Source organism: Methylobacterium sp. 1A (assembly GCF_058072805.1).
Map to the genome: position 1 here is coordinate 2,815,391 of NZ_JBYQVE010000001.1, position 54,051 is coordinate 2,869,441.

Genomic DNA, 54,051 nt, shown 5'->3' on the forward strand with positions numbered 1-54,051 from the left:
CGGGGCTCCTTTCCGAGCGTGTGGACAATGGGCGTGCCGTCCGGCTGCGGGACCCGAACGCCGGGGACCGGGCAGGGTTCCCGGCGCCGAAGGACGTGCGGTGCCGCAATCCGTCGGCCGGGCTCGCGGAGCGCTCAATGCGCCATCAGCACCGGCATGTCGGCGTGGGCGAGAACGTGGCTGGTGACGCCGCCGAAGATCATCTGGCGCAGGCGGCTCTGGGTGTAGGCGCCCTTGATGAGAAGATCGCAGCCGAACGCCTTCGCCTCCGCCAGAAAGGTCTCGCCGGGCACGCGCCGGCCGGCCGGCAGGGCCCGGTGCGACGCGTCCACACCCTCGCAGGCCAGGGCCTGGGCGAGGTCCTGCGCGGTCGGGCCCGGCACCATGCCGCCCTCGACGCTGAGCACGAGCACCCGCTCGGCCCGCCGCAGGAACGGCATCGCGAAAGCCACTGCCCGGGCGGTCTCGGTCGACCCGTTCCAGGCGATGACCACGGCGTCACCGAGGCTGGCCGGTGCCGTAGGCGGCGCCAGCAGGATCGGGCGGCCGCTCTCGAACAGGGCCGTCTCGAACGTGGTCATGCGCGGGGCGTTATCGGTGGTGCCGGGACGCCCGACCACCGTTGCCGAGAACAGCCGCGCGTACTGCCCGAGGAACGCGTCGCCGGTGGGGACGTCCTGTCGCCAGCGGTAGCGCGGTCCGGCATCCGGCACCCGGTCCGGTATGCAGAGCCCGTCGCGGGCGTGCCGCGGGATGCCGGCGCCGTCCATGAAGGCCACGAAGCGGCCGCCCGCCTCCTCGGCCTCGGCCCGGTCGGCCTCCTCGTCGCGCAGCCACGTCATGCCGCCGACCATGTCGACCGGCACGTACTCGGCCAGCGCCGGGCGCAGGGACACGCCCTCGATCAGACTGCCGAAGCGCGTGGCCGCCAGCCGGGTCGTCTCGAAGACGGAGGGCAGGGCGTCGTGCATCGCGACGGGAACGAGCAGGGTCTTCATGCTGGCCTTCTCCTCGGGCAGGCGAGGCTAATCCTCCCGGCCGCGCGGTGGAACCGGGGCCGGCACGGCGCGCACACGGTTTTGCGGCGCGCCCGGATCGAGCCGCCTCCGGAGGGCCCGGGTCAGGGGCCGCTCGACGAGGCGGTGGACCGCGAGCGCGGCCGCGGCGCTGCCCGCGAGCATCAGCGCCATGCTGGCCCAGGGATGCAGGGCGGGGGCAAGGCCGAGCCGGAGCAGCGCCTCGCGCACGAGGCGCAGCGCGAACGGGTGCACGAGGTAGAGGGCGTAGGACGCGTCGCCGAGCGCGACGAGCCCGCGCACGGGGGACGGCAGCCGCGCGACCGCGGCCGCGTCGCGGGGTGGCCCGAGGGCGGCCGCCACCAGCAGGACGGCCGGCCCGCCGACGAGGAGCGGGCGCAGGAACCCATCGGCCTCGCCGAGACCCGCGAGCACCCGCGCGGCCAGGATCAGCCCCAGCACGCCCAGCACCGCGAGCCCGACCCGCAGGGGGAGGGCCGGCCGGAACCCCGCGCCCCAGGCGAGGGCGAGACCGGCGCCGGCGGCGAATTCGAGTACGATCGGATCCGACCAGAAGCGCAGCGGCACCGGCAGGCCCGGCACGAGGGCGCCGACCGCCACGAGGACGGCCAAGCTCCCGCACAGCCACGCGACGGCGCCGCGCCACCCGAAGCCGAGACCCGCGGCGAAGAGTGCGTAGAAGGCCGCCTCGTAGTTCAGGGTCCAGCCGAGGCCGTAGAGCGGCTGGACGGTGCCGTCGGGGCGGGCCGCCGGCCAGAACAGGAAGCTCGCCGCGAGGGCGACCGGGTCGCGCACCAGCGCGGCGGCCTCGCCCAGGAGGTCCGGCCGCGCGAGCGCCAGGACGAGGTAGAGCAGGCTCACCAGCCAGTAGAGGGGCACCACTCGGGCGACCCGGTGGGCGAGGAAGCGGGCGCGGCCGCCCGACCGGCCCGCGAGCCGGCCGCCGGCATGGACGATGACGAAGCCGGAGATCACGAAGAACAGGTCGACCCCGCCCCACCAGGGCAGCAGCGTCGTGGGATCGAGCGCCGGGCCGGCGCCCCGGTCAGCGAGGAGGCCCGCCTCGTGCCGCGCGTGGTGCCATGCCACCATGAGGGCGGCGGCGGCGCGGAGGATCTGGACGGCGACGACGATCACGGGCTGCCCGCGCGCGTCGCGCTTCGAGCCCTGCCCGGAGGTGCGGCCGGAAGGACCCACCCGCCGAGGCCACCGTCCCGGACGAGCGCGATCGGCATCCTGCGGGATCCACCGAGAGGGCACGCGCGCCGGATTAGATCCTCTCGGGAACCGTATTGTCCGATGCGAAAACGGCAGGAACCATAAGCCGATAGCCTCGTTGACGGACCAATTCGCGAACCCGTCGGCTCCGAGTTGCCTGCGACGTCGTCTGCCGAGGCGTCCGTGCTGCACATGCGGCGTCCTTCCGCGGTTCGCGTGCCCATCTCGAACAGAGGTCCCGATGCTGAAGAACTACGCTGCCGCGTCCGCGCTCGTCCTGGCGCTGTCGACCCCGGCCATGGCCCAGAGCGCCAACGACTTCCGCATGCAGTCGATGCAGGCGAACGCCTTCGAGATCCAGTCCTCGCAGATCGCCCTGTCCAAGTCGCGCAACCCGCGCATCCGCTCCTATGCCCAGGAGGTGCTCCGTGACCACCGCGCCGCCAACGTCGCCCTGGCCGGCGGCCAGATGAACGGCGTCGCCGGCGATCCGGGCCTCGGTGGCCTGGTCACCGCCCCGATCGCGGTGGCGGGCAGCGCCGTGGGCGCCGGCGTCGGCGCGGCGACCGGCGTGGTCGGCGGCACCCTGGCGGGCGGCCCGGTCGGCGGCCTCGAGGGCGCGGGTGCCGGCGCGGCGCGCGGCGCCGCCGCGGGTGGCCAGATCGGCCGCGGCGACGTGATGGCGACCGGCGCCTCGACGATCGTCCCGCCGAACCCGGAGCAGCAGGCGATGCTGGCCCAGCTCTCGGCCGCCCCGGCCGGCGCGCGCTTCGACCGCCTGTACGCGTCGCAGCAGATCCAGGCCCATCAGATGACCATCGCGATGACCCAGGCCTACGCTCAGGGCGGCCCGAACCCGGCCCTGCGCAACTACGCCCAGCAGGCCCTGCCGGCCCTGCAGATGCACCTGCAGCAGGCCGAGCATCTCCCGGGCGCCATGTAAGCGGCACGGACTTCGGCGGCCCGGCCTCGGCCGGGCCGAACGAGAAGGCGGCGGGCGCGAGCCCGCCGCCTTTCTCATGTCGATGGCTGTTCGAGCCACGATGATCGCAGGCCGACCGCGGCGGACGACCTTCGCGGACGCGGCGCGCCGGCGCGACCCAGCATCATCGGATCCGGGACCGGCCGACCGGCCCCGGATCTCAGCGCCCGCGCCGTGCGCTCACTCGCACGCGATGGCGGCGACGGAACGGACCGACTGGCCGGTCGTGTCGATCGGCGGCTTGAACTCGCCGGACTGCGGATCGCGCACCAGCAGGGAGCCGCTGGCCACGCCGAAATGCGCGCCGTGGATCTCGAGGCGGCCGTCGTCGACCCGCTCCTTCACGAACGGGAAGGTCAGCAGGTTCTCCATGCTCTGGACGACCACGGCGTGTTCCAGCTTGGTCAGGTAGTTCGGCGCGGCGGGATCGCCGGCCTTGTCCTCGGCCTGACCCACGAGCGAGACCCACTTGCCGATGAAGTCGCCGGGCGAGAGCGGCTTCGCCTTGTTGGCCCAGGCCTTGATGCCACCGCAGGTGGCATGCCCGAGGACGACGATGTGCTTCACCTCCAGGGCCTGGACGGCGAATTCCAGGGCCGCCGAGGTGCCGTGATACTGGCCGTCCGGCTGGTAGACCGGCACTAGGTTGGCGACGTTGCGGATCGTGAACAGCTCGCCCGGGCCGGCATTAAAGATCGCGCTGGGCGAGACCCGGCTGTCGCAGCAGCTGATGACCAGGATCTCCGGATTCTGCGTCGAGGCGAGCTGCGCGAAGCGCCGGCGCTCGGTCGGGAAGCGGTCGAGGAGGAAGGACCGGTAGCCTTCGGTCAGGTAGACGGGGAACATAAAGTCGTCTCCAGTTAGACAAATCCGCGACAGCGGGAGTGAAATCAAAGTCCTCGCCAAGCAAGAACGCGCGGCTGGGCCGGAATAGTCCCGCGCGCGAGGTCCGACGCCAGATCCGCGAGACCGGCCGGCTCGACGTGCTCACCGCTAGCGCGCAACTCGTCGAGCGGCCACCAGCGCGTCCCGATCAGCGGGTTGTCCTCGGTCTCGGCGAGCCGGCTCGTGTCGACCCGGTCGTCGGGCAGGCGGACGAGGAAGTAGCGCTCCCGGGCGTCCCGTGCCTGACGGAACAGGTGGAACGGGCCGTTGCAGGCCGCGACCTGCGGGCCGATCGCGGCGTCGCCCCGGCCGATCTCCTCCTCGAGTTCCCGCCGGCAGGCGGTGACGTGGTCCTCGCCGGGCTCAAGGCCGCCGCCGGGCATGAACCAGAACCGGAGCGGCGCCCCGTCCGGCCCCCTCGCGTGGACCGACGTGTAGGCGATGAGCAGGATCCGGTCCCGCGGATCGAGGACGATCGCGCGGGCGATGTGACGGACGGGCAGGGGGTTCGCGGCGCTCATGCAGCCAGAGCTAGAGCGCGCGCCGGGGACGGACACCGGCCGCGCGCGCGCCTGCGTGCAAAACAGCACGTTGCGGCCGCCGACGCGCCCGGCGGAGGTGCGGGGCGCCGGTTCAGGACGGCGGGCGGGGTGCCGGTGCCCAGATCACGACGGGGAGCCCGAAGGCGTCGCGCTCGGGCGGATCCGGCAGCGGTACGGCCTGTCCGAGGCTTATGTCGCGGGCCACCACGAGGGCGGCCAGCGCGTCGAGATGGTCGTCCTCCGGAACGCCCTTGACCCGGGACCCGATCAGCGCGTCCGGCAGGCCCGCCGCCGCGAGGAGCGCCCGCCGGAGGTCCAGCCCCTCGCGGGCGCGCCTGCCCTTCTTGGGCAGGCCGAGCGGCCGGCCGCCGTTGAGGGCGTGGAAGGCCACCTCGGGATGCACCTCGTGGACCCGCGCGCGCGCCTCCGGGCGCTCCCGCAGGAGCGTGTCGACCGCGCGGACGTAGCGGAAGATGTTGTAGCCCTGGATCGACGGCGCGAAGGGCGGATCGCTCGCGGCCCGCGAGGCGGCCTTCGCGGCGGCGTAGTCGGGGGCGTAGACCGCGCTCCGCGGCGGCATCGGGAACACCGAGGCCCGCGCCGGCCCGAGCCGGGCGCGCGCGGCCCGGTCGGCGCCGCGGCCGCCGCCGGTGATCCGGTCGGGCAGCCCGATCGGCACGTCGATCCCGACGATGTCGGGCCGCTCCGGCGCGTCGAGGAGCGCGGCGACGTCCGGGAACAGGGCGCAGCGGTGCCGGTCGGGGTCGTCGAGGTCGAGGAGCGCGCCCGCCCAGGCGCCGCGGCAGCCGTCCAGTCCCGCGATCCAGCGCGCCATGCCATTCCCCCGCCGCGGTGCGTGCGGCCGCCGTTCCGGCCCGCGTTCTTGCCGGGCCGCGCGCGGAAAGCTATCCGCGTCGCCGAGGGCGCCGCCGGCCCGGGAGAAGCGTGATGAGCGAGATCCGTCCCCGTCGCAGCGTGCTGGCGATGCCGGGCTCCAACGCCCGGGCGCTGGAGAAGGCGCGGTCGCTCCCCGCCGACGTGATCCTGATCGACCTCGAGGACGGCACCGCCCCCGCCGCGAAGGCGGCGGCCCGCGCCCAGGTCGCCGCCGCGGTCGCCGCGCGGGGCTTCGGCCCGCGCGAGGTCGTGGTCCGCATCAACCCGCCGGATTCCGAGGACGGCGAGGCCGACCTCGTGGCGCTCGCGCCGGCCGCCCCGGACGCGATCCTGGTGCCGAAGGTCCGGACCTCCGACGCGCTGATCGCCGTGGGCTCCCGCCTGCGCCGCCTCGGCGCGCCCCTGGCGACGCGGGTCTGGGCGATGATCGAGACGCCGATGGCGGTGGTGAACGCCGCCGAGATCGCGGGCGCGGCCCGGGACGTGGACGGCCGGCTCGGCGCCCTGGTGATCGGCCCGAACGACCTCCTGAAGGCGTCCCGGATCCGGCCGCCGGGGCGGGCCGCCCTGCTGCCCTGGCTGATGAACGTCCTGGCCGCCGCCCGGGCCTACGAGATCGAGGCGATCGACGGCGTGTTCACCGACCTCAAGGACGCGACCGGGTTCGAGGCCGAGTGCGCGCAGGGCCGCGACCTCGGCTTCGACGGCAAGATGCTGATCCACCCGAGCCAGATCGGCCCGGCCAACGCCGCCTTCGGGCCGGATGCCGAGGAGATCGTGCAGGCCCGCCGGCTGATGGACGTGTTCGACGCGCCGGAGAACCGCGAGCGCGGGGTCATCGCGGTAGACGGCAAGATGGTCGAGCGCCTCCACGTCGAGGCCGCCCGGCGGACGCTCGCCATGGCCGAGGCGATCGCGCGGATGACCGCGTGAGCGACCTGCCGGAGGTCGGGCTGCGGCTGCTCGACCCGCGCCTGCCGGGCTGGGGCTTCCCGCGCTGGGGTTCGTCGGCCGCGGCCGGCCTCGACCTGCACGCCTGCCTCGACGCGCCGCTGGAGTTGCAGCCTCAGGGGAAGGCGGTCCTGATCCCGGCGGGGGTCAGCGTGCTGATCCGCGATCCCGCCTGGTGCGGGCTGATCTTCCCGCGCTCGGGCCGCGGACACCGGGACGGTCTGGTGCTCGGCAACGGCACCGGTGTGATCGACGCGGATTACGAGGGTCCGCTGCTGGTCTCCGCCTGGAATCGCGACGCATCCGAGCCCGTGCGGGTCGAGCCGGGCGAGCGGATCGCGCAGCTCGTCTTCACGCGGATCACGCGGCCGGCGCTGACTTTGCTGGAGGGCGCGCTCGGCCCCGGCTCAGAGCGGGGCGCGGGCGGGTTCGGGTCGAGCGGGCGCTAGCGCGCCCTCCGCCGACTGGGATACCGGTTCGGCCCGGGAGAGGGCGTCAGACCCGTTCCGATCGAGGCCTCGGTGGGTGTCCCAATCCGTCATCACGAGCGGAGCGAAGTGACCCAGGGCAGCGCGACATTGCCAAGCGTGGCGCTGCCTGGATTGCTTCGCTCCGCTCGCAAAGACGGCGGGGCCGACGCCATCAGCCAGGGCGCGGATGACGACGAGAGCTCGGCGCCGCCCCTCAGTCCAGCGTCTTGCCGAGCCGCCCGGCCAGGTCCTGGATGAACTGGAACGCGGTCCGGCCCGAGCGCGAGCCGCGGGTGGTGGCCCATTCCAGGGATTCGGCGCGCAGCTGGTCCGGCGCCACGGCGAGGCCGTAGCGGTCGGCGTAGGCGCGGATCATCGCCAAGTACTCGTCCTGGCTGCACTTGTGGAAACCGAGCCAGAGGCCGAACCGGTCCGAGAGCGAGACCTTCTCCTCCACCGCCTCGCCGGGGTTGATGGCGGTCGAGCGCTCGTTCTCCACCATGTCGCGGGCGAGCAGGTGGCGGCGGTTCGATGTGGCGTAGAACAGCACGTTCCCCGGCCGTCCCTCGATGCCGCCGTCGAGCGCCGTCTTGAGCGACTTGTACGAGGTGTCGTCGGCGTCGAAGGAGAGGTCGTCGCAGTAGACGAGCCAGCGGTGCGGGTCCGGCCGCAGCAGGGCCATCAGGTCGGGCAGCGCCTCGATGTCCTCGCGGTGGATCTCGACGAGCTTCATCGGCAGGCTGCCGGCGGGCCGGCGGGCGTTGATCTCGGCGTGGGCCGCCTTGACCAGCGAGGACTTGCCCATGCCGCGGGCGCCCCACAGCAGGGCGTTGTTGGCCGGCAGGCCGCGGGCGAAGCGCTCGGTGTTCTCCACCAGGGTGTCGCGCGCCCGGTCGATGCCGGTGAGCAGCCCCATCTCCACCCGGGCCACCTGCGGCACCGGGGTCAGCCGGCGCTCGGGCCCCCACAGGAACGCGTCGGCAGCGCTCGGGTCGAACGCTGGCGGGACGGCGGGCGCGGTCCGCTCCAGCGCGGTGGCGATGCGCTCCAGGAGCGGCATCAGGGTGTCGAGGGTGGCGGGGCTCGTCATCGGATCGGGGGGTTCGCGTGCGGGTCGGTCAGGCGGCCGCTTCTACGGGGAAGAACCGGGGAAATCATCCGTGTCCGGACGCATGGCGCGGTCCTCCCGAACGCGAACCGGGATCGAGCGTTGGTATACCCGGCCGGTCGCGCCGAAACGTCCTCCGGGGAGTATCGATGGAAGCGGAACCGACGATCCGGATCACCCAGGTCGCGGATTACGTCTTCACGGTCGATTTCAGCGCGGCCCTGCCGGCGCTCCGCACCGACGAGGCGCCCCCGATCGGCGGCGGGACCGGGCCGTTCCCCGAGCAGCTACTGATCTCCGGAGTGGCGAACTGCCTCTGCGCCAGCCTCGTCTTCGCCCTGGGCAAGTTCCGCCAGGACGCGCACGGCGTCGCGGCCGAGGCGTCCTGCCGGGTGGAGCGCAACGCCGAAGGGCGGCTGCGCGTCACCGGGATCGGCGTCCACATCCAGCTCGGCGCCGCCGCCGCCGACATGCCGCGGATCGACCGAGTGCTGGAGCAGTTCGAGCGGTTCTGCACCGTCTCGGAGAGCGTGAAGGCCGGGATTCCGGTCGCCGTGTCGGTGGCCGACCGCCACGGCACGCGCCTGAAATGACGCGTGTCGGGGAAAGATCGGCCGGCCCGGCGCATTGCCGCAGCACTGAACGGCCGCGATGGCCGCGATGGCCGGAGTGAGGAGACGCCATGACGGACCAGACGCGAGAGCCCGCCCGCGCCCCCGAGGCGCTCGCCGCCCTGTTCAATCAGCGCGCCAATGCCGGCGACGTCGAGGGCCTCGTCGCCCTCTACGAGCCCGACGCGGTGCTGGCGGCGGGTCGCGTCGTCGCCACGGGCCACGCCGAGATCCGGACCTTCTACGCCGACCTGCTGGTGCGCAAATCCGACTTCCCGGCGCCGGAAACGCCGCCGCCGCTGCGCAACGGCGGGCTCGCCATGACCTTCGCGCGGCTGCCGAACGGCGCGTTCTCGGTGGAGGTCGCCCGCGAGCAGCCGGACGGGACGTGGCTCTGGGCGATCGACCAGCTCAAGCTCGCGCCGCCAAAGGGCTGACGGCCGGCTCGGGCGCTCCCGCGCGCTTGTCCCACTGGACGCGATGCGGCAAAGCGGGGCCCGCGCGCTCGACGCCGCGCAGAAGACCCGAGCCGACTCGATGCACGACATCCGCGCCATCCGGGAGAACCCGGACGCCTTCGACCGCGACCTCCAGCGACGGGGCCTCGCGCCGCTCTCGGCCGAGCTGATCGCCCTCGACGAGGCGCGGAAATCGTCGGTCTCGGCCGCGCAGGCCAACCAAGAGCGGCGCAACGCGCTGGCCAAGGAGATCGGCGGCGCCAAGAAGGCGAAGGACGAGGCGCGCGCCGCCGCCCTGATGGCGGAGGTCGCAGAACTGAAGGCGGCCGAGCCGGAGCTGAAGGCCGCGCAGGACGCCGCCGACAAGGCTCTGTTCGACCGGCTCGCGGCGATCCCGAACCGGCCGAAGGCCGACGTGCCGGAGGGCGCCGACGAGCACGGCAACGTAGTCTATCGCAGCCATGCCTCCACCCGCGAGCGGCTGACCGAGGGCAAGGAGCATTTCGAGCTCGGCGAGGCCGCTGGCCTGATGGATTTCGAGGCGGCGGCTAAGCTGTCGGGCTCGCGCTTCGTGGTGCTGAAGGGCCAGCTCGCCCGGCTGGAACGGGCGCTCGGCCAGTTCATGCTCGACCTGCATACGCAGGAACATGGTTATTTGGAGGTGGCGCCGCCGATACTTGTTCGAGATGAAGCCATGTTTGGCACAGCACAATTGCCGAAGTTTGCTGACGATCAGTTCAAAACCGAAGTTTATACCCCTACCGCTATCAAGAATGCGGCCGAAAATTACGTCAATTCATTCATTAAAAACCGAGTAGAGCTTTTTTTCGGAGGAAATCGAGAAAAAATCATCGAACTTGTACTCGATTACGGGCGAAAATTCTGGCACGATCATTTTGAAGATAAATTTGCGAATGAGCTGGGGGAAATCCAAGAGGTCGGCCTCGAACGCGTTAAGAGACTCATTGCCGAACTTCAGGGTGATAATACGCGCTGGCTGATCCCCACCGCCGAAGTCCCGCTCACAAACCTCGTCCGTGAATCAATCCTCCGCGAGGAAGAACTCCCCCTGCGCTTCACTGCGCTCACCCCCTGCTTTCGGGCCGAAGCCGGGGCGGCGGGGCGGGACACCCGCGGCATGCTGCGCCAGCACCAGTTCAGCAAGGTCGAGCTGGTCTCGATCACGACGCCGGAGGAATCCGCGAACGAGCACGAGCGGATGCTGACCAGCGCCGAGGCGGTCCTGAAGAAGCTGGATCTGCCCTACCGGGTGATGACGCTCTGCACCGGCGACATGGGCTTCGCCAGCCAGAAGACCTACGACATCGAGGTCTGGGTGCCGGGCCAGCGCACCCACCGCGAGATCTCGTCCTGCTCGGTCTGCGGCGACTTCCAGGCCCGGCGGATGAACGCCCGCTACCGGGGTAAGGACGGCAAGCCGGCCTATGTCCACACGCTCAACGGCTCGGGCGTCGCGGTCGGCCGCGCGCTCATCGCCGTGATGGAGAACTACCAGAACCCGGACGGGAGCATCACCATCCCGTCGGTGCTCCACCCCTACATGGGCGGGCTCAACCGGATCGAGGGCACCCGCTGATGCGCATCCTGGTCACCAACGACGACGGCATCCACGCGCCGGGGCTCAGTACCCTGGAGGAGATCGCCCGGGAGCTCTCGGACGACGTCTGGGTCGTGGCACCGGAGAGCGACCAGTCCGGCGTGTCGCACTCGCTCTCGCTCAACGATCCGCTGCGGCTGCGGCAGGTCTCGGAGCAGCGCTTCGCCGTGAAGGGCACGCCGTCGGACTGCGTGATCCTGGGCGTGCGCCATATCCTGGGCGATCACGGGCCGGACCTCGTCCTGTCGGGAGTCAATCGCGGCCAGAACGTCGCCGAGGACGTGACCTATTCGGGCACGATCGCGGCCGCCATGGAGGGGACGATCCTCGGCATCCGCTCCATCGCCATGAGCCAGGCCTACGGCGCCGGCGGGCGCGGCGCGCTCAAGTGGGACTGCGCCCGGACGCACGGCGCGAAGGTCGTCCGCAAGATCCTGGAGACCGGGATCGAGCCCGGCATCCTGATCAATGTGAACTTCCCGGACTGCGAACCGGCCGACGTGCAGGGCGTCGCGGTGGCGGCGCAGGGCTTCCGCAATCAGGCGCTGCTGTCGATCGATGCGCGTGTCGACGGGCGCGGCAACCCGTATTTCTGGCTGGCCTTCGCCAAGGCCCGGTTCGAGCCGGGCCACGGCTCGGATCTCAAGGCCATCGCCGAGAAGCGGATCTCGGTGACGCCCCTGCGCCTCGACCTCACCGACGAGCCGACGCTGACGCGCTTCGCGCAGGCCTTCGCCGAGTGATCGAAAGGACGTCGATCGATCTGGGAAGCCTGGAGGAGGCTGCCGGCAACGCGGCCTTCGTGATGGCGCTCCGGGGTCGCGGCCTGCGGGACACCGCGGTGCTGCGGGCCATGGAGCAGGTCCCGCGGGACACCTTCGCGCCGCCGCCGCATCGGGAGCACGCGCGGCGCGACATCGCGCTGCCGCTGTCGTGCGGCGCCTCGATGACGGCGCCGTCTACGGTGGCGCTGATGCTGGCGCAGCTGCGGCTCGAGCCCGGCCAGCGCGTCCTGGAGATCGGCACCGGCTCGGGCTACGTGACCGCGCTGCTCGCCCAGCTGGGCGCCGGGGCGGTGCTCAGCCTGGAGCGCTACACATCGCTGGCCGGGGCGGCGACGCGGCGGCTCGCGGCCCTGTCCGAGGTGCATGTCGTCCGGGCGGACGGGCTGGCCCCGGACCTGCCGGACGGCGGCTTCGACCGGATCCTCGTCCACGGAAGCGTTCCCGCGATCCCATCGCACTGGCGCGCGGCCCTGGAACCGGGCGGACGGCTGGTGACGGGCCTGCGCGGCGACGGCGGCTGCCGGGTGGCGGTGCTGGCGACGCCGGAGGCCGTGCCGGAACTCGGCGCGCCGGTGCGCCTGGCAGCCCTGGTGCCGGGACTGGCGCAGGTGCTCTGACAGCCCTCCGTTATCGCGCGCGGCGACGCGACCCGGGGCCGCGCGCCCTCCGCAGGCGTGGCGCCGCTGGATCGCCTCGCGCCGCTGACGCAGGCACCGGAGTAGCGGCTAGCCCACCCGCCGCGCCGCCCACCACAGCCGCCACAGCCGGCGCCAGCGCGGCAGCTCGACGGGCGTGTTGAGCGGGTCGTAGGAGGCCCGCTCCATGGCGGCGAGGTAGGGCTCCACCAGGGCCGTGGGCAGGAAGGCGGCGCCCGCCGAGGGCGCGATGGTCGGGCGGGCCGCCTCGAAGGCCTTCAGGTGCTGCCGGGCGAGGGCGCGCAGGTCGGCGCAGGCCCGGCGCAGGCCCGGACCGCCGCGGCCCGTGACGATGTCCTCGCGGGTGACGCCGTAGCGGCCGAGGATGTCGGCCGGCAGGTAGACTTGCCCCGCGCGGGCGTGCCAGGGCAGGGCGCGCAGGAGCCCGGTGATGCCGTACGCCACGCCGGCATGGCCGGCCGCGCCCGCGCCGCCCGGTTCGGTGCCGTTGCCGATCACGAGGCTCGCCAGCCGGAACAGCGCCGAGGCGGTCTCGCCGCAATAGCCCTCGAGGTCGTTCACCCGGGGCATCGGATCCTCGTAGAGGTCGAAGACGCGGGCGTCGATCAGGTCGACGAAGGGCTGGCGGCCGAGGCGGTTCACCCGGATCGCCTCCTCCAGGGCCGCCGCCACCGGGTTGGCGCGCACGTCGCCGCGCGCCTCGCCCTGCAGGGCGTCGCGCCACCATTGCAGGCGGATCTCGCCGGCCATCGGGTTCGAGACGGCCTCGCGCACCCGCGCGATGGTCAACGAGAAGGCGTAGAGGGCGAAGAGGTGCGGGCGGGCGGCGGCCGGGGCGAACAGGGTCGCGTAGTAGCGGTCCGGGTCGCCGGCCCGCACGAGGCCCTCGCAGTGGGACTGCGCGAAGGCGAGCCCGGTCTCGGCGGTCTGGCCGTCGACCTCCGGCATCAGGCCACCGCGATCAGCGCGGCGGCGACCTTGCGGTTCTCGGCCACCAGGATGTTGTAGGTCCGGGCGGCGGCGCCGGTCTGCATCACGTCGAGGCCGACGCCGAGATCCTTCAGCCAGCCCCGGAGCGCGGGATCGATCGCCGCGATGTCGAGGCCGGTCCCGACGAGCAGCAGCTCGATGCCGCCGGCCTCGGCCTGAACCGGGCGCAGGGCCGTGCGGTCGATGGCCCGCGGCTCCGTCACGTCCCAGGCGCGGACCCCGGAGGGCAGCAGCAGGATCGAGCCGCGATGCGACATCCCGGCGAAGCGGAAGCCGCCGTTGCCGTAGGTGTCGATGATGTGCCGCCCCGGCACGAAGCCGGAGTCGAAGTTCTTCGGACTTGGCTGATCGGCCATCTGGGAAAAGGGATTACTCCGCCGGTTGCGGGACGCCGGACCGCTCCGAGGCCGCGCGGGCGCCCGAGAGCATCAGGCCCAGATAGATCAACACCGGCGTCGAGACGAAGATCGCCGAGTAGGTGCAGATCAGGACGCCGCAGAGCATCACGACGGCGAAGCCCTTGATCGCCTCGCCGCCGAACAGCACCAGCGCCAGCAGCGACAGCGCCGACGAGATCGACGTCATCACCGTGCGCGACATGGTCGAGTTGATCGACAGGTTGAGCAGGTCGACGGTCGGAATGGTCTTGTAGCGGCGCATGAGCTCGCGGGTCCGGTCGAACACCACCACGGTCTCGTTCAGCGAGTAACCGACGATCGTCAGGATCGCGGCGATCGAGGTCATGTTGAACTCGATGCGGCTGATGATGAACACGCCGACGGTCAGAACGATGTCGTGGAGGGTGCCCACGATGGCGCCGAGCGCCAGCTCCCGCTCGAACCGGAACCAGAGGTAGAGCAGCACCGCCACGACGGAGAGCACGACGCCGAGCGTGCCGGACTGGACGAGCTCGCCGGAGACGCGCGGACCGACGGTCTCGGTGCGACGGAAATCGTAATCCTTGTCGAAGGCGGCGTGCGCCTTGTTCATCACCGCGGTCTGGCCCTGCTCGCCGGGCTGGAGCGGCAGGCGGACCAGCACGGTGCCCTGGTTGCCGAGTTCCTGCACCTCCGGCTCGCCGAAGCCGAAGCCCGCGGCCGTGTGCCGGATCGACGCCACGTCCGCGGTGCCGGACTTCGCCTGCAGCTCCACCAGGGTGCCGCCCTTGAAATCGATGCCGAAATTCAGCCCGATCGTCAGGAACAGCGCCACGGTCGCGAGCGACAGCACCGCCGAGAGCGGGAAGGTGAAGCGCCGGAATCGCATGAAGTCGAAATGCGATTCATCGGGCCAGAGGCGGAGCAGGCGCATGGTCGGTACTCTATTCGCGGACATCGCGATGGAGGACGGTCGAGGCGCGGGTCCCCTCTCCCGTGCGGGACAGGGGGGTCACGTCGCGCCGCCCGCGCTCCTTCGATGGCCTCCCAGACTAATCAGAACGGCAGGGTCTTCGGCCGGAACGTGTTGTACCACACCGCGATCATCATCCGGGTCAGCGTCACCGCGGTGATGACCGTGGTGAGGATGCCGAGGATGAAGACCACGGCGAAGCCCTTCACCGGGCCCGAGCCGAGGAAGAACAGGATCAGGGCGGCGATCGCCATGGTCGAGTTCGAGTCGATGATGGTGGCGAAGGCCCGGTCGAAGCCCGCCTGCAGCGCCGAGATCAGCGAGCGGCCGGCTCGCTGCTCCTCGCGCATGCGCTCGTAGATCAGCACGTTCGAATCCACCGCGGTGCCGATGGTGAGCACGATGCCGGCGATGCCCGGGAGCGTCATGGTTGCCTCCAGCACCGACATCAGGCCGAGGATCAGCCCGACGTGGACGATGAGGGCGATGTTGGCGATGAAGCCGAAGGTCCCGTAGGTCGCGAACATGAAGGTCACGACGAGGGCCGCCGCCACCAGGGTCGCGAGCTTGCCGGCCTCGATGGAGTCGCGGCCGAGGCCCGGGCCGACGACGCGGCGCTCGACCACGGTGAACTTCGCGGGCAGCGCGCCGGCGCGCAGCAGGACCGCCAGATCGTTGGCCTGCTGCACGGTGAAGTTGCCGGTGATCTGACCCGAGCCGCCGGTGATCGCCGAGCGGATCACCGGGGCCGACACGACCTCGTTGTCGAGCACGATCGCCATGCGCCGGCCGATATTCTCCGAGGTCGCCTGTCCGAAGCGCTGCGCGCCGCGCAGGTTGAACTTGAAGCTCACCATCGGCTCGTGGGACTGCTGGTCGAAGGACGGCTGCGCGTCGGTCAGCTCGCCGCCGTCGGCCATGACCCGGCGCTCCACCGGAACCTTGGCGCCCTTCTCGTCCTTGGAGGGCAGCATGTCGACGTCGCCCGAGGGGCTGTCGGCGAGCATGCGGAACTCGAGCTTGGCGGTGGAGCCGAGCAGCTTCTCGAGCCGCTCCGGGTTCTGCTCGCCGGGCACCTGGATCAGGATCCGGTCCGCGCCCTGCTGCTGGATCGAAGGCTCGGTGGTTCCGGTCGAATCGAGGCGGCGCCGGATGACCTCGATGCCCTGGCTCACGGCCCGGCGGGTGCGGTCGGTGATGCCGGCATCGGTGAGGGTCAGGCGGATCACCCCGCCCGGCTGCTCGGCGATGTCGAGGGTGCGGGCCGCCGTCTGGCCGATCGAGGTGGTGATCGGCTGCGACAGCTCCTGGAGCTTCGGCAGGACCTTGGCCCGAGCGGCGGAGTCGTCGATCTTCACCTGCACGCCGCGCGGCAGCAGGCCGATGCCGCCGTCGGCGCGGACGTTCTCCTGCTGGAGCACGCGGCGCACGTCGTCGCGCAGGGCCTTCGCCTGCGAGGCGATCAGCTCGTTCTGGTCCACCTCGAGCAGCAGCTGCGAGCCGCCCTGCAGGTCGAGGCCGAGCACGATCGCGCGCGTCGGCACCACCCAGCTGGGGAACCAGGGGGGCAGGCTGGCGACGAAGCTCTTGCGCTGCTCGGGCGAGAAGAAGCTCGGCACGGCGAGCATCAGCCCCACCAGGATCAGGCCCAGTGTCGCGATGATCTTCGCACGGGAGAAGCGCAGCATCGGCCGTTTTTTCTCTTTGGGCCGGCGCGCGGCGCCGGCCGGTTCAACCGGGAATCAGGCGGCCTTCACCGTGCCCTTGGCGCGGACCTCGGAGATCATCGACCGGACCACCCGCACGCGCACGTTCGGGGCGATCTCGACCTCGATCTCGGCCTGGTCGTCCGAAGCCTTGGTCACGCGGCCGACGAGGCCGCCGTTGGTGACGACCGTGTCGTCCCGGCGCACGGACTTGAGCAGCGCTTGGTGGTCCTTGACCCGCTTCTGCTGCGGTCGCAGGATCAGGAAGTACATGATCACGAAGATCAGGACGAACGGGACCACCTGAAAGGCGATCTCCGCTCCGCCAGCGGCCGCACCGGCCCCTTGCGCGAAGGCGGGGGTGATCAACGAGCGTCTCCTGCGAATGGCGCGCAGGCCTGCCGCCGGATGTGGCGCCCGCAGACCTGTCGAAAAGCGCGCGGACTATAGCCAGGGGCTTCCCGAAAGCAACGCCGAACCGCCGGGCATCGGCGGCGCGCTCACAGCAGGGCGCGTATCGCCGCCGCGAAGGCTTCCGGCGCCTCCTGGGGAAAGTTGTGGCCGACCCCCGCGGCGATCTCACGCCGGTACGGGCCGGTGAAATGGCGGGCGTCGGTGTCTGAGGCGGGCGGCGGCCCGACGCCGTCATCGGCGCCGAGCAGCACGATCGACGGCACGGCGATCGCCGGCTGGGCCGCCAGCCGCGCCTCGATCGCCACCAGCGCCGGATCGCTCGGCACGAGGCCGAAGCGGTGGCGGTAGGAATGCACCACCACGTCGACGAAGTCGGGATTGTCGAAGGCGCGGGCGGTCCGCGCGAAAGTCTCCGCGTCGAAGGCCCAGGTCGGCGACCAGAGCTGCCAGAGCAGGCGGCAGAAGGCGTCCCGGTTCTCCGCGAGGCCGGCGCGGCCGCGCTCGCCGTGGAGATAGTACTGGTACCAGAGGCGGTGCTCGGTCTCCGGCGCGGCCGGCCGCCCGGCGGCCGGGATGTTCTGGATGTTGTAGCCGACGCCGCAGCTGACGAGGCCCCGGGCCCGGTCCGGCCAGAGCGCCGCCACCACGCAGGCGGCCCGGCCGCCCCAATCGTAGCCGGCGAGCACGGCGCTCCCGACGCCGAGGGCGTCGAGGAAGGCGAGCAGGTCGGCCCCGAGCGCCGCCTGCTCGCCGGAGCGCGGCATGGCGGCATCCAGGAAGCGCGTCGGCCCGTAGCCGCGCAGGTACGGCACGAGACAGCGCACGCCGTCGGCGGCGAGCTGCGCGGCCGCGGCCGCGCAGGCGTGGACGTCGTAGGGGAAGCCGTGGAGCAGCACCGCCGTCGGCCCGCCGGTCGGACCGGACTCGAGATAGGCGACCTCCAGGACGCCGGCCCGCACGCGCTTCATCGATGGCTCCCGGGTTCGCGATGCCGGGATCCTAGCCGGTTCGCCGCGCAATTGCCGCACGCGCTTGCCGTCGCCGGTTCGCGCCCGACTTCACCCTGCGACGAAGAAGCGCGACGGTGGAGAACCATGGGCCTGCTCGACGGTGCGAAGACCCTGATCGGCGATGTGGTTGCGGCGGCCGACCGGGCCCTCGAGGAGACCGGCAGCGGCAAGCTCGCCCTGTCGCTGGCGAAGTTCTATCCCGGCGGCCTCCCGGCCTTCCTCGACCGCCTGCGGGAGACCGGGCACGGGGAGGCGGTGGCATCCTGGCTCGGCTCGGGCGCGCGGCAGTCGGTGCCGGAGAGCGCCATCGCGGCCTGCCTGCCGCAGGGCGTGACCGAGCGCCTCGCGTACGATCTCGGCGTTCCGGAGGCGCGGGTCCCCACGGTGCTGGCGGAGTTCCTGCCCGCGGCGATCGCCGACCAGAGCGAGAACGGCACGCTGAAGCCGCAGCCGAATTTCAGCACCCAGGTCCGCTGACCGCCCACCTCACGGGGCGGCGCACTTCATCTGCGGCGGCGCGGTCGCGCAGCTCAAGTGGCAGCTCTGCCTGGCGAAGCAGAACCACGACAGTTCGCCGCTCTTCAGGCAGGAGCCGCCACAATGGCGGTACGTGCCATAGAGCGGCCGAACGAAGACGGCATCCGCCAGAGAGCGCTCCTGAGCAAAGCGCTCCTGCGCCGGACGCGTCGATTCCGCGTCCGGCAGGGCCGCGGAGACGGACGCGACCGCGAGCACGCATGACAGCGCCAGGGATCTCATGAGAGCCGACCGCGGACCGATGTCCCGGCCGGCATTCCGGACCAAAGGCCGATCGCTGTCGACTAAATTGCGGTTCACACCGGCGCGTCGCGGACCACCGGCCTCTCCCGCTTCGCGGAGATTGCTCTAGACTCCCGCCACTGACCATTCGACGGGGGTCCACATGAGTCTGCTCAACACTCTCGGCGGCTCGCTGGGGCAGATCGCGCTGAAGGCATTGCCGGGCGTGATCCAGCAGGTGCTGCCCGGCGGACTGAACGCGCTGCTCGATCAGCTCCGGCGCTCCGGCTACGAGAGCCAGGTCAATTCCTGGCTCGGCCGCGGCCCGAACGAGCCGATCACGGCCGAGGACCTGCGCAAGGTGCTCGACAACGAGCAGGTGCGCCAGATGGCGGAGAAGCTCGGCGTTCCGATGGACCAGCTGTTCCCGACCCTGGCGCAGGCTCTGCCCGAGACCGTCGACCGTCACAGCCCCGAGGGGACGCTGCAGGCGCCGAAGGCTTAGGACAGCCGGCGCGGGTCGCGAGCCGGGGCGGCCTGACGGCGGACGACGACGCGAAACGGCGGCCCCGTCCGGGACCGCCGCCGCGTCCTGCCGACTCGTTCGGTCCCGCGCGGGCCGGCCTCGGCCCCGCGCGGTCCGTCTCAGTTGCTGGCGAGCTGGGACATCGGATCCACGGGCGCGCCGCCCTTGCGGATCTCGAAGTGCAGCTGCGGCGAGGTCACGTTTCCGGAGGCGCCGGACTTCGCGATGGTCTGTCCGCGCTTGACCTTCTCGCCGGGCTTCACGTCGATCTCACCGTTATGGGCGTAGGCCGAGACGTAGCCGTTGGCGTGGCGCACGAGGACCAGCTTGCCGTAGCCCTTCACGTCGGAGCCGGCATAGGCGACCGTGCCCTCCTCGGCGGCCTTGACCGGAGTACCCTCCGGCACGGCGATGTTGATGCCCTCGTTGCCCGAGGTGCCGTAGCCGGAGATCACCCGGCCCTTGGCGGGCCAGCGGAAGTTCTCCGTCGCTTCGGCCACCGAGCCGGTGGCGGCGGGCTCGGGCTTGGCCGGCGCGGCAGCGACCGGGGCCGCCTTCGGCGCCTCCTTGGCGGCGACCTTCTCGACCTTCTCGGCGGCGGCGGCCTCCTTGGCGGCCTTCTGGGCAGCTTCCTTGGCGGCCTTCGCCTCGGCGAGCTTCTGGGCGGCCTCCGCCTTCGCGGCGGCCTTCGCCTCGGCCTTGGCCTCCTGAGCCTTCGCCTCGGCCTTCGCCTTGGCCTCGGCCTTCGGATCCGCCTTCTTCTCGTCGGCCTTCTTCTCGTCCGCCTTGGCGACCTGTCCCGGGCGCACGTGCTTCGGCTTCTCGCCCTCCTTCAGGGCGACGTCCTTGCGGGTCTTGGCGTCGGCGACCTTGCGGGCGGCGGCGTCGCGGGCGAGTGCCTCCTTGCGCTCCGCCTCCTTCTCGGCGGCGGCGGCCTTCTGCGCGGCCTCCTTGGCGGCCTTCGCCTCGGCCAGCTTCTGGGCGGCCTCCTTGGCGGCTTCCTTGGCGGCTTCCTTGGCCTCCTCGCGCTTGGTCGCGATCTTGTTCTCGACCTGCTTGGCGTCCTCGCGCTTCTCCTCGGCGGCCCGGGCCGGCCGGGCGGTCATCGGGGACGCGGCGGGGTTCAGCCCGGAGGCGTTGTAGACCGGGATCACGATCTGGCGGCCGGGCGTGATCTGGTTCGCGTTGCTCAGGCCGTTGGCGGCCAGGATCGCCGAAGCGGGCACGCCGAAGCGGGTCGACATCTGGTTCAGGCTGTCGTTGCGCGACACGGTGATCTGCGTGCCACCCTCGGCGCTCCAGCCGACCTTGCCGGTCGATGCGACGCGGGTCGCGGGGGCGGGGGCGTTGGTCTGGACCGGCGTCGCGGCGGCGGACGGACGCGCGGCGGCGGGGGCGCCGAGCGCCTCCGACTGGATGCGGCCGGTCCGGACCGGCGGGACGGACTTGAGGCTCCCGTCCGGCAGGCTGCCGGTCGCGGAGGGTTCCGAGTCGAACGGGTTCGAGAACGGGTTCGTCAGACGCGACGCGTCCGACGAACAGGCGGCAGCCGCACCGCCGATGATGCCGATGAGCGCGACGCGCGACAGCGTCCGCAACATCTGACCCGTACCGCGCACCCGCATCGACGCACCCGTTTGCCTGACGCAACCTGATGCGCCAATGAAGACGGATTCAGGTTAAGCAACCGTTCCCGTTCCGGCGGTCTGCGACCCTGGAGCGAAGGTAGGTGCAAGGTTTTCGCGCGGCCCCGAGGATGATTCCCGCTCGCGGGAGCGTCCCTTTTCGTAACCGGCCGGCACCCCACATCGCATCCATGTTTACCATCCGCGGCGCGCGCGACACCCTGGCCGACCTGCCGGCGCTCGAGACGGCGCGCCTCGCGATCGCCGCCCTCCGGCCTGCCGACGCGCCGGCCGTCCGCGCGCTCACCGACGATCCGGCCATCACCGCGGCGGTGGATTTCCTGCCGACGCCGTTCACGCTGCAGGACGCCGAGGACCTGATTCGCAGCGGCGCGCGGGGCCGGGACTGCTTCCTCGGCGCCTGGACGCGGGACGGCACGCCCGATCCGGCCGGGCGCGCGCTCGTCGGCGTCTTCGGCACGCACCTGCGCGGCGCCGGCACGATCGAGATCGGGTACTGGGTCGGCGGCGCCGCCCGCGGGCGCGGCTACGCCTACGAGGCCGTCTCGGCGATCCTCGGGCTCCTCGGCGGGCGCTTCCCGGCGCGCGTCGTCGTGGCGGAGTGCCGCCCCGCCAACGTCGCCTCCTGGGGCCTTCTGGAGAAGCTCGGCTTCCGCGACACCGGCGAGGAGGGCCATCGGCCGGGCCGGCGCCTGCTCAGGAGAGCCTAACTCCGGGAGGGCGTGCCGGGCCGGGACCGATGGCGCGCGGCCACGAAAAAGCCCCCGGCCTGAGGCCGGGGGCTCGCTGACAGGCGTCCTGAGCCGGACCGGGCGATCCGATCAGAAGGTGATGCCGGTCTCGACCATGTAGCGGTCCTGCGAGGTGCGGTTGCCGGTGCGGCCGAAGCCGGTGCCGAGCGTGCCTTCCGCGAGGTTGCCGCGGGTGATCCCGCCGAGCTCGACGTGGGCGTACTCCACCCGGAAGAAGTAGCGGTCGAAGGTGAAGGTCGGCGTGACCGTCACCGAGAAGGCGTTGCTGCCGGCGCCGAAGCCCAGCAGGTTGGTGCCGCCCGACCCGCGGACGCCGGTCTGCTCGGTGTACTCGACGCGGCCGGCCAGGGCGAAATTGTCGGTGAAGGAGTAGGCCGCCAGCAGCGCGCCGCCGTAGGTCGAGGCCGAGTTGGCGATGCCGACGCGCAGGTCACGCTCGACGTTGGTGAACTGGAAGTACGGCGAGATGATCCACGGACCGTTCGCGTAGGTGTAGTTGATGTTGAAGATGCCGCTGTTCTGCTGGAGGTTCGGCGTCGCGAACTGGTAGCGCGGGCTGCGGTCGAGGGCGTTGGTCCGGCCGAGGTTCAGACCGCCGTTGACGCCGATCGTGTTGTAGTCGTCGAGCTTGTAGGCGACGTTGCCGGTGAACCAAGAGATCTCGTTGGAGAAGAACCCGTCCGTGCCGGCGACCGACACCGAGAGCGGCCCGCTGCTGTAGTTGACCTGCACGCCCTGGTTGATGAAGTTCTCCTGCACGAACAGGAGGCCGCGGTTGATGTTCAGGTTCTGGTAGGTGAACAGCAGCTCGGTGCCGATCATGGTGAACATCCGGCCGCCCTGGACCGACCATTCATCGTTGATCTGGATCTTGCCGTAGGCGACCGGGACCGGGCCGAACAGGAGGTCGGTCTGGGTGAAGGTGCTGAGGGTGGGGAAGCCGAGCTGCGGGATCGAGTAGCCGCCGGCCTGGATGTAGAACTGGAACGCGCCCTCGGGCTTCTGGATGATGCCCTGCACGTTCGAGAAGTCGAACCGGGCCGCGCGGTCGCGGTCGTTGGGCGCCGCCGGGGTCGAGAACGACGCGAACGGGTTCGACTGAGTGTAGCCGTAGCCGGTGATGGCGCCGCCCACGTAGAGGTCGCCGAGCGGTCCGGCCGAGAAGCAGCTCGGATTCGGGTTGGCCTTGATCACGCCGCCGTAGGCCGGGCCGAGGAGCGTGGCCTTGCAGGGCTCGGCGGGGGGCGCGACCGGCGCCGGGGCCGACAGGTCGGCCGCGAGGATGCTGGTCGAGGACAGCAGCACGGTGGCCAAGCCGGCCAGGGTGGATCGCTTCAGCATGGTGTCGCAGCTCGTTTGGGTTCGTCTAAGGCCAAGCTGACATCGCGGGGCGATTGACACAAAATCAAACATAGAGCAGTTGCATATTTTTTGGGCAGTTCCGTATCGCTGATCACGTTCGATGCGGAAATGTGACTTTGCCGCCACAATTGTATCGGAACCCCGGCCTTTTCCTTCCGCGCAGGCCCGGAGGTCTTCCGCGCGGCGCCCCAATTCTACCGAGTCAGGCGGCCGGGCCGATCGGATCGCAGCGAAACCCTCCGAAGTCCTGCCGGGCCAGACGCTCTGCGAGCGCCGGCAGGAACAGCATCGCCTCATCGGCGAGGCGCCAGGGCGGGTTGACGACGATCAGGCCGCTGCCGGTCAGCCGCATCGGGTCGTCCGGCCGGTCGATCAGCAGGTCGAGGCGCAGGGCGGGGCGGGGCAGGGCGGCCCCGAGATCGCGGACCATCCGGTCGAGGGCCGCGACGTCCTTGATCGGGTACCAGGCCAGGAACAGGCCGGTCGGCCATTTCGCCACCGCGCGGGCGAGATGGGCGCCGAGGCGCTCGATCTCGCCGGGCACCTCGTAGGGCGGGTCGATCAGCACGAGGCCGCGCCGCTCCGGCGGCGGGATCTGCGCGTTGATCGCGGTCCAGCCGTCGAGGTTCATCACCTTAGTGCGGGGATCGCGGGCGTAGCGGTCCTGCAGGGTCGCGGCGTCCGCCGGGTGCAGCTCGACGAACACGCCCTTGTCGCCGGGGCGGAGCGCCTCGCGGATCACGGCCGGCGAGCCCGGATAGGCGGTGGTGCCGTGTCGAGCGCGCACCGCCGCCACCGCGGCCCGGTAGGGCTCCAGCAGCGCTTCCACCTCCGGCGCGAAGGGCGCCGCCATCCGGCCCCAGCCGTCCCGCCACTCTCCGGTCCGGGCCGCCTCGTCGGCCTCGAGATCGTAGACGCCGAGGCCCGCGAAGGCGTCCAGCGCCCGGAACGGCTTGTCCTTGAGGCGCAGGTGGTCGAGCACCCGCGCCAGGACGAGGTGCTTGAGGACGTCGGCGTGGTTGCCGGCGTGGAAGGCGTGCCGATAGTTCATGGCAGCGCGCTGAAGCCGATCCCGGGCGCCGGGTCCAGGGGCCGGCGCGCGAAAGGCGGAAAAAACTCAGCGCGCGGCGTCGAGGCTCACCTCGGGCGCCCGGCAATTGCCGCGGGCGACCTCGGGACAGGGGGTGAAGCCGCGCAGGTCCTTGCCGAAGCAGATCCGGACCTCCTGCAGCTGCCCGCGGATGCAGGTGACCGCCATCATGTCGGGGCGCAGGCCGCGATTGGCCGCCACGAACTGCCGCGCGATCTCGATCGGCGCGAGGGTCTGCGGCGGGGCGCCGCCCTTGAGCCCGTCGGGGATCGTCACCGCGAGCCGCGCCGCGCGGGCGGCCGCGAAATAGGCGGCGGGATCGAGACCCGAGCAGGTGCCGTGCTTGCGCCACTCGTACCGCGCGAGGCCCTCGCTCGGGTAGACCTGCCCGGCGACCTCCATGGCCTGCCGGGTCGGGGCGCGGTTCACCGCCGAGCAGTTCTGCGGGTACCCGCTCGCGTATTGCGGCCACAGGCCGTGGACGACGAAGCCCAGGCCGCGTCCGGGGGCGCACTGGACGTCGTCCCGGCGGGCGCCCGGCCCCGCGCAGTAGGTCGGCGACCACGACAGGGCGAGGACGTAGAAGTCGAAGTCGCCGGGCGCGCCGCGCCGGGCGAAGCCGCCGTAATCCTGGGCGGCGGCCGGGGCGGCGGCCGACCCGGCGAGGAGCAGGCCCGCGAGGCCGGCGGCGCGCCCGCGCATGGTCAGGGACGCGCCATCCGGCAGGCGGTGGCGTAGGCGTAGGAGAGGTCCCGGTCGAGGCCGTGGATGCAGAACTCGACGCCCCAGGTCGCGCCGATGATGCCGAGGCTCTCGCGCACCGAGTAGTCGACCTTGCGGCGGACCCCGTCGGAGGTGGTCACGGTCGCGGTGCAGAACCGGCGCGGATAGGTGTCGAGGCCCCAGGGCCGCCACGCGGTGCGCTCGATCGTGTCGAAGGACAGGATCGTCATCGACGAGTTCCAGAACTTCGCCTCCTTCTCGGCGAAGTTGGTCGAGACCCGCTCCAGCACCGACGGGTCCTGGCAGCCCGGGATCTGCGCGTCGAACGGGAAGATCCGCTCCTCGGCGGGCTCGATGTCCTCCCGGGCCGACCGGGCGAGCGCCGGCTGGGCCAGGGCGAGAAGGGCCAGCCCGAGGGCGAAGCCGTGAAGAACCGGGCGCATGGCGCGTGCCTCGACGGATGTGCGATCCTGCATCCGCGAACGATGGCTTCGCCGCGCCGCCAGTCAAGCTCCGGCAGTCCCGCGCCGGCGCTTTGCCGGCCTGTGCGGCGCGGCCGCTACAGTCCCGCTTGGGGCGCGGCGCGGGAGCGGCGCCCGGCGCGAGTGCCGCGGGTCGCGCCCGCCTCTCAGTAGATCGGCTCCGCGCTCGGCGGCGCGCCGAGCTGCAGCGGCTCGTCGTACTCCTGCGCGGGCTCGTCGTGGGCGGCGGCGACCCGCGGTGCCGGCCGCACGGGCGCCGTCGCGGTGTAGGCCGAGGCCGCGGCCGGACGGTCGAGGGGCCGGGCGGGCGCACGGGCGACCTGGGTCGCGCTCCCGGCCTTCGACATCGGCGACACGCCGTAGGGATCGTCCTCCTCGACGTCCACCGGCGCCTGAGGGCCGGCGGGCTGGCGCTGCGGCGGGATCGGACGGCTCAGCGGCCGCTCGGCGCCGGTGCCGAGCTGCGGCGTGAACTTGATCAGCGGCTTGCAGATCCGGCGCAGACCGCGCGGGTCGTGCCGTGCGAGATCGACGTGGATGTGATCGTAGTGGAACACGTTCGAGCCGGGCGCCAGCACGGTGGTGAAGCGCTGGCAGGCGCCCAGGAAGATCTCGCGCAGGAAGCCCTGCTCGGCCTCCGTGCCGCGCCAGCCGCCCTTGACGGTGATCACGTGGCCGTCGGCGAGCTTGATCGACATGACGTCGATCGCGTTCCCGAAACCGTGCTCGGAGAGCTTGGCGCCGGGCTGGTTGTTGCGGCCGCGGCAGGAATAGGAGCCGGCGTTGATCTCGGCCACCGGCACGCCGAAGTAGAGGTTGGCGGCCGGCTGGATCGTGTCGGCGAGCCACGCCTCGGCCTCGGCCAGCGCCGGGCAGCCCAGCGTCATCCGCTGCTTCAGCAGGACGGAGCCGCCGCCGAGCCGCGTCACCCGGAAGGGCTGCTGCATGCCGCACGGCCCCGGGCCATCCATCGCCGCGATGGGCGTGATGTACTCCGAGGGCTCGACGAGCTTCTTGGCCAGGCAGACCTGCTCCGCCTGATCGCGCCACGGTTCACGTCGCTCGAAATGATTGATCGAGCACGCGGTGAGGCCCGCACCGAACAGCGCCAGGGCCGAGAACAGGGATACGCCACGCCACATGACCCGGACGATGCGCACGGTCGCGTAAAGCGTTCGTCAACGGCGTTTCGGGAATGCCGTCGGCTGTGGCGTCTCGGTTGACAGCGCCGCGGACCGCGGACTGAATGCATTATGCTCTCGCTTCTCGACCTCCGCGCCCGCATCGAAGCCGGCACCCTGACGCCCGCGGGCGCGATCGACCTGAGCCGCGCCGCGATCGCCGCGCGGGAGCCGGACCTGCGCGCGCTGGTCACCCTCGACGCGGCGCCGGCGATCCCCGAGGCCGGGCCGCTCGCCGGCATCGCGGTCGGCGTGAAGGACATCATCGACAGCGCGGGCCTGCCGACCCAGATGGGCTCGCCGATCTACGCGGGCTGGAAGCCCCGGGGCGACGCCGCGGTCGTGAGCCGGCTGAAGCAGCTCGGTGCCGTCGCCCTCGCCAAAACCACCACCACGGCCTTCGCCAGCAGCGATCCGACCGAGACGGTCAACCCGCACGATCCCGGCCACACGCCGGGGGGCTCCTCGGCGGGCTCGGCCGCCGCCGTCGGCGCCGGGATGCTGCCGCTGGCCCTGGGCACGCAGACGGCGGGCTCGGTGATCCGGCCCGCGAGCTTCTGCGGCTGCGCGGCGGTGAAGCCGTCGTTCCGGCTGATCCCCACGGTCGGCGTGAAGACCTACTCGTGGGCCCTCGACACGGTCGGGCTGTTCGCCGCCGGGGTCGCGGACGTCGCCCACGCCCTCGCGCTCGTCACCGGGCGGCCGGAGATCGAGCGGGCGGAGGGGGGCTCGGCGCCGCGCATCGCCGTGGTGCGGCAGGATTTCGCCGGCGCCCCCGAGCCGGAGGCCGAGGCGGCGCTCACCCGCGCCCGGCAGGCGGCCGAGCGGTCCGGGGCGCGGGTGAGCGACCTCGCCCTGCCGACCGAGCTGGCGCAGGCCTGGGAACGCCACCGCCTCATCCAGAACTACGAGGGTCGGCTGGCGCTGGCCTGGGAGTACGACACGCAGGCCGACGCGCTGCCGCCGCGCACCCGCGCCCATCTCGATGACGGGGCGACGATCAGCCCGGCCCAGTACGATGACGGGCGCCGCCACGGCCATCACGCCCGCCGGGTGCTGAAGGGCCTCTTCGCCGATTACGACGCGATCCTGACCTTCTCGGCGCCGGGCCCGGCGCCCGCGACCCTGGCCTCGACGGGCGACCCGCGCTTCAACCAGCTGTGGACGCTGATGGGCGTGCCCTGCGTGAACGTGCCGGTGCCCGGCCACCGCCTGCCGGTGGGCGTCCAGGTGATCGGCCGCTTCGGCGACGACGGCCGGGCCCTGGCGGTCGCCCGGATGATCGAGGCCGCGCTGCGCGGCTGACCGGCCGCCCGCGCCCGTCGACGGCGCGGGCGCCCGGGGCGCTCAGCTGCTCGGTTGCTCGTGGAGCGTGTCCTCCACGTAGAGCTGCTCCAGCAGGACCTTGATCACCGCCATCAGCGGCAGGGCGAGGGCGATGCCCCAGAGCCCGAAGATCACGCCCAGGATCAGCTGGCCGGCGAAGATCGTGGCCGGCGGGATGTCGAGCGCCCGCTTCTGGATGAACGGCGTCAGGCCGTAGCTCTCCAGGCACTGGACCGCGAGATAGACGCCGATCGCGCCGATCACCGCCTTCGTGCCCGAGGCCAGGGCGGCCAGGACGATGACGAGGCCCGCCACCAGCGGCCCGACCGTCGGCACGAAGGCGAGCAGGCCCGCCTGCAGGCCGAGGATCAGCGCGCCGCCGATGCCCAGGAAGGCGAGGCCGGCCCAGGTGCACAGGAAGATCACCGCCATGATGATCAGCTGGCCGAACAGCCAGTGGCGGAGGGTCTGGCCAGCCCCGTCGAGGACCTGGCTGGCGCGCCAGCGCTTCGCCGGCGGCACGAACCGGACCACCCCGTCCCGGTAGGCCTTCGGCTCGGCCGCGAAGGCGAGCCCCAGGAAGGCGATCACCAGCACGTTGCCGAGGGCGTCGAACAGGCCGAGGATCACGGCCGCGGCCGGTCCGAGGACGCTGCCGGCATCCGAGACGATCGAGCTGCTGCCCTTCAGGAGTCCGTTCGCGAGGCCGCCGAGGCCCCCCTCACGCTGGCCCGAATCGGTCGAGCCGTCCTTGCCACCGCCCTGCGGTGCGAGGCTCGGCACGTCGATGCCGCGCTCCGACAGCCAGCCCGTGACGGTTCCGGCCTGATCCTTGATCGTCGTCCCGAGGTCCCGGCCCTGCTGGACGATGGTGGCGCCGCCGTAGCTCCCGAAGCCGATCACCGCGACCGCGACCGCCACGCTGGCGAGGGACAGCCGCAAGCCGCGCGGGAGCGGCAGGACGCGGCCGAGCCCGCGGGTCAGGCCGTCGAGGAACACGCCGAGGAGCACTCCGGCGAAGATGAGCAGGAGCGTGCCGGCCGACATCCAGGCCAGGGCCAGCGCCGCCACGAAGCACACGACGGCGATCCCGGAGGCCGCGAGCGGTGCGGCCCCGCGCCAGGGCCCGACGGGACCGTCCAGTTCCTGAAGGCTGCTGTCCGACATCGTCGCTCCTAAACCGCGGGCTCACGAACGCCGCGGGCTCTCAGGGGTCAAGTCCGGCGGCCGGCTTCTGTGCAATCCGAGGTGGGGATGCGCGTCCACGCGTCGTCCGCGCGTCGTCCGCGCACGTCGCCGGACCGCAGTCTCCGGCCGTCGGGAGCCGGGAGCCGCACCGATCGTCGAGCGCCCTAGGGCAGCCTGAGCGCGACCCCGGGCACGGCCATTAGGCCCAGCGGCCGGCCGCGGCCTCGTCGTGGGCCGCCGCCTCGACCCAGCCGCCGGTCGTGCCGTCGGCGAGATGCTCCCGCTTCCAGAACGGGGCGCGGGTCTTGAGGTAGTCCATCAGGAAGTCCGCGGCCTCGAACGCCGCGACCCGGTGGCTGGCGGCGGTGACCACCAGCACGATGCCGTCGCCCGGACGGACCAGGCCGTGCCGGTGGATCACCCGCAGGGCCTGGAGCGGCCAGCGCGCCATCGCCTCGTCGGCGACGCGCCGGATCTCGGCCTCGGCCATGCCGGGGTAGTGCTCCAGCTCGAGGGCGGTCAGCCGCCCGCCCTCGTCGCGGCACAGGCCGGTGAAGGTCACGACGGCGCCGGCCCGGCCGCCCAGCGCGGCACTCAGGCCGGCGATCTCGGCCGCGGTGTCGAAGGGCTCGGCCTGGATGCCGACGCTCGGGACGGGGGCGCTCATGGCCCGATCCATAGGAGTCCCCGGCTTCGCGGACCAGCCCCGTCCCTGTCACACCCGGTCCCGCCTCTATATGACACGGTCCGTCGCGCCCTGCCGGCCCGGCGCGCGGCCCGCCATCGTCCGGATGTCCCCGCGCGCTCCGGACGGCGCTGGAGAAGGATACCCGCGTGACCCCCGACCTGATCCTGCCCTACGACGGCGAGCAGCCGGACTTCGCCAGTCGCCCCGTCTGGTGCGGCCGCGGCAGCACGGTGATCGGCGCCGCCCGGATCGGCGCGCAGGCCTGGATCGGCGACGAGGCGGTGATTCGCGCGGACGGCCAGACCGTCACCCTCGGCGACCGCTTCTGGCTCGGCCACCGCTCGACGGTGCACATCGCCACCGCGACGCACGGCACCCGGTGCGGCGACCGGGTCACGGTCGGGCGCAACAGCGTGGTCCACGCCTGCACGCTCGGCTCCGACGTCGTCGTCGAGGACGACGTGGTGATCCTCGACGGCGCCGAGGTCGGCGACGGCGCGGTCCTCGAGGCCGGCGCGACGGTCTTCCCCCGGGCGACGCTGCCCGGCGGCTTCGCCTACGCGGGCAGCCCGGCCCGCCCCAGCCGCGCGATCGGATCGGACGAGGTCGCCGAGCGGGCCGAGCGGTTGCGCGAGCGGATGGGCGACGGGCCCGCGCTCCCGGCCGGGGAGGCGCTGGAGGTCGAGGACAGCGTCTTCGTGGCGCGCACCGCCCGCCTGCGCGGACGGGTGAGCCTCGGCGCCGGCGCGAGCGTGCTGTTCTGCTGCGACCTCAACGCGGAAGTCGGACCGATCGTGGTCGGCGCGGACACCAACATCCAGGACAACACGGTGATCCGCACCCGGGCGGACGGGGTGGTAATCGGGCGGGACACGACCATCGCCCACAACGTCCGGATCGCCGATTGCCGGATCGGGGCGCGGGCGCTGATCGGCATCGGCGCGACGATCGCGGCCGGCACCCTCATCGCCGACGACGTCATGCTGGCGGCCGGGGCCACCACCGATCCCGGGCAGATCCTGGAGGCCGGCTACCTCTGGGGCGGCCGCCCCGCCCGCATCCTGGGGCCCCTCGACGCCGAGAAGCGGGCCATGATGATCCGCATCGTCGAGGGCTACTGCCGGCACGGCCGGGAATACCGGGCCGCGCAGGAGGCGCTGGCCTGACGACCCGCCGTCAGTGCTGCAGGATCTTCGACAGGAAGGTCTGCGCGCGCTCGGAGCGGGGGCTGCCGAAGAACTCGTCCTTCCGGGCGTCCTCGACGATCTCGCCGCGATCCATGAAGATCACCCGGTCGGCGACCTTGCGGGCGAAGCCCATCTCGTGGGTCACGACCATCATGGTCATGCCCTCCTTGGCGAGCTCCACCATCACGTCGAGCACCTCGCCGACCATCTCGGGGTCCAGCGCCGAGGTCGGCTCGTCGAACAGCATCACCACCGGGTTCATGGCGAGGGCCCGGGCGATGGCGACGCGCTGCTGCTGCCCGCCCGAGAGCTGCCCCGGGAACTTGTTCGCGTGGGCTCCCAGGCCGACGCGGGCGAGCAGGTCGAGGCCGCGCTTCTTCGCGTCCTCGCCGCTGCGGCCCAGCACCTTGCGCTGGGCGATGGTGAGGTTCTCGGTGATCGACAGGTGCGGGAACAGCTCGAAGTGCTGGAACACCATGCCGACCCGCGAGCGGAGCTTCGGCAGGTTGGTGGCCTTGTCGGCGACCTTCGTGCCGGCCACCGTGATCTGGCCCTTCTGGAAGGGCTCCAGGGCGTTGACGCACTTGATCAGGGTCGACTTGCCCGAGCCCGAGGGACCGCAGACGACCACGACCTCGCCCTTGGCGACCTGGGTGCTGCAGTTCGTCAGCACCTGGAAGTCGCCGTACCATTTGCTGATGTTGTCGATGGCGATCATCGTCTCGCCGGGGGCCACCGCCTGGGCGCCGGAGATCAGGCTGCCCGGCTGCAGGCCCGCATCCTTCGGCGCGTGGCTGGCATCGGCGACGGGTTCGGCGGCGGTGGGGGCCGGCATCGGGGACGAGGTCATGACACGGTCTCCAGTGTCGGTCAGCGGATGATGGCCACGCGGCGCTGCAGGCGGCGCACGAGGTACGAGGCCGAGAAGCAGATCGCAAAATAGACCACGGCGGCGAAGACATACATCTCGACGAGACGGCCGTCGCGCTGTGCGACCTTCGAGGCGGCGCCCATGAAGTCGGTGAGCGAGAGCACGTAGACCAGCGACGTGTCCTGGAACAGGATGATGGTCTGGGTCAGCAGCAGCGGCAGCATGTTGCGGAAGGCCTGGGGCAGGATCACGTTGCCCATGGTCTGCCAGTAGTTCATCCCGAGGGCCTGGGCGGCGGCCGTCTGACCCTTCGGGATCGACTGGATGCCGGCGCGCATGATCTCCGAGAAGTAGGCCGCCTCGAAGGCCATGAAGGTGATCAGGGCCGACGGGAAGGCGCCGACCTGGATCGGCGTCGAGGATCCGGTCAGGTAGGCGCCGATATACGGCACCAGGAAGTAGAACCAGAAGATCACCAGAACCAGCGGCAGCGAGCGGCAGAGCTCGACGTAGGCCTTGGCGAGGTGCCACAGGCCGGGAATGCCCGACAGGCGCGCCATCGCCAGCAGCGTGCCGATGATGACGCCGCCCACGGCGGCCATGGCGGTGAGCGTCACGGTGAAGACCATGCCCTGACCGAACAGGTAGGGCAGGGACGAGACGATGACGGAGAAGTCGAAATTCGAGAGCATCGGGGCCTGTTACCGGTGGCCGTCGGGCGGGGTGGCGGAGCGGAAGCGGGCGGCCCTCAGCGCTGGCCGGGGATGGCGACCGCCTTCTCCAGGAAGGTCGCCGCCGTGACGACCACGAGGTTGATGATCACGTAGAGGATCGTCGCGGCCGTGAAGGCCTCGAACACCTGGAACGAGAATTCCTGCATCGAGCGGGCCCGGGCGGTCAGCTCCAGCAGGCCGATGGTCAGCGCCACCGACGTGTTCTTGAGATTGTTGAGGAATTCCGAGGTCATCGGCGGCAGGATGATCCGGTAGGCGTTGGGCAGCAGCACGTAGCGGTAGGTCTGATAGGTGGTGAAGCCCATGGCGGTGCCGGCCATGCGCTGGCCCCGCGGCAGCGACTGGATGCCGGCGCGGACCTGCTCGGCCACGCGGGACGCGGTGAAGAAGCCGAGGCAGACCACCGCCGTGTAGAACGGCGCGTCCGGCAATTGCTTGATCGCGTCGCCGATCCGGGTCGGCACCACTTCGGGCAGCACGAAGTACCAGAGGAACATCTGGACCAGCAGCGGCACGTTGCGGAACAGCTCGACATAGGCCGTGCCGATCGCGTTCGCGGGCTTCGACGGCAGGGTGCGCAGCACGCCGACCAGGGAGCCCAGGAAGAAGGCGATCACCCAGGAGCAGAGCGCGGTCGTGATCGTCCACATGAGCCCCGAGAGCAGCATGTCGAGATACGTGCCGTTGCCCTCCGGCGAGGCGTCGAAGAAGATCCGCCAGTTCCAGTTGTAGTTCATCGCGCCGCTTCTACTGTGAGCTTATAGAGACGCACCGCGGGCCGGAGCCCGCGGTGCGCATCTTGGCATGAAACCGGACCGAACGGATCTCAGTAGGCCGCCGGATCGGGGCTCGAGATCGGGGTCGTGAACTGCTTCTTCATCTCCGCGCTCATCGGCAGGTTGAGGTTGATGTTGCGCGGCGGGATCGGCTGGGTGAACCACTTGTCGTAGAGGGCCTTGCCCTCGGGGCTCGTGTAGAGCTTGGCGGTGGCGTCGTCCGCGACCTTCTTGAACTCGGTGTCGTCCTTGCGGAGCATGATGCCGTAGGGCTCGGGCTTCGACAGGGCCTCGGTGGAGATCTCGTAGGCGGAGGGGTCCTTCGACGAGGCGGCGAGCGAGGCGAGCAGCACGTCATCCATCACGAAGGCGGCGGCGCGGCCGGTCTCGACCATCAGGAACGCCTCGGCGTGGTCCTTGGCCGGCAGGATCGTCAGGCCGAGCTTGCGCTCCGTGTTGGCCTCGTTGATCTGCTTGATGTTCGTGGTGCCCGAGGTCGACACGACGGTCTTGCCCTTCAGGTCCTCGATCGTGTGCAGGTTGGCCGACTTCTTCGAGACGTAGCGGGTCGCGGTCAGGAAGTGCGAGTTGGTGAACCACACCTGCTTCTCGCGCTCGGCGTTGTTGGTGGTCGAGCCGCACTCGAGGTCGATCGTGCCGTTCGCCATCAGCGGGATGCGGGTGGCGGAGGTGACCGGGTTGAGCTTCACCTCGAGGTTCGGGAGGTTGAGCTTGGCCTTCACCGCGTCGGCGATCTTGTAGCAGATGTCCATCGCGTAGCCGATCGGCTTCTGATCGGCGCCGAGATACGAGAACGGCACGGAGGCGTCGCGGTAGCCGATGACGATGGCGTTGGCGTCCTTCACCTTCTTGAGGGTGCCGGTCAGCTCCTGCGCCCCGACGCTCATCGGAGCGAGGGCGAGGGTCAGGCCCAGCGCCGCGGCGGCGCCGCGGCGAGCGATATCAGACTGCATCGGTACGGAACTCCTGGATCGGGCCGAACGACATCGGCCGGCGGCGGGGTACGCGGGCCCGCCCGCTCGGGCGACGCCTTTGCAATGATGGTGCCGGGAGAAGGGGCGAAGCGCCGCGCGAGCCTGCGGCTGAGTACGGACAAGTTGCGGCCAAGCCTCTGCGCACGTCCGCAGATGCGGTCCCTGCCGTCCTCATGGCCTCCTCCCAAGCGCTGAGCCGGCCTCACGCTCGCGCCGGCGGCATCATGCACACTTCTTAGGCGTACGCACGCGGTGCGGAGGACGGATCCGCCCGGAAAGCTGACGAATCCACGGTATAGAAAACGACGACGCCGCCCCCCGCGGTATCGGGAGGCGGCGTCGGACTGAAAACCCGGTTCGTGACCGCGGCTTACTTCGTCAGCTCATTGCCGCTGTAGTCGATCTTGCCGTCGGGTCCCTTCTTCCACTCGTACATGACGTAGTCGGGCCGGGTGATGTCGCCCTTCTTGTCGTAGGCGATCGGCCCGACCACCGTGTCCACCGGCTTGCCCTGGTGCAGCCAGTCGGCGAGCTTCTTGCCGTCGCTGGAGCCGGTCTCGGCCATCGCCTTCGCGAGGACCTGCACGGCCGCGTAGGAGTAGAGCGTGTAGCCCTCGGGATCGATGTTCTTGGCCTTGAAGGCGGCGAGCGCCGCCTTGGCGTTCGGGTTCTTCCGGGCGTCCGGCGGGAAGGTGGTCAGCGTGCCCTCGGCCGCGGGACCGGCGATCGCCACCAGCTCGCGGTCGACCATGCCGTCGCCGCCCATCATCGGTGCCTTCAGGCCCTGATCGCGCATCTGGCGCAGGATCAGCCCGGCCTCGGTGTAGTAGCCGCCGAAATAAACCACGTCGACGTTGGCGGACTTCAGCTTGGAGACGAGCGCCGAGTAGTCCTTCTCGCCCGGATTGATGCCCTCGGACATGACCTCCTTGCCGCCCTTGGCCTTGAAGGCCTTCAGCGTCTCGTCGGCCAGCCCCTTGCCGTAGGGGGTCTTGTCGTGGACGAAGGCGACCTTCTTGCCCTTGAAGTGATCGGCCAGGTAGTTGCCGGCGACGGCACCCTGCTGGTCATCGCGGCCGCAGGTGCGGAACGTGTTCCACATCCCGCGCTCGGTGAACTTCACGTTCGTGGAGGCCGGCGTGACCTGGATGATGCCGGCGTCCAGGTAGACGTCGGAGGCCGGGATCGACACGCCGGAATTGTAGTCGCCGACGACCATCTTCACGCCGTCGCTGGCGAACTTGTTGGCCACCGAGACGCCCTGCTTCGGGTCGGAGGCGTCGTCGCCGACCGTCACGGTCAGCGTCGTGCCCTTCAGCGTGCCGGCCTTGTTGAGGTCCTCGACCGCCTGGCTCGCGCCGTTCTTGAGCTGCGCGCCGATGGCGGCGCTATTGCCCGTGATCGGCGCGGCGACGCCGAGCTTGACCTCGGCGGCCTGCGCGGCCGCCGCCATGGCGCCGAGGGCGAGCCCGGCCAGCAGAATCGATCTCATCGCGTACTTCCCCTAAGTGTCAGGACCGCACGTGCGGATCCGGCCGCACTCATCGGACCTCGCCGGCCGCGGGCGCCCGTGCGCGCCATGTCAGCGGTGAGGTCTTCTCGTAGAGCCAGCGGTACTGGCTCGTCATCTGGCGCGTCCGCGTGTAGCGGAAGCCCGCAGCGCCGATGATCATGACGATGACCGCGTCGACCGCATAGTAGTGCAGCGACAGCAGGGTGCCCGAAAACAGGGCGTAGTGAATGAAGCGCACGGCGGCTGCCACCAGAAGCAGCGCCAGGGCGCATTGCCAGAACGGCCGCCAGCCCCGGGCGATGCCGCGGGCGGCCATCCATCCGGCCCACCCGCCCATCACGACGGTCACCAGCAGGAACAGCCAGGCCGACGGCTCCTCGTACAGGATCCCCTGCAGCACGCTCATGTGATGTCCGGTCGATTGCTTCGGTTAACGCGCCCCTCGCCGTCATCGCGAGCGCAGCGAGGTGACCCAGGGCAGCGCAGCCTCGAAAGGTGTGGCGCCGCCGTAGGTTGCTTCGCTCCGCTCGCAAAGACGGGGATGCCAATGGCATCAACCGAAAACGGCATCATGCCCCGACCGGGCCGGCATGGCCCCCCTCCAGGTAGGCGGCCTGGACGTTCGGATCGTCGAGCAGCGCCCGACCCGTCCCGCTCATCGTGACCCGACCGTTGACCAGCACGTAGCCGCGATGGGCGAGCTTGAGGGCGTGGTAGGCGTTCTGCTCGACGAGGAAGATCGTCATGCCGTCGGTCCGGTTCAGCTCCCGGATCGCGTCGAAGATGCCCTTCACCACGAGCGGCGCGAGGCCGAGCGACGGCTCGTCGAGCAGCAGCAGCCGCGGGCGGCTCATCAGCGCCCGGGCGATGGCCAGCATCTGCTGCTCGCCGCCCGACATGGTGCCGGCGCGCTGGTTGAGGCGCTCCTTGACCCGCGGGAACAGGGCGCAGACCTTCTCCAGATCCTCGGCGAAGAAGCGCCCGTCATGGAGCGCGGCGCCCATCTGGAGGTTCTCGTAGACGGTCATGCGCGGGAAGACCCGGCGCCCCTCCGGCGACTGGGCGATGCCGAGCCGGGCGATCGCGTGGGTCGGCAGCCGGGTGATGTCGCGGCCGTCGTAGGTGATCGTCCCCGAGCGCGCCTGGGGGCTGCCGAAGATCGTCATCATCAGGGTCGACTTGCCGGCGCCGTTGGCGCCGATCAGCGTGACGATCTCGCCCTCGGCCACGTCGAGGTCGACCCCGCGCAGGGCCGCGACGCTGCCGTAATAGGTCGAGACGTCGCGCACCGCGAGGAGCGGCGGCTTCCGTCCCGCCTGGATCGCCCGCGTCTCCTCGACGAGGACGTTGATGCCGGCGACGCTCATGCCGAGGCTCCCGTGTGCGCCGCGTCCCCGTGCGGCACGGTGATCCCGACCTCGGCCTCCACGGCCTCGACCTCCTCGTCCTCGACGCCGAGATAGGCGGCGATCACCTTCGGGTCGGCCCGCACATCGGCGGGGGAGCCGTCGGCGATCTTCACGCCGTAATCGAGCACGACCACGTGGTCGGAGATCTCCATCACCACCGACATGTCGTGCTCGATCAGCAGCACCGAGGTGTCGTGCGCGTCGCGGATGTGGCGCAGGAGGCCGTTCAGCTCGGCCGATTCCCGCGGGTTGAGGCCGGCCGCCGGCTCGTCGAGGCAGAGCAGCACCGGGTCGGTGCACATCGCCCGGGCGATCTCCAGGCGCCGCTGCGCGCCGTAGGGCAGGGCGCCCGCCGGATCATCCGCCCGCTTCATCAGGTCGATGCGCTCGAGCCAGGCCTTGGCCCGCTCGATCGCCGCGGCCTGCGCGTCCCGGTAGGTCTTGAGGCCGAGCAGCCCGAGGATCGTGTAGCCCGAGGCCCGCATCAGCGGCGCGTGCTGGGCGACGAGCAGGTTCTCCAGGACGGTCATGCCCTGGAACAGGCGGATGTTCTGGAAGGTGCGGGCGACTCGCGCGGTGCGGTTCACCTTGTGGTTCGGAAGCCGCTCCAGCAGGTGCGCCGTGCCGTCGGCGTGCGCCAGCGTCAGCATGCCCTCGGTGGGTTTGTAGAAGCCGGTGATGCAGTTGAACACCGTGGTCTTGCCGGCCCCGTTCGGGCCGATCAGCGCGGTGATGTCGCCGCGGCGCGCCTCGAAGGACAGGTCGGAGACGGCGGTGAGCCCGCCGAACCGCATGGTCAGGTGCTCGACCGTGAGCACCGGCGGGGGGAGGGGGGACGTCGCCATCAGCCGTGCCCCTCGCTGACATGGGCGCCCGAGACCGCGCGCCGCTGGCCGAGCGACACGGACGGCATCCGCTCCGAGATCAGCCCGCGCGGCCGCCAGACCATCATCGCGACCATGGCGAGCCCGAACAGCAGCAGCCGGTACTCGCTGGGGTCGAAGCCCTCGCCGAACACGGCCTTCAGGAACCCGAGGTTGCGCAGCATCTCCGGCCCGCCGACCATCGCCACCGCGGCGATCGCGACGCCGACCTGGCTGCCCATGCCGCCGAGGACGACGATCGCCAGGATGATGGCGCTCTCCAGGAAGTTGAAGCTCTCCGGGCTGATGAAGCCCTGGCGCACGGCGAAGAACGAGCCGGCGAAGCCCCCGAAGGCCGCGCCCAGCGCGAAGGCCGTGAGCTTCGTGGCGGTGGTGTCGATGCCGAGCGAGCGGCAGGCGATCTCATCCTCGCGCAGGGCCTCCCAGGCCCGCCCGATCGGCAGGCGGCGCAGGCGCAGGGTGACGAAGTTGGTGATCAGGGCAAGCCCGAGGATCAGGTAGTACAGGAAGATCAGCCGGTGCATCGAATCGTACGGGATGCCGAAGGTGGCGGCGAACCCGCCCTCGCCCGCCGTGAACGGGATCCCGAAGAAGGTCGCCCGCGGGATCGACGAGATGCCGGCCCCGCCGCCGGTGACGTCGGTCCAGTTGATCAGGACCAGGCGGATGATCTCGCCGAAGGCCAGGGTGACGATGGCGAGGTAGTCGCCGCGCAGGCGCAGCACCGGGAAGCCGAGGATCATGCCCCAGAGGCCGGCGAACAGGCCCGCCAGCGGCAGGCAGACCCAGAACGACAGGCCGAAGGTCGTCGACAGCAGCGCGTAGGAATAGGCCCCGACCGCGTAGAAGGCGACGTATCCGAGGTCGAGCAGGCCCGCGAGGCCGACCACGATGTTCAGGCCCCAGCCGAGCATGACGTAGGTCAGGATCAGGATGCCGAGGTCGATCCAGTAGCGGGCCGAGGACAGGCCGCCGGTCGCCAGCGCAGAGATCATCGGCAGGGTCAGCGCGACGAAGATGAACAGCCAGAGACCGACCTTCGAGGTCTTCTGCCCGGCATCGGGCTCGCCGTGCACGGCCTCGGTGGCCTGGGCCGGGGAGGGGGTCAGCGCCCGCCGCGCGTCGCGGCGCAGCAGCACGAGGCGCTGGACGAGGCGCAGCGCGAAGATCGCCGCGCAGAGCGCCGCCACCAGCCCCCAGCGCGGCACGAGCACCAGCTCGCTCCCGGGCCCGGGATCGGTCCGGTAGGCGATGATCGGGACGCAGAGGCCGAAGGTGACGAGGGCGTAGAGGGCGGCGTCGCGCAGGATGCCGGCCATCGCGGAGCCGGGGAGAGCGTTCTGCGAGGCGGCCATCAGACTTTCTCGACCTCGGGCCGGCCCAGGATGCCCGACGGCATGAAGATCAGCACGATCGCCAGGATCGAGAAGGCGGCGACGTCCTTGTACTCGATGGAGAAGTAGGCCGACCAGAAGGTCTCGATCAGGCCGATGATCAGGCCGCCGAGCACGGCGCCGGGCAGCGAGCCGATGCCGCCGAGCACCGCCGCCGTGAACGCCTTCACGCCGGGCACGAACCCGTCCGAGAAGGACACGACGCCGTAGTACATGAGGTAGAGGACGCCCGCGACGGCCGCGAGCGCGGCGCCGAGCACGAAGGTCAGCGAGATCGTGCGGTCCACGTCGATGCCGAGCAAAGCCGCCATCTTGCGGTCCTGCTCGCAGGCGCGCTGCGCCCGGCCGAAGGGCGTGCGCTGCACGAGGTACCAGAAGCCGGTGAGCAGCACGGCGGTCACCGCCATGATCAGCACCTGCTTCCAGGCCAGGAACACCGCGTAGCCGTCGCGCTCGAACAGCGTGATGCCGCCCGACAGCATCGGCGGGGTCGGCTTGTTGCGCGCGCCCTGCACGACCTGCACGAAGTTCGACAGGAAGATCGAGACGCCGATCGCCGAGATCAGCGGCGCGAGGCGGAACGAGCCGCGCAGCGGCCGGTAGGCCACCCGCTCGATCGCCCAGCCCCACAGGGCGGTCAGCACCATGGCGACCACCAGCACCACCAGGAAGGCCAGCGCGATGGAGCTGACCCCGAGCCAGACCGTCAGCAGCAGGAAGGTGATGAGCGCGATGAAGCAGGAGACCATGAAGACGTCGCCGTGGGCGAAGTTCACCATGCCGATGATGCCGAACACCATCGTGTAGCCGATCGCGATCAGGCCGTAGATCGAGCCGAGCGTCAGCCCGTTGATGAGCTGCTGTACGAAGACGTCCATGAACTCTCGCGCGCAGGTTGCTTGGGCCGCCTACGGAGAGCGCAGGCAGCTTGGCGGGGCAAGTCTCGTACCGCAGCCGTAGCACACCGGCCACCGGTTTCATCGCCGCCCGAGCGTCGCGTGAAAACAGTCGACCACGCCAGTAACGCCCCCTGGCCGGGCTTGCGTGTGGCGCAGTTCCTGCGACACGTTAACGAATTGCAATGCTCGATCATCCCGGGCCCAGGCGAGGAGCAGTACCGATGGCAGGGTCGCGACTCACGACGATGATCTTCATCGGCATGCTCCTCGGCATCGCCGTGGGCTACGCCTGCAGCATCACCTGGCCCGATCCGCAGACCGCCAAGGAGATCGCCGGCTACATCGCGCTGGTCTCCGACGTGTTCCTCCGCCTGATCAAGATGATCATCGCGCCGCTGGTCTTCTCCACGCTGGTCGTCGGCATCGCCCATCTCGGGGATACCGCCTCCGTCGGCCGGGTCGGCGGCAAGGCGCTGCTCTGGTTCGTCGGCGCCTCCTTCTGCTCTCTGATGCTCGGCCTCATCATGGTCAACCTGATGCAGCCCGGCCACAACCTGAACCTGCCGCTGCCCGATGCCGGGGCCGGCACCGGGCTCAAGGCGGCCTCGCTCTCGCTCAAGGAGTTCGTCACGCACCTCGTGCCGAAGAGCGCTGTCGAGGCGATGGCCAACAACGAGATCCTGCAGATCGTGGTCTTCTCGATCTTCTTCGGCGTGGGCCTCGCCGCCCTCGGCGAGAAGGGCCGCCTGCTCGCGCAGGGCATCGAGGGCATCGCCGACGTCATGCTCAAGGTGACGGGCTACGTGATGATGTTCGCCCCCGTTGCGGTGTTCGCCGCCATCGCGGCGACGATCACCACGCAGGGCATCGGCGTGCTCGTGACCTACGGCAAGTTCCTCGTGGAGTTCTACATCAGCCTCGGCGTGCTCTGGACGCTGCTGATGGGCGTCGGCTTCCTGCTGCTCGGGGGCGGCGGCATCATGCGCCTGTTCAACCTGATCAAGGAGCCCTTCGTGCTGGCCTTCTCGACGGCGTCGAGCGAGGCCGCCTACCCCAAGATGCTCTCGAACCTGGAGAAGTTCGGGGTGCCGAACCGGATCACCTCGTTCGTGCTTCCGATGGGCTACTCGTTCAATCTCGACGGCTCGATGATGTACTGCACCTTCGCGGTGATGTTCATCGCGCAGGCCTACAACATCCCGCTGAGCTGGGGCCAGCAGCTCACGATGCTTCTCCTGCTGATGGTGACCTCGAAGGGCATGGCCGGCGTGCCGCGCGCCTCGCTGGTGGTGATCTCGGCGACGCTGTCGCACTTCAACATCCCGGAGGCCGGGCTGCTGCTGATCATCGGGATCGACCAGTTCCTCGACATGGGCCGGTCGGCCACCAACGTGCTCGGCAACAGCGTCGCCACCGTGGCGGTCGCCAAGTGGGAGGGCCAGCTCAGCACCACCGACCAGCGCCTCGACCATGTCGGCACGGTGGCCTCGCCCGCGGAGTAGGGGCCGGTCCGGGGAAATCTGCGCGCGCCGCGATGGCGGGCGCAGGACGGCCGCTCTCAAGAGCGCTCTCACGGGTGCCCTGAATCGCGGCGTGGCTTGTTCGGTGCCCTTCGGAGGCGGAGTGATGACGATGCGGCTCGTCGCGGTTCTGGCGCTGGCGCTGGCGGCGACGCCCGCCTCCGCCGTCGAGGTGCTCACCGGGACACTCAGGAGCGTCGCCGAGCGCGGGGAGATCGTCCTCGGCTACCGGGAGAGCTCGGTGCCGTTCTCCTTCGTGGAGGGCAAGCAGTCGGACGGGAGCCCCCGACCGATCGGCTACGCCATCGACCTCTGCGGCGAGATCGCGGACGACATCCAGGCGGCGATCGGCCGGCCGGTGAAGATCCGCTACGCACCGGTCACGGCCGAGAGCCGCATCGCGGCGGTGACCTCCGGCAGGATCGACCTCGAATGCGGCTCGACCACCGCCAATGCCGAGCGCCGCAAGCAGGTCGCCTTCTCGCCGGTGGACTACATCAGCGCGACGCAGCTGCTGGTGAAGCGCGGATCGGGCATCGCCTCCTACCGGGATCTCGGCGGGAAGACCGTGGTGGTCACGGCCGGCACCACCAACGAGAAGGCCGTGCGCGACCAGTTCGCCCGCCTGAAGATCGACGCGCAGGTGGTGACGGCGCCCGACCACGCCGCCTCCTACGCGATGGTCAAGGCCGGCAAGGCCGACGCCTTCGCCACCGACGACGTGCTGCTCTACGGGCTGATCGCCACGGACGCGAAGGACGGGGCGAACTACACGGTGCTGCCCGACAAGCTCTCCTACGAGCCCTACGGCATCATGTTCCGCAAGGACGATCCGGAACTCGCCGGCCTCGTGCAGCAGACCTTCACGCGGCTCGCCGAGTCGCGGGCGCTGCGCTGGACCTACGAGCGCTGGTTCCTCAAGCGCCTGCCCAACGGCGAACGCCTGGACATCCCGATGTCGAACGACCTGCGGGTCAGCTTCCAGCTGATGGGCCTCGACGGGGGCGAGTGACCGGCGCGGGGACAGGCGCGACGACCGGACGGCGCCTCGCTTTCGCCCAACCGGCACGCGAGGAAGACGCGGCCTGATCGCTTCCCTCCCGCCGCGAGCGTGCCACCGTCCATGCTGATCGCCGCGCCCTGCCCGAAACCGCTCGCCCTGGCGCTGGCCGCCGCCCTCGGCTGCGCCGCCTCGGCGGCCTCCGCCCACCCGCACGTCTGGGTGACCGCCAAGGCGCAGCTCGTCTACGCGGACGGCAAGCTCGTCGGCGTCCGCGACACGTGGAGCTTCGATCCCGAGTACACGGCCTTCGTCACGCAGGGCCTCGACACCAACAAGGACGGCAAGCTCAGCCCGGAGGAGCTCGCCGGGCTCGCCGCCGAGAACACCGCCAACCTCGCCGAGTTCGGCTACTTCACGAAGCTGAAGGTCGGCGGCAAGGAGCAGGCCTTCGGCGAGCCGAAGGAGCCGGCGGCGCACATGGACGACCGGGCGCTGGTCATGACCTTCCTGCTGCCCCTGAAGACCCCGGTCCAGCAGGGGCGGGGGGTCGCCGCGCTGGAGGTCTACGACCCGACCTACTTCGTCGCCTTCTCGTTCGCCGAGGGCGCGGACGCCGCCACCCTCACGGGTGCGCCCCAGGGCTGCGCCGCCACGGTCACCCGGCCGAAGACCGAGCAGCCGAAGACGGCCGATGCCGGGTCGCCGGGCATGACCGAGGCCTTCTTCGAGGCGCTCACCGCCGCCTCGACCTACGGGGTGCAGTTCGCCAGCCGGGTTCTCGTGGCATGTCCGTAGGCATCGGGATCGTCGCCCCCGCCGGGGCGGGACGGCTGGGGCTGAGGCTCGGCCTCATGGCCGCGGCCATCGCGCTGGCCGCGCTGCTCGCGGCCGCGATCGCGTGGCTGGTCGCGCCCGGCCTCGCCGCGCCGCCGCCGCGCTCGCCCTTCGGGATCGGCTTCCGCGAGGCCGCGCCGGCCGCCACGGGTCTCGGCGGCGTCATCCTGGCGCTGCAGGCGAGCTTCTCCCGCAGCCTCAACGCCGCGGTGAGCGCGCTGCGGGGCGGCGGCAGCTGGACCCCGCTGATCGGCCTCGCCTTCGCGTACGGCGTGTTCCACGCCGCCGGCCCGGGCCACGGCAAGGCGGTGATCGCCGGCTACATCCTGGCGGGGGAGCGGGCGCTCCGGCGCGGCGCCGCGCTGAGCGTCTGCGCCGCGCTGCTCCAGGCCTGCGTGGCCGGGGCGATCGTCGGCCTCGGCACGCTGGTCCTCAACGCCACGGCGGCGAGCATCACCCGGGCCGGCACCCTGATCGAGACCGTGAGCTTCGCCCTCGTCGCCCTGATCGGGCTGGTCCTGACGTGGCGCAAAGCCGGTCGCCTCGCCAATCTCAGCGCGGGCTGCGGCCCGGGCTGCAGCCACCTACCGGAACCGCAGGCCCTCGACACCCTCGACACGTGGCGCGAGCGGGCCGGGGTGGTGCTGGCGGCCGGGACACGCCCCTGCGCCGGCGCCGTGCTGGTCCTCGTCTTCGCGGTGTCGCAGGGCGTGCCCGGCGCGGGCGTGCTGGCGGTCCTGGCGATGGCGCTCGGCACCGCGCTGACAACGACGGCCCTGGCCTGCCTCGCGGTCTTCGCCAAGCGGGTGGCGCTGCGCCTCGCGGGCGGACGGGGACAGGCCGGACTCCTGGCGCTCGGTGGCCTCGAACTCGTCGCCGCCGCCTTCGTGCTGGTCCTGGGCGCCGCGATGCTCTCGGGCCTCGCCCCGGGCCTCGGCGGCTGAAGGGCCTCGCCTTCCGGGGCGCGGCGTGCCACGCTGCGCGACCGAGACGGAGCGCGCGCCGATGCATCCCGACTTCGCGACGATCCTGAACTGGCGTCTGCTCGCCGGATCGCATCCCTTCCCCGGGCCAGACGGCGGGACCTGCATCAACGAGGCCGCGATGGTGGCCGCGGGCCTGCCCTACCGGGCGATCCGCTCCAGCGCGGACTGCCCACCCTGCTTCTCGCGGCCGGCCGCCGCCTACGCCCTCGGGCTCAACGACGCCATGCCGGACGAGGTGCGGCCGCAGCTGATGGCCTTCGTCCTGCGCCTGTCGGGCAGCGCCGACACGGCGGAGATCGAGGCCGCCCGCACCCGGCAGCTGGCGCTGGAGAGCGTCCGCCGCATCCTGGCGCCGCTCTGCGCGGTCGCCGGGATGGTCGAGGACGCGGAAGCCTGCTCCGGCGCGCCGGACTGGCCCGCGGCCCTGGCGGCGGCCCGCGCGGCCGCGTGGCGGGGCGGGGCGCGCGCGCAGGCGGCGGCCCAGGCGCGGCGCTGGCGGGAAGGCGCGATGACCGCGGCGGTGTCCCGCACCGCGACGGCGGCCGAACGCGCTGGCGAGGACGCGCGCTGCGCCGCCGAGGTGGCCGAGGGGGCAGCGCCGTTCCTGACCGGAACCTGGGCCGAGGCCTGCGCGATCCTCGCGGAGACCCTCGCCATCGGCCGGCAGGCGCCGGAGATCGCCGTCGCCGGCGCCCGACAACGCATGGACGCGGCGCGCGCCCGGGTGCCGGCCTGATCAGGCCGCCGCGGGCGCGGCGTCGAGATCGAAGTCGATGGTGCCGCAATTCTCCAGGAACGTGCCGGTGAGGTGGTAGAAGAACGTCCCGTGGCCGACCACCGCGATGGTGGTCTCAGGCCGGGCCCGCAGCCAGTCGCGGAACGCCGCGACCCGGGCGTCGAACAGGGGGCGGGGCTCCACCGGGTAGCCGCCGACCTCGCAGCCGGGCTCCGCGTGCCACCAGACCTCGGGCAGGTGCCCGACATCGAGGTGGGGGAAGTCCGCGGCGATCTCCGAGGCGGCCCGGCCGACATCGCAGCTGCTCTCCTGGCACTCGCGGTGCAGCACCTCGACCAGCACCCGCGGCCGGCTCGGATGCTCGCCGAACAGGATCGCCGCGGTCTCGATGGCGCGGGTCAGGGGCGAGACCACCACGAGGTCGAAGGGGATCGGCCGGAGCCGCTCCCGCGCGGCCCGGGCCTGGGCTTGGCCCAGCTCGGTCAGGCGGGCGTCGGGCAGGCCAGGATCGCCGCCCCCGTGCCGGTGGGCCGCGTTGAAGGTCGACTGCCCGTGGCGGATGCAGACGATGCGGGTCTTGTCCTGCATGGATCTCGAAGACGTTCCGGAGAGGGAATGGCGGACCGGACCGGTCACGCGAAGCGGCCGCCGCGCTGGATGACCTCGATCTTGTAGCCGTCCGGGTCGGTGGCGAAGAAGAACCGCGCGAGCACGTCGTCCCCGTGCTTGAGGGTCTTGACGTCGGTGGCCGTGAAGCCCTCGCGCCGGTGCCGGGCGTGCTCGGCCTCCACGTCGTCGACCACGAAGGCGATGTGCCCGTAGCCGTCGCCGAGATCGTAGGGCTTGTCGCGGCCCTTGTTCACCGTGAGCTCCAGCTCGAACGGCGAGTCCGGATCCCGCATGTAGACGAGGGTGAAGTCCGGGAAGTCGAACCGGCCGGACACCGCGAGACCGAAGGCACGGGCATAGTAGTCGCGCGCGCGCTCTTCCTCGAGGACGCGGATCATGGCGTGGACGGGCTTGGACATGCGCGCGGAGTTCCGTGGGCACGCCGGCGGCGTGCAGCGCCCACTATGTGGCGCGATCCGCAGCCGCGAAAAGGCCGGTGGCGCGGCGCCGGGGTCGCGCCCCGGGACGTCGGCCACGATCTGTCGAAGAACCCGGCCCGTATAGACCGATCCCATATTGCATATGCTAGATCAATATCTGTTCTTTAAATCGTTCCAAGGAATGTATTGGAGTCAATATATGAGGATCCATGCTGATATAAGATGTCGCAAAAGGCTCGGAGACACAAAATCAAACCGCAAAATGATATTTCTCATTGACACAATCGCGCTTCCAACGCTTTATCGCCCTCGACGACCAAAGTGAATCCCATGAAATCATGAGGCCGATCATCGATCGAGGGAAGGGATTTCAAGACAGTGATACGCTTATCCAATATCAATATACTTCCAAAAATTGCTGCCGTCATCGCGCTGATATGCGTGATTGTCGGCGGATGTATCTGGTACGCTCAGGCGCGGATGACGGTCATCGACGACCGCTACAGCGAGTTCCTCGCCCGCGAGGCGACGGCGGTGGCGGAGGCACGCAGGCTGAACCGCCTGGTGATCGAGTTGAATTACTGGGTCTACCGGATCATCGCGGAGACCGATCAGGGCCAGATGCAGGCCGCCAACAGCGGCTTCGAGGCCGCGCTGCCCGCGGTGAGGGCGCTCCTTCCGAGCCTCCGATCGCACGCGCCGACCTTCGCCGCGCGCATCGATGAGCAGGCCGCGCGGATCGAGCGCTATCTCAGGGACGTGAGCGAGGTCCGCCGGCTGGGCACCGCCAATCAGAACGAGCAAGCCATCGCGCTGATCCACACGGCGATCGATCCGACGTTCTCCGGCTTGCTGACCGACGGCAACCGGATGGCCGAGGACATCGATGCGTACATGCAGAAGGGCTCGGGCGACCTGACCGATCAGACCAACGAGACCCGCCGGACGCTGATGATCGTCAGCGGTCTCGGCATGCTGGCGGGGCTGCTGGCGGCGGTGTTCATCGCCACGGTCGGGATCACGCGGCCGCTCGACCGGCTGGTCAAGGTCCTGCAGCGGATGGCGCAGGGCGAGGTCGAGGCCGAGATCACCGAGGCCGCCCGAAGGGACGAGGTGGGCGCCGTCGGCAAGGCCGTCGAGGGCATCAAGGTCATGGTCGCCCGCAAGGCCGCCGAGGAAGCCGAGATGAAGCGCCGCGCCGACGAGGCGGCAGCGGCCGCGCGCAGGCGGACCATGGTGGAACTCGCGGACGGGTTCGAGCGGGCCGTGGGGAGCATCGTCGGGATGGTCTCGTCCTCGGCCACCGAGTTGCAGGCCACGGCGCAGACCATGACGTCGAGCGCGACCGAGACGGCCAGCCAGTCCACCACGGTGGCGGCCGCCGCCGAGCAGGCCTCCGCCAACGTCCAGACCGTGGCGGCCGCCGCCGAGGAGCTGGGCACCTCCGTGCAGGAGATCGGCCGGCAGGTCCTCGGCTCGGCCAACCTCGCGCAGGCGGCGGTCGGCGAGGCGGACGAGACCCAGCACCTCGTTCAGGCGCTCAGCCAGGCGGCGACGCGCATCGGCGATATGGTCGGGCTCATCGCGAACATCGCCGGCCAGACCAACCTGCTGGCGCTGAACGCCACGATCGAGGCGGCGCGGGCCGGCGAGGCCGGCCGCGGATTCGCGGTCGTCGCCGCCGAGGTCAAGGAGCTGGCCGGCCAGACCGCCCGGGCCACCGAGGAGATCAGCCAGCAGATCGGCCAGATCCAGGGTGTGACCGGCCAGGCGGTCTCGGCCATCGACACGATCGCCGCCCGGATCCGCGAGATCGACGCGGTCGCCGCCACCATCGCGGCGGCGGTCGAGGAGCAGGGCGCGGCCACGCAGGAGATCGTCCGCAACGTCTCGCAGGCGGCGGCCGGCACCGACGAGGTGACGAGCAACATCGCCGGCGTGGCGCGGGCCTCGGAAGAGACCGGCGCCGCGGCAGCCCAGGTTCTGGGAGCGGCCGGCGAGCTGTCGCGCCAGTCCGAGCATCTGGGCGTCGAGGTCTCCCGCTTCCTCGGGTCGGTCCGGGCGGCCTGAGGCCGATCAGCCGCCGACCCGCAGGACCTGCGTCCGGGTGCCGGCCTGCGCGAAGGCGTCCGGGTCGGCGCCGGTCATCCAGACCTGCCCCGGCAGGGCCTCGAGGGCCTCGAACAGGCCGGCCCGGCGGCAGGGATCGAGGTGGGCCGCCACCTCGTCCAGGAGGATCAGCGGGGCGATGCCGCTCATGGCCCGCACCAGCCGCGCGTGGGCGAGGACGAGGCCGATGAGCAGCGCCTTCTGCTCGCCCGTGGACGCCGTCCCGGCCGGCACGTCCTTCGGGCCGTGGCGGACCACGAGGTCGCTGCTCTGCGGCCCGATCAGCGTGCGGCCGGCGGCCCGGTCCCGGTTGCGGCCGTTGCGGAGCGCCATGCGGTAGCGGTCCTCGGCCTCGAGGGCCGGCCAGACCGCAACCAGATCGTCGAGGTCGCCCTCGAGGCGGATGGCCGCCCAGGGGAAGGGCTGCGCGTCGTCTCGGGTCTCGGCGATCAGCCGGTCGAGGCGCTCGGCGGTCTCGCGCCGGGCGAGCGCCACGGCGACGCCGAGCTCCGCGACCTCCCGCTCCACCGCGTCGAGCCAGCGGTCGTCGTCGGGCCGCTCCTCCAGCAGGCGGTTGCGCGAGCGCAGGGCTCGCTCCAGCGCGGAGACCCGGGCGCCGTGGGCGGCGTCGACCGCCAGCACGAGACGGTCGAGGAACCGTCGCCGGTCTCCGGCCGCCCCGCGGAACAGGCCGTCGAGGTCGGGGGTCAGCCAGACGACCCGCAGGAACTCGCTGAACGCCACCGGCGAGGCCGCGGTGGCGCCGTCGATCCGGCACAGCCGGCTCGCGCGCCCGTCGGGACCCGGCGGCTCGAGCCCGGTGCCGAGCCGGTGCTCGGCGCCGTCGCGGTCGAGGGTGAGCGAGACCGCGAATCCGCCCGGGCCGCCGCTGCGCGCCATGGCGGCGAACTCCGCCCGGCGCAGGCCCCGGCCCGGTACGAACAGCGAGAGCGCCTCGAGCAGGTTGGTCTTGCCCGCGCCGTTCTCCCCGACCAGCGCGACGAAGCGGGCCTCGGGCGTCAGTTCGAGGTCCGCGTGGTTGCGGAAATCGCGGGCGATCAGGCGGGTGACGCGCAGGCTCGACCCGTCGGGCTCGTCCCGCGGATCGCGGATGTCGCTCATCGGTGAACCGAGGGGTGAACCGAGGGGCCGAGACGCGCCGCGCTCAACCGTCCCTTGCTGTCTGACATCCCATCCAACCACCTCGCCCCGAGGCGCCCGCGTCAGCGGGCCGCGCGGGCGGGCTCCAGAAACCACATCGCCGTCCGGGGACATCCCGCGCGGCCCCCGCTGCGCTCCGGCACCTCGGGACGAGGGCGGGACCGGGATCCGCGCGGCCGCCTCACACCCGCATCGGCATCAGCACGTACAGCGCCGGCGCGCCCTCGCGGTCCTGGATCAGGGTCGGCGAGCCGGGATCCGCGAGCTTGAACAGGGCGGTGTCGCCCTCGAGCTGCGCGGTGATGTCGAGGAGGTAGCGGGCGTTGAAGCCGATATCGAGGCCGGCCGCCTCGTAATCGACGTCGAGCTCCTCGGTGGCACTACCGGAATCCGGGTTGTTCACCGAGAGCGCGAGGCGCCCTTCGGCGAGCCCGAGCTTCACCGCGCGCCCGCGCTCCGACGAGATCGTCGAGACCCGGTCCACGGCCTTCGCGAAGGCGTCGCGCTCGACGGTCAGCCGCTTGTCGTTGTTGGCCGGGATCACCCGCTGGTAATCCGGGAAGGTGCCGTCGATCAGCTTGGAGATCAGCGTCAGGCCGCCGGCGAAGCGCAGGCGGATCTTCGCGGGCGACAGGTCGACCGCGACGGTCTCGCCGCCGTCGTCGAGGAGCTTCTGGATCTCGGCGACCGCCTTGCGGGGCACGATCACGCCCGGCATGCCGACGCTGCCCTGCGGGGCCGGGATCTCGACGCGGGCGAGCCGGTGGCCGTCCGTCGCCACCGCCCGCATCGCCGGGCCGTTCTCGGTCTCCAGCGTGTGCAGGTAGATGCCGTTCAGGTAGTAACGGGTCTCCTCGGTGGAGATCGCGAACTGGGTCTTCTCGATCAGCCGCTTCAGGTCGGCGGCGGCGATCTCGAAGCCGTGCGGCATCTCGCCGGCGGCGAGGTCCGGGAAGTCGCCCTCCGGCAGGGCGCCCAGGGCGAAGCGCGAGCGTCCGGACCGGATCGTCATCTGGCCGGACTCGCCGCCGGTCTCCAGGGAGACCTGCGCGCCGTCGGGGAGCTTGCGCACGATGTCGTAGATCACGTGCGCCGGCACGGTCGTGGCGCCCGCATCCGCCACGTCCGCCGGCACGCTCTCGGTCACCTCGATGTCGAGATCCGTCGCCCGGAGCTGGAGACCCGACCCTTCCGCGCGCAGGAGCACGTTCGACAGGATCGGGATCGTGTTGCGGCGCTCGACGACCCGGTGCACGTGGCCGAGCGACCTGAGCAGGGCCGCGCGCTCGACAGTGACTCTCATCGCAATACTCAAGTGATAGGGACGGCGCCGCGGCCGGCGACCGTCGCGGAATATGGCCGTTCAGCTTGGCGAAGGGGACAGGGGAACGCAAGGCCGCCGTCGGTGCACCGCACAGCGACCTCCGCGTCCAGGGCGGATGCCCATGTCCGGAGCGGGGTATCGGCCCCCGGCGGCCCGTGCGAAAGCGCCGCGACCGACCCGGACCCCCCATCCCGATCATGCTGCAGACCATCGACCCCGCGGGCAACACCGCAGACCCCTCGCAGGCCACCCCGAGCGCCCCCCCGAGTGCTCGGCGGATCCTCGCCGCGAGCTTCGTCGGGACGGCGATCGAGTTCTTCGACTTCTACATCTACGCCACCGCCACCGCCCTGGTGATCGGCCCGGTCTTCTTCCCCGCCGGCGCGCCCGGCGTGCAGCAGCTCAGCGCCTTCGCGACCTTCGCCATCGCGTTCATCGCGCGGCCCGTCGGCGCGGCCCTGTTCGGGCATTTCGGCGACCGGGTCGGCCGCAAGGCGACGCTGGTGGCGTCGCTGCTGATCATGGGCATCTCCACGGTGCTGATCGGCTGCCTGCCGACCTACGCGTCGGTCGGCTGGTGGGCGCCGGCGGCGCTGTGCATCCTGCGCTGCGGGCAGGGGATCGGGTTCGGCGGCGAGTGGGGCGGCGCGGCGCTGCTGGCGGTCGAGAACGCGCCGCCGGGCCGGCGCGCGTGGTACGGCATCTTCCCGCAACTCGGGGCGCCGGTCGGCTTCGTCCTGGCCAATCTCGGCTTCCTCGCCCTCAGCTTCGGCCTGACGCCCGAGAGCTTCCAGGCCTGGGGCTGGCGCCTGCCGTTCCTGGCCTCGGCGGCGCTCGTCGGCGTCGGGCTCTACGTGCGCCTGAAGCTCACCGAGACGCCGGCCTTCAAGGCGGCGCTCAGCCAGGCCCGGCCGGAGCGCGTGCCCTTCGCCACCATGCTGACCCAGCACGGACACGCCGTCCTGGTCGGCACCTTCGCGATGGTGGCGGTGTACGCGGTGTTCTACCTCTCGACCGTCTTCGCCCTGGGCTACGGCACCGGCACCCTCGGCTACAGCCGGCCGACCTTCCTGCTGTTCGAGTGCATCGCGGTCTGCTTCATGGCGCTCGGCACCGTCGTGTCGGGGGCCGCGGCCGACCGCTTCGGCCGCCGGCCGGTGCTGCTCTCCGGCATGGCCGTGACGTTCCTGCTGGGCTTCCTCATGGGGCCGATGCTGGGCCACGCCGCCGGCACCGGCACCTGGCCGCCGGTCCTCGGCTTCCTGTGCCTCAGCCTCCTGACAATGGGGTGGGTGTTCGGACCGATGGGCGCCGTCCTGCCCGAGCTGTTCCCGACGCGGGTGCGCTACACGGGCGCCTCGGTGACCTACAACCTCGCGGGGATCCTGGGGGCCTCGGGGGCGCCCTACATCGCGCAGCAGCTCGCGGCCTACGGCGGCATCGGCTTCGTCGGGTTCTACCTAGCGGGGGCCGCGATCCTCAGCTTCCTCGCCGTGCTGGCCATGCCGGAGACTGCCGGCCGCTGACGGGACGGGCGGGCGCCGCCGGCCTCAGCGGCCGGCGCGATCCTGAGCCGCCGCCACGGTGGGCTCGAAGCGCCCGAGGAAGCGCGTCCGCTCCCACAGCTCGATCGCGTCGCGCCCGACCATCGCCCGGGCGCGGCGGCGCGCCTGCGTGTCGTCCTCGGCCGACAGGATCTCGGCCGCGCGGACGCGGCCCGCCCGGTCGAGCCGGAAGGCCCTGTAAGCGCGGCTCCGGTGAGCCGTTCCAGCATCCAGCGCGAGCATAGCGACATCCTCCGGGCCGGAACGTCCCGGAAGATGGTTAACTGTCGGTAAATCGCGGTTCTCGCGATCGAGGACGCGGTCCCGACGCGCCCGCTCGGCGGGGGCGGCGCTCCTCAGCTCCGCTTGTCGAGCGGGCGACCGAGGAGGCGGGCGAACTCGGCCTCGATCTCCTCCACCGAGAACGGGTTGCCGGATCCCTTCGCGTCGGGCGTGGGCGCGGACGGCGGCGGCGGCGGGGCCGGCACGGGCGGAGGGGGTTCGACCTTGGGCATCGCCGGCGGCGGCACGGGTTTGGCCGGAGGCGGAGGCGGAGGCGGAGGCGGAGGCGGCGGGGCCTCCGGCTCGTCGACCGGGGCGGGGGCGGGCACCGGCTCGACCGGGACGCTCGCCATCGCGGCGGCCAGCGGATCGACGCCCTCGGGCGCCGGCGGGGCGGGCGCGGGCTGCGGCGGCGGCGTCACGGCCGAGGACGAGCGCGACAGGGCGGCCTGGAGCTGCCGGGCCATGTCGGACAGGACCACCGGATCGACCGACTTGCGCTCGGAGGGCACCGCGAGACTCGGGGCCAGACGGGCGGGCTCCGGCTCCGCCGGTGCCGGCTCGGGCTTGCGCTCGGAGGCCGGGTTGGGCCGCGGCTCGATCAGCGGCGGCGCGGTCCGGCTCAGGATCCGCCGCGGGGCGACCGGCTCGCGCGGCGGGGGCGCGGGCGGCTCCACCGCCGGCGGCGTGATCGGCGGCGACACCATCGGCGGCGGCACCACCGGCTCGGGCGCGGGCGGCGCCGGGGGTTGAGGCGCGGGCGGCTGGGGTGGCGCGGCACTCAGAGGTGCGGTGACGTCCTGGCCGGGCTCGTCGCCGCCGAACAGCCCGGGATCGAGGGGCAGAGTCACGGGCGGAGCGGAGGCCGAGCGCGGCACCGGCGACGGCACCACCACCGGCATCGCGAAGCCCGGATCGAACAGCGGTTCCGCGCGCCGGCCGCCGGATTCCGGCAGACCGCGGGGCGGCTCGGGCAGGCGGCCGCCCTGGACGAGGGGGTCCGGGAGCGGCTCGTCCAGCGGCTCCGGCGCCAGCTCCGGCCGGATCGCCGCCTCCGGCAGGGGCCGCTGGCCGCGCTGGATGTTGCGCTCGACCACCACGTCGTTGGGGCCGCCCACGAGGAGCAGGTGCTCGACATTGTCCCGGCGCAGCAGGATGAGCTGCCGGGCCCGGTCGAGCTCGTACACGTCGACGATCCCGAGGCGCGGCTGGCGCCCGCGGCTCCCGGACCGCCCCGGCAGGGCGAGGCTCCGGCCGGTGAGCCGGCGCACCGTGAACACGATCGCCGCGAGCGCCGTGAAGATGACGGCGAAGATCACGATATACTGGACGATGGGGGAGCCGTCAGAGCCGAACACGGATTGCAGCCATCGCAAGATTACGCACTCGCACGTTCCGACCGCCGCGGGTGCGCGCCGGCACGGACTTGA

The 54,051-nt window shown here is 71.5% G+C and carries 56 protein-coding genes and 1 pseudogene; 20 read left to right on the top strand and 37 right to left on the bottom strand.

The features are described from left to right. Nucleotides 1–134 precede the first annotated feature (134 nt). On the bottom strand, nucleotides 135–998 hold the full coding sequence (locus ACX9MN_RS13725) for a universal stress protein (RefSeq protein ID WP_020094190.1): 864 nt from the start codon (nucleotides 996–998) through the stop codon (nucleotides 135–137). Nucleotides 999–1,025: 27 nt separating this feature from the next. Then, nucleotides 1,026–2,174: an acyltransferase family protein gene (locus ACX9MN_RS13730; protein WP_489725226.1), complete on the bottom strand. Its 1,149-nt coding sequence runs from the start codon at nucleotides 2,172–2,174 to the stop codon at nucleotides 1,026–1,028. A 322-nt stretch (nucleotides 2,175–2,496) separates the two neighbouring features. On the opposite strand from ACX9MN_RS13730, the gene ACX9MN_RS13735 reads away from it, so the two are divergent. Next, a complete protein-coding gene (locus ACX9MN_RS13735; RefSeq protein WP_489724712.1) occupies nucleotides 2,497–3,198 on the top strand; it encodes a DUF4142 domain-containing protein in 702 nt (233 codons plus the stop codon). Between the two features lie 219 nt (nucleotides 3,199–3,417). On the opposite strand, the gene ACX9MN_RS13740 is transcribed toward ACX9MN_RS13735, so the two are convergent. The 3 genes from ACX9MN_RS13740 to ACX9MN_RS13750 all read right to left on the bottom strand — a co-directional run bounded on the left by ACX9MN_RS13740 (nucleotide 3,418) and on the right by ACX9MN_RS13750 (nucleotide 5,499). Then, the gene (locus ACX9MN_RS13740) at nucleotides 3,418–4,083 is read right to left on the bottom strand and encodes a carbonic anhydrase (protein WP_020094193.1); all 666 of its coding nucleotides are present in this window, start codon (nucleotides 4,081–4,083) and stop codon (nucleotides 3,418–3,420) included. 44 nt (nucleotides 4,084–4,127) lie between these two features. After that, complete coding sequence (locus ACX9MN_RS13745; protein WP_489724713.1) at nucleotides 4,128–4,643, bottom strand: NUDIX hydrolase; 516 nt, start codon at nucleotides 4,641–4,643, stop codon at nucleotides 4,128–4,130. Nucleotides 4,644–4,755: 112 nt separating this feature from the next. Next, a complete protein-coding gene (locus ACX9MN_RS13750; RefSeq protein ID WP_489724714.1) occupies nucleotides 4,756–5,499 on the bottom strand; it encodes a DUF429 domain-containing protein in 744 nt (247 codons plus the stop codon). A 113-nt stretch (nucleotides 5,500–5,612) separates the two neighbouring features. On the opposite strand from ACX9MN_RS13750, the gene ACX9MN_RS13755 reads away from it, so the two are divergent. Together ACX9MN_RS13755 and dut are read left to right on the top strand one after the other, a co-directional pair. Beyond that, complete coding sequence (locus ACX9MN_RS13755; protein ID WP_489724715.1) at nucleotides 5,613–6,494, top strand: HpcH/HpaI aldolase/citrate lyase family protein; 882 nt, start codon at nucleotides 5,613–5,615, stop codon at nucleotides 6,492–6,494. After that, entirely contained in the window at nucleotides 6,491–6,961 is a 471-nt protein-coding gene (gene dut / locus ACX9MN_RS13760) for a dUTP diphosphatase (protein ID WP_489724716.1), read from the top strand. The genes ACX9MN_RS13755 and dut overlap by 4 nt, the downstream gene beginning before the upstream one ends. A gap of 235 nt (nucleotides 6,962–7,196) precedes the next feature. Here dut and ACX9MN_RS13765 read toward each other — a convergent pair whose 3' ends face one another. Continuing rightward, nucleotides 7,197–8,072 carry an ATP-binding protein gene (locus tag ACX9MN_RS13765; protein WP_020094198.1) on the bottom strand — a complete coding sequence of 292 codons (876 nt, stop codon included), beginning with the start codon at nucleotides 8,070–8,072 and terminating at the stop codon, nucleotides 7,197–7,199. A gap of 167 nt (nucleotides 8,073–8,239) precedes the next feature. Here ACX9MN_RS13765 and ACX9MN_RS13770 point away from each other — a divergent pair, with 167 nt between their 5' ends. From ACX9MN_RS13770 to ACX9MN_RS13790, 5 genes are all read left to right on the top strand, one after another. Continuing rightward, on the top strand, nucleotides 8,240–8,683 hold the full coding sequence (locus ACX9MN_RS13770) for an OsmC family protein (protein WP_427509923.1): 444 nt from the start codon (nucleotides 8,240–8,242) through the stop codon (nucleotides 8,681–8,683). 89 nt (nucleotides 8,684–8,772) lie between these two features. Continuing rightward, nucleotides 8,773–9,138: a YybH family protein gene (locus ACX9MN_RS13775; protein ID WP_489724717.1), complete on the top strand. Its 366-nt coding sequence runs from the start codon at nucleotides 8,773–8,775 to the stop codon at nucleotides 9,136–9,138. A 100-nt stretch (nucleotides 9,139–9,238) separates the two neighbouring features. Further along, nucleotides 9,239–10,756 carry a serine--tRNA ligase gene (gene serS, locus ACX9MN_RS13780; protein WP_489724718.1) on the top strand — a complete coding sequence of 506 codons (1,518 nt, stop codon included), beginning with the start codon at nucleotides 9,239–9,241 and terminating at the stop codon, nucleotides 10,754–10,756. After that, entirely contained in the window at nucleotides 10,756–11,520 is a 765-nt protein-coding gene (surE, locus tag ACX9MN_RS13785; RefSeq protein ID WP_103985596.1) for a 5'/3'-nucleotidase SurE, read from the top strand. Before serS ends, surE begins: the two co-directional genes overlap by 1 nt. A gap of 62 nt (nucleotides 11,521–11,582) precedes the next feature. Then, a complete protein-coding gene (locus tag ACX9MN_RS13790) occupies nucleotides 11,583–12,179 on the top strand; it encodes a protein-L-isoaspartate O-methyltransferase family protein (protein ID WP_447699700.1) in 597 nt (198 codons plus the stop codon). Between the two features lie 108 nt (nucleotides 12,180–12,287). Here ACX9MN_RS13790 and ACX9MN_RS13795 read toward each other — a convergent pair whose 3' ends face one another. The 6 genes from ACX9MN_RS13795 to ACX9MN_RS13820 all read right to left on the bottom strand — a co-directional run bounded on the left by ACX9MN_RS13795 (nucleotide 12,288) and on the right by ACX9MN_RS13820 (nucleotide 17,646). Next, nucleotides 12,288–13,166, bottom strand: a complete 879-nt coding sequence (locus ACX9MN_RS13795) for a phytoene/squalene synthase family protein (RefSeq protein WP_331298895.1) — start codon at nucleotides 13,164–13,166, stop codon at nucleotides 12,288–12,290. After that, on the bottom strand, nucleotides 13,166–13,564 hold the full coding sequence (locus ACX9MN_RS13800) for an Mth938-like domain-containing protein (protein ID WP_056533929.1): 399 nt from the start codon (nucleotides 13,562–13,564) through the stop codon (nucleotides 13,166–13,168). Before ACX9MN_RS13800 ends, ACX9MN_RS13795 begins: the two co-directional genes overlap by 1 nt. A gap of 13 nt (nucleotides 13,565–13,577) precedes the next feature. Then, entirely contained in the window at nucleotides 13,578–14,519 is a 942-nt protein-coding gene (gene secF, locus ACX9MN_RS13805) for a protein translocase subunit SecF (RefSeq protein ID WP_012319245.1), read from the bottom strand. 122 nt (nucleotides 14,520–14,641) lie between these two features. Next, nucleotides 14,642–16,246 (bottom strand): protein translocase subunit SecD, encoded by a 1,605-nt coding sequence (secD, locus tag ACX9MN_RS13810; RefSeq protein ID WP_091927054.1) that lies wholly within the window; start codon nucleotides 16,244–16,246, stop codon nucleotides 14,642–14,644. Between the two features lie 54 nt (nucleotides 16,247–16,300). Next, nucleotides 16,301–16,633, bottom strand: coding sequence for a preprotein translocase subunit YajC (gene yajC, locus ACX9MN_RS13815; RefSeq protein ID WP_020094208.1), 333 nt, complete (start codon nucleotides 16,631–16,633; stop codon nucleotides 16,301–16,303). Between the two features lie 131 nt (nucleotides 16,634–16,764). After that, complete coding sequence (locus ACX9MN_RS13820) at nucleotides 16,765–17,646, bottom strand: alpha/beta fold hydrolase (protein ID WP_489724719.1); 882 nt, start codon at nucleotides 17,644–17,646, stop codon at nucleotides 16,765–16,767. Nucleotides 17,647–17,772: 126 nt separating this feature from the next. On the opposite strand from ACX9MN_RS13820, the gene ACX9MN_RS13825 reads away from it, so the two are divergent. After that, complete coding sequence (locus ACX9MN_RS13825) at nucleotides 17,773–18,165, top strand: YidB family protein (protein ID WP_489724720.1); 393 nt, start codon at nucleotides 17,773–17,775, stop codon at nucleotides 18,163–18,165. 9 nt (nucleotides 18,166–18,174) lie between these two features. Here ACX9MN_RS13825 and ACX9MN_RS13830 read toward each other — a convergent pair whose 3' ends face one another. After that, nucleotides 18,175–18,447 (bottom strand): hypothetical protein, encoded by a 273-nt coding sequence (locus ACX9MN_RS13830; RefSeq protein ID WP_132367476.1) that lies wholly within the window; start codon nucleotides 18,445–18,447, stop codon nucleotides 18,175–18,177. Nucleotides 18,448–18,604: 157 nt separating this feature from the next. Between ACX9MN_RS13830 and ACX9MN_RS13835 the strand changes: the two are divergent. After that, a pseudogene (locus tag ACX9MN_RS13835) lies at nucleotides 18,605–18,952 on the top strand (YidB family protein); the annotation flags it as partial. Between the two features lie 140 nt (nucleotides 18,953–19,092). Here ACX9MN_RS13835 and ACX9MN_RS13840 read toward each other — a convergent pair. Next, on the bottom strand, nucleotides 19,093–20,598 hold the full coding sequence (locus tag ACX9MN_RS13840; RefSeq protein WP_489724721.1) for a peptidoglycan DD-metalloendopeptidase family protein: 1,506 nt from the start codon (nucleotides 20,596–20,598) through the stop codon (nucleotides 19,093–19,095). 191 nt (nucleotides 20,599–20,789) lie between these two features. Between ACX9MN_RS13840 and ACX9MN_RS13845 the strand changes: the two genes are divergently transcribed. Beyond that, nucleotides 20,790–21,329, top strand: coding sequence for a GNAT family N-acetyltransferase (locus ACX9MN_RS13845; RefSeq protein WP_489724722.1), 540 nt, complete (start codon nucleotides 20,790–20,792; stop codon nucleotides 21,327–21,329). Nucleotides 21,330–21,440: 111 nt separating this feature from the next. On the opposite strand, the gene ACX9MN_RS13850 is transcribed toward ACX9MN_RS13845, so the two are convergent. The 5 genes from ACX9MN_RS13850 to ACX9MN_RS13870 form a co-directional block, all read right to left on the bottom strand. Beyond that, the gene (locus tag ACX9MN_RS13850) at nucleotides 21,441–22,712 is read right to left on the bottom strand and encodes a porin (RefSeq protein WP_489724723.1); all 1,272 of its coding nucleotides are present in this window, start codon (nucleotides 22,710–22,712) and stop codon (nucleotides 21,441–21,443) included. Nucleotides 22,713–22,935: 223 nt separating this feature from the next. After that, entirely contained in the window at nucleotides 22,936–23,784 is an 849-nt protein-coding gene (locus ACX9MN_RS13855) for a 23S rRNA (adenine(2030)-N(6))-methyltransferase RlmJ (protein ID WP_427509933.1), read from the bottom strand. A gap of 66 nt (nucleotides 23,785–23,850) precedes the next feature. Further along, nucleotides 23,851–24,525 (bottom strand): ribonuclease T2 family protein, encoded by a 675-nt coding sequence (locus ACX9MN_RS13860; RefSeq protein ID WP_489724724.1) that lies wholly within the window; start codon nucleotides 24,523–24,525, stop codon nucleotides 23,851–23,853. Between the two features lie 2 nt (nucleotides 24,526–24,527). Then, complete coding sequence (locus ACX9MN_RS13865; RefSeq protein ID WP_020094218.1) at nucleotides 24,528–24,989, bottom strand: hypothetical protein; 462 nt, start codon at nucleotides 24,987–24,989, stop codon at nucleotides 24,528–24,530. A 185-nt stretch (nucleotides 24,990–25,174) separates the two neighbouring features. After that, nucleotides 25,175–26,170, bottom strand: a complete 996-nt coding sequence (locus ACX9MN_RS13870; RefSeq protein WP_091681218.1) for an extensin-like domain-containing protein — start codon at nucleotides 26,168–26,170, stop codon at nucleotides 25,175–25,177. A gap of 111 nt (nucleotides 26,171–26,281) precedes the next feature. Between ACX9MN_RS13870 and ACX9MN_RS13875 the strand changes: the two genes are divergently transcribed. Further along, complete coding sequence (locus ACX9MN_RS13875) at nucleotides 26,282–27,514, top strand: amidase (protein ID WP_091681185.1); 1,233 nt, start codon at nucleotides 26,282–26,284, stop codon at nucleotides 27,512–27,514. 42 nt (nucleotides 27,515–27,556) lie between these two features. On the opposite strand, the gene ACX9MN_RS13880 is transcribed toward ACX9MN_RS13875, so the two are convergent. Beyond that, entirely contained in the window at nucleotides 27,557–28,702 is a 1,146-nt protein-coding gene (locus tag ACX9MN_RS13880; protein WP_489724725.1) for an AI-2E family transporter, read from the bottom strand. Nucleotides 28,703–28,922: 220 nt separating this feature from the next. Then, the gene (locus tag ACX9MN_RS13885; RefSeq protein WP_020094223.1) at nucleotides 28,923–29,390 is read right to left on the bottom strand and encodes a molybdenum cofactor biosynthesis protein MoaE; all 468 of its coding nucleotides are present in this window, start codon (nucleotides 29,388–29,390) and stop codon (nucleotides 28,923–28,925) included. A gap of 167 nt (nucleotides 29,391–29,557) precedes the next feature. Between ACX9MN_RS13885 and ACX9MN_RS13890 the strand changes: the two genes are divergently transcribed. After that, nucleotides 29,558–30,577 (top strand): gamma carbonic anhydrase family protein, encoded by a 1,020-nt coding sequence (locus tag ACX9MN_RS13890; protein WP_020094224.1) that lies wholly within the window; start codon nucleotides 29,558–29,560, stop codon nucleotides 30,575–30,577. 10 nt (nucleotides 30,578–30,587) lie between these two features. On the opposite strand, the gene ACX9MN_RS13895 is transcribed toward ACX9MN_RS13890, so the two are convergent. The 10 genes from ACX9MN_RS13895 to ACX9MN_RS13940 all read right to left on the bottom strand — a co-directional run bounded on the left by ACX9MN_RS13895 (nucleotide 30,588) and on the right by ACX9MN_RS13940 (nucleotide 40,052). Then, nucleotides 30,588–31,316: an amino acid ABC transporter ATP-binding protein gene (locus ACX9MN_RS13895; protein ID WP_056534124.1), complete on the bottom strand. Its 729-nt coding sequence runs from the start codon at nucleotides 31,314–31,316 to the stop codon at nucleotides 30,588–30,590. Nucleotides 31,317–31,468: 152 nt separating this feature from the next. Continuing rightward, complete coding sequence (locus tag ACX9MN_RS13900) at nucleotides 31,469–32,161, bottom strand: amino acid ABC transporter permease (protein ID WP_020094226.1); 693 nt, start codon at nucleotides 32,159–32,161, stop codon at nucleotides 31,469–31,471. 56 nt (nucleotides 32,162–32,217) lie between these two features. After that, a complete protein-coding gene (locus tag ACX9MN_RS13905) occupies nucleotides 32,218–32,940 on the bottom strand; it encodes an amino acid ABC transporter permease (protein ID WP_059409257.1) in 723 nt (240 codons plus the stop codon). Between the two features lie 89 nt (nucleotides 32,941–33,029). Next, nucleotides 33,030–33,953: an amino acid ABC transporter substrate-binding protein gene (locus ACX9MN_RS13910; RefSeq protein ID WP_020094228.1), complete on the bottom strand. Its 924-nt coding sequence runs from the start codon at nucleotides 33,951–33,953 to the stop codon at nucleotides 33,030–33,032. Between the two features lie 391 nt (nucleotides 33,954–34,344). After that, on the bottom strand, nucleotides 34,345–35,466 hold the full coding sequence (locus ACX9MN_RS13915) for a branched-chain amino acid ABC transporter substrate-binding protein (RefSeq protein WP_091927044.1): 1,122 nt from the start codon (nucleotides 35,464–35,466) through the stop codon (nucleotides 34,345–34,347). 49 nt (nucleotides 35,467–35,515) lie between these two features. After that, nucleotides 35,516–35,884: a DUF6867 family protein gene (locus tag ACX9MN_RS13920; protein ID WP_026605095.1), complete on the bottom strand. Its 369-nt coding sequence runs from the start codon at nucleotides 35,882–35,884 to the stop codon at nucleotides 35,516–35,518. Between the two features lie 172 nt (nucleotides 35,885–36,056). Beyond that, nucleotides 36,057–36,854: an ABC transporter ATP-binding protein gene (locus ACX9MN_RS13925; protein WP_056533898.1), complete on the bottom strand. Its 798-nt coding sequence runs from the start codon at nucleotides 36,852–36,854 to the stop codon at nucleotides 36,057–36,059. Beyond that, complete coding sequence (locus ACX9MN_RS13930) at nucleotides 36,851–37,741, bottom strand: ABC transporter ATP-binding protein (protein ID WP_020094232.1); 891 nt, start codon at nucleotides 37,739–37,741, stop codon at nucleotides 36,851–36,853. Before ACX9MN_RS13930 ends, ACX9MN_RS13925 begins: the two co-directional genes overlap by 4 nt. Next, a complete protein-coding gene (gene livM / locus ACX9MN_RS13935) occupies nucleotides 37,741–39,135 on the bottom strand; it encodes a high-affinity branched-chain amino acid ABC transporter permease LivM (RefSeq protein WP_056533896.1) in 1,395 nt (464 codons plus the stop codon). The genes ACX9MN_RS13930 and livM overlap by 1 nt, the downstream gene beginning before the upstream one ends. Further along, nucleotides 39,135–40,052: a branched-chain amino acid ABC transporter permease gene (locus ACX9MN_RS13940; RefSeq protein ID WP_020094234.1), complete on the bottom strand. Its 918-nt coding sequence runs from the start codon at nucleotides 40,050–40,052 to the stop codon at nucleotides 39,135–39,137. The genes livM and ACX9MN_RS13940 overlap by 1 nt, the downstream gene beginning before the upstream one ends. Nucleotides 40,053–40,294: 242 nt before the next feature. Here ACX9MN_RS13940 and ACX9MN_RS13945 point away from each other — a divergent pair, with 242 nt between their 5' ends. The 5 genes from ACX9MN_RS13945 to ACX9MN_RS13965 all read left to right on the top strand — a co-directional run bounded on the left by ACX9MN_RS13945 (nucleotide 40,295) and on the right by ACX9MN_RS13965 (nucleotide 45,152). Next, a complete protein-coding gene (locus ACX9MN_RS13945; protein ID WP_026605096.1) occupies nucleotides 40,295–41,575 on the top strand; it encodes a dicarboxylate/amino acid:cation symporter in 1,281 nt (426 codons plus the stop codon). Between the two features lie 124 nt (nucleotides 41,576–41,699). Next, entirely contained in the window at nucleotides 41,700–42,605 is a 906-nt protein-coding gene (locus ACX9MN_RS13950) for an amino acid ABC transporter substrate-binding protein (RefSeq protein WP_489724726.1), read from the top strand. A gap of 111 nt (nucleotides 42,606–42,716) precedes the next feature. Further along, nucleotides 42,717–43,391 carry a DUF1007 family protein gene (locus tag ACX9MN_RS13955; RefSeq protein ID WP_489724727.1) on the top strand — a complete coding sequence of 225 codons (675 nt, stop codon included), beginning with the start codon at nucleotides 42,717–42,719 and terminating at the stop codon, nucleotides 43,389–43,391. After that, complete coding sequence (locus ACX9MN_RS13960; RefSeq protein ID WP_489724728.1) at nucleotides 43,382–44,374, top strand: nickel/cobalt transporter; 993 nt, start codon at nucleotides 43,382–43,384, stop codon at nucleotides 44,372–44,374. The genes ACX9MN_RS13955 and ACX9MN_RS13960 overlap by 10 nt, the downstream gene beginning before the upstream one ends. 61 nt (nucleotides 44,375–44,435) lie before the next feature. Further along, nucleotides 44,436–45,152, top strand: coding sequence for a hypothetical protein (locus tag ACX9MN_RS13965; RefSeq protein ID WP_489724729.1), 717 nt, complete (start codon nucleotides 44,436–44,438; stop codon nucleotides 45,150–45,152). Here the strand turns inward: ACX9MN_RS13965 and ACX9MN_RS13970 are convergent, their stop codons facing one another. Together ACX9MN_RS13970 and ACX9MN_RS13975 are read right to left on the bottom strand one after the other, a co-directional pair. Continuing rightward, a complete protein-coding gene (locus ACX9MN_RS13970; protein ID WP_020094240.1) occupies nucleotides 45,153–45,740 on the bottom strand; it encodes a histidine phosphatase family protein in 588 nt (195 codons plus the stop codon). It abuts the gene before it with no gap. Between the two features lie 44 nt (nucleotides 45,741–45,784). Next, entirely contained in the window at nucleotides 45,785–46,180 is a 396-nt protein-coding gene (locus ACX9MN_RS13975; RefSeq protein WP_020094241.1) for a VOC family protein, read from the bottom strand. A 501-nt stretch (nucleotides 46,181–46,681) separates the two neighbouring features. Between ACX9MN_RS13975 and ACX9MN_RS13980 the strand changes: the two genes are divergently transcribed. After that, nucleotides 46,682–48,271 (top strand): methyl-accepting chemotaxis protein, encoded by a 1,590-nt coding sequence (locus ACX9MN_RS13980; RefSeq protein ID WP_489724730.1) that lies wholly within the window; start codon nucleotides 46,682–46,684, stop codon nucleotides 48,269–48,271. Between the two features lie 6 nt (nucleotides 48,272–48,277). On the opposite strand, the gene recF is transcribed toward ACX9MN_RS13980, so the two are convergent. Together recF and dnaN are read right to left on the bottom strand one after the other, a co-directional pair. After that, on the bottom strand, nucleotides 48,278–49,432 hold the full coding sequence (gene recF, locus ACX9MN_RS13985) for a DNA replication/repair protein RecF (RefSeq protein WP_489724731.1): 1,155 nt from the start codon (nucleotides 49,430–49,432) through the stop codon (nucleotides 48,278–48,280). 220 nt (nucleotides 49,433–49,652) lie between these two features. Continuing rightward, nucleotides 49,653–50,774, bottom strand: a complete 1,122-nt coding sequence (gene dnaN, locus ACX9MN_RS13990) for a DNA polymerase III subunit beta (protein WP_012319207.1) — start codon at nucleotides 50,772–50,774, stop codon at nucleotides 49,653–49,655. Nucleotides 50,775–50,992: 218 nt separating this feature from the next. Here dnaN and ACX9MN_RS13995 point away from each other — a divergent pair, with 218 nt between their 5' ends. Further along, on the top strand, nucleotides 50,993–52,321 hold the full coding sequence (locus tag ACX9MN_RS13995) for an MFS transporter (RefSeq protein WP_020094244.1): 1,329 nt from the start codon (nucleotides 50,993–50,995) through the stop codon (nucleotides 52,319–52,321). 24 nt (nucleotides 52,322–52,345) lie between these two features. Here the strand turns inward: ACX9MN_RS13995 and ACX9MN_RS14000 are convergent, their stop codons facing one another. Together ACX9MN_RS14000 and ACX9MN_RS14005 are read right to left on the bottom strand one after the other, a co-directional pair. Beyond that, nucleotides 52,346–52,582: a hypothetical protein gene (locus ACX9MN_RS14000; RefSeq protein WP_020094245.1), complete on the bottom strand. Its 237-nt coding sequence runs from the start codon at nucleotides 52,580–52,582 to the stop codon at nucleotides 52,346–52,348. Between the two features lie 113 nt (nucleotides 52,583–52,695). Next, nucleotides 52,696–53,979 carry a hypothetical protein gene (locus ACX9MN_RS14005; protein WP_489724732.1) on the bottom strand — a complete coding sequence of 428 codons (1,284 nt, stop codon included), beginning with the start codon at nucleotides 53,977–53,979 and terminating at the stop codon, nucleotides 52,696–52,698. Nucleotides 53,980–54,051: the final 72 nt, after the last annotated feature.

Coding starts and splice junctions, on each gene's coding strand:
- ACX9MN_RS13725 (WP_020094190.1), bottom strand. CDS start 998: ATGAAGACCCTGCTCGTTCCCGTCGCGATGCACGACGCCCTGCCCTCC.
- ACX9MN_RS13735 (WP_489724712.1), top strand. CDS start 2,497: ATGCTGAAGAACTACGCTGCCGCGTCCGCGCTCGTCCTGGCGCTGTCG.
- ACX9MN_RS13740 (WP_020094193.1), bottom strand. CDS start 4,083: ATGTTCCCCGTCTACCTGACCGAAGGCTACCGGTCCTTCCTCCTCGAC.
- ACX9MN_RS13745 (WP_489724713.1), bottom strand. CDS start 4,643: ATGAGCGCCGCGAACCCCCTGCCCGTCCGTCACATCGCCCGCGCGATC.
- ACX9MN_RS13750 (WP_489724714.1), bottom strand. CDS start 5,499: ATGGCGCGCTGGATCGCGGGACTGGACGGCTGCCGCGGCGCCTGGGCG.
- ACX9MN_RS13755 (WP_489724715.1), top strand. CDS start 5,613: ATGAGCGAGATCCGTCCCCGTCGCAGCGTGCTGGCGATGCCGGGCTCC.
- ACX9MN_RS13765 (WP_020094198.1), bottom strand. CDS start 8,072: ATGACGAGCCCCGCCACCCTCGACACCCTGATGCCGCTCCTGGAGCGC.
- ACX9MN_RS13770 (WP_427509923.1), top strand. CDS start 8,240: ATGGAAGCGGAACCGACGATCCGGATCACCCAGGTCGCGGATTACGTC.
- ACX9MN_RS13775 (WP_489724717.1), top strand. CDS start 8,773: ATGACGGACCAGACGCGAGAGCCCGCCCGCGCCCCCGAGGCGCTCGCC.
- serS (WP_489724718.1), top strand. CDS start 9,239: ATGCACGACATCCGCGCCATCCGGGAGAACCCGGACGCCTTCGACCGC.
- surE (WP_103985596.1), top strand. CDS start 10,756: ATGCGCATCCTGGTCACCAACGACGACGGCATCCACGCGCCGGGGCTC.
- ACX9MN_RS13790 (WP_447699700.1), top strand. CDS start 11,583: ATGGCGCTCCGGGGTCGCGGCCTGCGGGACACCGCGGTGCTGCGGGCC.
- ACX9MN_RS13795 (WP_331298895.1), bottom strand. CDS start 13,166: ATGCCGGAGGTCGACGGCCAGACCGCCGAGACCGGGCTCGCCTTCGCG.
- ACX9MN_RS13800 (WP_056533929.1), bottom strand. CDS start 13,564: ATGGCCGATCAGCCAAGTCCGAAGAACTTCGACTCCGGCTTCGTGCCG.
- secF (WP_012319245.1), bottom strand. CDS start 14,519: ATGCGCCTGCTCCGCCTCTGGCCCGATGAATCGCATTTCGACTTCATG.
- secD (WP_091927054.1), bottom strand. CDS start 16,246: ATGCTGCGCTTCTCCCGTGCGAAGATCATCGCGACACTGGGCCTGATC.
- ACX9MN_RS13820 (WP_489724719.1), bottom strand. CDS start 17,646: ATGAAGCGCGTGCGGGCCGGCGTCCTGGAGGTCGCCTATCTCGAGTCC.
- ACX9MN_RS13825 (WP_489724720.1), top strand. CDS start 17,773: ATGGGCCTGCTCGACGGTGCGAAGACCCTGATCGGCGATGTGGTTGCG.
- ACX9MN_RS13830 (WP_132367476.1), bottom strand. CDS start 18,447: ATGAGATCCCTGGCGCTGTCATGCGTGCTCGCGGTCGCGTCCGTCTCC.
- ACX9MN_RS13840 (WP_489724721.1), bottom strand. CDS start 20,598: ATGCGGGTGCGCGGTACGGGTCAGATGTTGCGGACGCTGTCGCGCGTC.
- ACX9MN_RS13845 (WP_489724722.1), top strand. CDS start 20,790: ATGTTTACCATCCGCGGCGCGCGCGACACCCTGGCCGACCTGCCGGCG.
- ACX9MN_RS13850 (WP_489724723.1), bottom strand. CDS start 22,712: ATGCTGAAGCGATCCACCCTGGCCGGCTTGGCCACCGTGCTGCTGTCC.
- ACX9MN_RS13855 (WP_427509933.1), bottom strand. CDS start 23,784: ATGAACTATCGGCACGCCTTCCACGCCGGCAACCACGCCGACGTCCTC.
- ACX9MN_RS13860 (WP_489724724.1), bottom strand. CDS start 24,525: ATGCGCGGGCGCGCCGCCGGCCTCGCGGGCCTGCTCCTCGCCGGGTCG.
- ACX9MN_RS13865 (WP_020094218.1), bottom strand. CDS start 24,989: ATGCGCCCGGTTCTTCACGGCTTCGCCCTCGGGCTGGCCCTTCTCGCC.
- ACX9MN_RS13870 (WP_091681218.1), bottom strand. CDS start 26,170: ATGTGGCGTGGCGTATCCCTGTTCTCGGCCCTGGCGCTGTTCGGTGCG.
- ACX9MN_RS13875 (WP_091681185.1), top strand. CDS start 26,282: ATGCTCTCGCTTCTCGACCTCCGCGCCCGCATCGAAGCCGGCACCCTG.
- ACX9MN_RS13880 (WP_489724725.1), bottom strand. CDS start 28,702: ATGTCGGACAGCAGCCTTCAGGAACTGGACGGTCCCGTCGGGCCCTGG.
- ACX9MN_RS13885 (WP_020094223.1), bottom strand. CDS start 29,390: ATGAGCGCCCCCGTCCCGAGCGTCGGCATCCAGGCCGAGCCCTTCGAC.
- ACX9MN_RS13895 (WP_056534124.1), bottom strand. CDS start 31,316: ATGATCGCCATCGACAACATCAGCAAATGGTACGGCGACTTCCAGGTG.
- ACX9MN_RS13900 (WP_020094226.1), bottom strand. CDS start 32,161: ATGCTCTCGAATTTCGACTTCTCCGTCATCGTCTCGTCCCTGCCCTAC.
- ACX9MN_RS13905 (WP_059409257.1), bottom strand. CDS start 32,940: ATGAACTACAACTGGAACTGGCGGATCTTCTTCGACGCCTCGCCGGAG.
- ACX9MN_RS13910 (WP_020094228.1), bottom strand. CDS start 33,953: ATGCAGTCTGATATCGCTCGCCGCGGCGCCGCCGCGGCGCTGGGCCTG.
- ACX9MN_RS13915 (WP_091927044.1), bottom strand. CDS start 35,466: ATGAGATCGATTCTGCTGGCCGGGCTCGCCCTCGGCGCCATGGCGGCG.
- ACX9MN_RS13925 (WP_056533898.1), bottom strand. CDS start 36,854: ATGAGCGTCGCCGGCATCAACGTCCTCGTCGAGGAGACGCGGGCGATC.
- ACX9MN_RS13930 (WP_020094232.1), bottom strand. CDS start 37,741: ATGGCGACGTCCCCCCTCCCCCCGCCGGTGCTCACGGTCGAGCACCTG.
- livM (WP_056533896.1), bottom strand. CDS start 39,135: ATGGCCGCCTCGCAGAACGCTCTCCCCGGCTCCGCGATGGCCGGCATC.
- ACX9MN_RS13940 (WP_020094234.1), bottom strand. CDS start 40,052: ATGGACGTCTTCGTACAGCAGCTCATCAACGGGCTGACGCTCGGCTCG.
- ACX9MN_RS13945 (WP_026605096.1), top strand. CDS start 40,295: ATGGCAGGGTCGCGACTCACGACGATGATCTTCATCGGCATGCTCCTC.
- ACX9MN_RS13950 (WP_489724726.1), top strand. CDS start 41,700: ATGACGATGCGGCTCGTCGCGGTTCTGGCGCTGGCGCTGGCGGCGACG.
- ACX9MN_RS13955 (WP_489724727.1), top strand. CDS start 42,717: ATGCTGATCGCCGCGCCCTGCCCGAAACCGCTCGCCCTGGCGCTGGCC.
- ACX9MN_RS13960 (WP_489724728.1), top strand. CDS start 43,382: ATGTCCGTAGGCATCGGGATCGTCGCCCCCGCCGGGGCGGGACGGCTG.
- ACX9MN_RS13965 (WP_489724729.1), top strand. CDS start 44,436: ATGCATCCCGACTTCGCGACGATCCTGAACTGGCGTCTGCTCGCCGGA.
- ACX9MN_RS13970 (WP_020094240.1), bottom strand. CDS start 45,740: ATGCAGGACAAGACCCGCATCGTCTGCATCCGCCACGGGCAGTCGACC.
- ACX9MN_RS13975 (WP_020094241.1), bottom strand. CDS start 46,180: ATGTCCAAGCCCGTCCACGCCATGATCCGCGTCCTCGAGGAAGAGCGC.
- ACX9MN_RS13980 (WP_489724730.1), top strand. CDS start 46,682: ATGACGGTCATCGACGACCGCTACAGCGAGTTCCTCGCCCGCGAGGCG.
- recF (WP_489724731.1), bottom strand. CDS start 49,432: ATGAGCGACATCCGCGATCCGCGGGACGAGCCCGACGGGTCGAGCCTG.
- dnaN (WP_012319207.1), bottom strand. CDS start 50,774: ATGAGAGTCACTGTCGAGCGCGCGGCCCTGCTCAGGTCGCTCGGCCAC.
- ACX9MN_RS13995 (WP_020094244.1), top strand. CDS start 50,993: ATGCTGCAGACCATCGACCCCGCGGGCAACACCGCAGACCCCTCGCAG.
- ACX9MN_RS14000 (WP_020094245.1), bottom strand. CDS start 52,582: ATGCTCGCGCTGGATGCTGGAACGGCTCACCGGAGCCGCGCTTACAGG.